Annotated in this window: 41 protein-coding genes, 1 tRNA gene and 1 riboswitch; of the genes, 40 read left to right on the forward strand and 2 right to left on the reverse strand. The window is 47.9% G+C overall.

Annotated features, from left to right (window positions below):
* Positions 1-263 precede the first annotated feature (263 nt).
* Positions 264-1,217, reverse strand: a complete 954-nt coding sequence (locus DW922_RS14065; RefSeq protein ID WP_118720881.1) for an alpha/beta fold hydrolase — start codon at positions 1,215-1,217, stop codon at positions 264-266.
* Between the two features lie 547 nt (positions 1,218-1,764).
* On the opposite strand from DW922_RS14065, the gene DW922_RS14070 reads away from it, so the two are divergent.
* The 29 genes from DW922_RS14070 to DW922_RS14220 all read left to right on the forward strand — a co-directional run bounded on the left by DW922_RS14070 (position 1,765) and on the right by DW922_RS14220 (position 36,109).
* Positions 1,765-2,532 (forward strand): AAA family ATPase, encoded by a 768-nt coding sequence (locus DW922_RS14070; RefSeq protein WP_118726913.1) that lies wholly within the window; start codon positions 1,765-1,767, stop codon positions 2,530-2,532.
* A gap of 2 nt (positions 2,533-2,534) precedes the next feature.
* Positions 2,535-3,632 carry a ParB/RepB/Spo0J family partition protein gene (locus DW922_RS14075; RefSeq protein WP_118726914.1) on the forward strand — a complete coding sequence of 366 codons (1,098 nt, stop codon included), beginning with the start codon at positions 2,535-2,537 and terminating at the stop codon, positions 3,630-3,632.
* 45 nt (positions 3,633-3,677) lie between these two features.
* A complete protein-coding gene (locus DW922_RS14080) occupies positions 3,678-4,202 on the forward strand; it encodes a DUF4446 family protein (protein ID WP_118726915.1) in 525 nt (174 codons plus the stop codon).
* 336 nt (positions 4,203-4,538) lie between these two features.
* Positions 4,539-7,151, forward strand: coding sequence for a bifunctional acetaldehyde-CoA/alcohol dehydrogenase (adhE, locus tag DW922_RS14085; RefSeq protein ID WP_118720904.1), 2,613 nt, complete (start codon positions 4,539-4,541; stop codon positions 7,149-7,151).
* 226 nt (positions 7,152-7,377) lie between these two features.
* Positions 7,378-7,695, forward strand: a complete 318-nt coding sequence (locus DW922_RS14090) for an MATE family efflux transporter (protein WP_243032249.1) — start codon at positions 7,378-7,380, stop codon at positions 7,693-7,695.
* 550 nt (positions 7,696-8,245) lie between these two features.
* Positions 8,246-9,472 carry an ABC transporter substrate-binding protein gene (locus DW922_RS14095; RefSeq protein ID WP_243032250.1) on the forward strand — a complete coding sequence of 409 codons (1,227 nt, stop codon included), beginning with the start codon at positions 8,246-8,248 and terminating at the stop codon, positions 9,470-9,472.
* 84 nt (positions 9,473-9,556) lie between these two features.
* Complete coding sequence (locus DW922_RS14100) at positions 9,557-10,435, forward strand: branched-chain amino acid ABC transporter permease (protein ID WP_118720887.1); 879 nt, start codon at positions 9,557-9,559, stop codon at positions 10,433-10,435.
* A 29-nt stretch (positions 10,436-10,464) separates the two neighbouring features.
* Complete coding sequence (locus DW922_RS14105) at positions 10,465-11,490, forward strand: branched-chain amino acid ABC transporter permease (RefSeq protein WP_118532047.1); 1,026 nt, start codon at positions 10,465-10,467, stop codon at positions 11,488-11,490.
* Positions 11,491-11,520: 30 nt separating this feature from the next.
* Positions 11,521-12,309 (forward strand): ABC transporter ATP-binding protein, encoded by a 789-nt coding sequence (locus tag DW922_RS14110; protein WP_118532045.1) that lies wholly within the window; start codon positions 11,521-11,523, stop codon positions 12,307-12,309.
* Positions 12,296-13,003, forward strand: a complete 708-nt coding sequence (locus DW922_RS14115; protein WP_178716411.1) for an ABC transporter ATP-binding protein — start codon at positions 12,296-12,298, stop codon at positions 13,001-13,003. Before DW922_RS14110 ends, DW922_RS14115 begins: the two co-directional genes overlap by 14 nt.
* A gap of 21 nt (positions 13,004-13,024) precedes the next feature.
* Positions 13,025-14,014 carry a dihydroxyacetone kinase subunit DhaK gene (gene dhaK / locus DW922_RS14120; RefSeq protein ID WP_118532041.1) on the forward strand — a complete coding sequence of 330 codons (990 nt, stop codon included), beginning with the start codon at positions 13,025-13,027 and terminating at the stop codon, positions 14,012-14,014.
* Positions 14,015-14,029: 15 nt separating this feature from the next.
* Complete coding sequence (gene dhaL / locus DW922_RS14125; RefSeq protein WP_118532039.1) at positions 14,030-14,680, forward strand: dihydroxyacetone kinase subunit DhaL; 651 nt, start codon at positions 14,030-14,032, stop codon at positions 14,678-14,680.
* Between the two features lie 69 nt (positions 14,681-14,749).
* A complete protein-coding gene (locus DW922_RS18135; protein ID WP_243032251.1) occupies positions 14,750-16,768 on the forward strand; it encodes a uroporphyrinogen decarboxylase family protein in 2,019 nt (672 codons plus the stop codon).
* A gap of 140 nt (positions 16,769-16,908) precedes the next feature.
* A complete protein-coding gene (locus DW922_RS14140; RefSeq protein WP_118726916.1) occupies positions 16,909-18,534 on the forward strand; it encodes a sigma 54-interacting transcriptional regulator in 1,626 nt (541 codons plus the stop codon).
* Positions 18,535-18,655: 121 nt separating this feature from the next.
* Positions 18,656-18,862: riboswitch (cobalamin riboswitch) on the forward strand.
* A 211-nt stretch (positions 18,863-19,073) separates the two neighbouring features.
* Positions 19,074-20,105: a sirohydrochlorin cobaltochelatase gene (locus tag DW922_RS14145; RefSeq protein WP_118720889.1), complete on the forward strand. Its 1,032-nt coding sequence runs from the start codon at positions 19,074-19,076 to the stop codon at positions 20,103-20,105.
* 194 nt (positions 20,106-20,299) lie between these two features.
* On the forward strand, positions 20,300-21,289 hold the full coding sequence (locus tag DW922_RS14150) for a hypothetical protein (RefSeq protein ID WP_118726917.1): 990 nt from the start codon (positions 20,300-20,302) through the stop codon (positions 21,287-21,289).
* A gap of 19 nt (positions 21,290-21,308) precedes the next feature.
* Positions 21,309-22,622 (forward strand): ABC transporter substrate-binding protein, encoded by a 1,314-nt coding sequence (locus DW922_RS14155; protein ID WP_243032252.1) that lies wholly within the window; start codon positions 21,309-21,311, stop codon positions 22,620-22,622.
* A gap of 41 nt (positions 22,623-22,663) precedes the next feature.
* Positions 22,664-23,680, forward strand: a complete 1,017-nt coding sequence (locus tag DW922_RS14160; protein ID WP_118726931.1) for an iron ABC transporter permease — start codon at positions 22,664-22,666, stop codon at positions 23,678-23,680.
* Complete coding sequence (locus DW922_RS14165; RefSeq protein WP_118726918.1) at positions 23,680-24,777, forward strand: ABC transporter ATP-binding protein; 1,098 nt, start codon at positions 23,680-23,682, stop codon at positions 24,775-24,777. The genes DW922_RS14160 and DW922_RS14165 overlap by 1 nt, the downstream gene beginning before the upstream one ends.
* Before the next feature lie 226 nt (positions 24,778-25,003).
* Positions 25,004-25,882: an amino acid ABC transporter substrate-binding protein gene (locus DW922_RS14170; RefSeq protein ID WP_118720891.1), complete on the forward strand. Its 879-nt coding sequence runs from the start codon at positions 25,004-25,006 to the stop codon at positions 25,880-25,882.
* Between the two features lie 71 nt (positions 25,883-25,953).
* Entirely contained in the window at positions 25,954-26,607 is a 654-nt protein-coding gene (locus tag DW922_RS14175) for an amino acid ABC transporter permease (protein ID WP_118544023.1), read from the forward strand.
* Between the two features lie 14 nt (positions 26,608-26,621).
* Positions 26,622-27,389, forward strand: coding sequence for an amino acid ABC transporter ATP-binding protein (locus DW922_RS14180; RefSeq protein WP_118707965.1), 768 nt, complete (start codon positions 26,622-26,624; stop codon positions 27,387-27,389).
* Between the two features lie 183 nt (positions 27,390-27,572).
* Positions 27,573-28,970, forward strand: coding sequence for a flagellin lysine-N-methylase (gene fliB / locus DW922_RS14185; protein WP_118726919.1), 1,398 nt, complete (start codon positions 27,573-27,575; stop codon positions 28,968-28,970).
* 355 nt (positions 28,971-29,325) lie between these two features.
* Positions 29,326-30,960, forward strand: a complete 1,635-nt coding sequence (locus DW922_RS14195; protein ID WP_118544025.1) for an ATP-binding cassette domain-containing protein — start codon at positions 29,326-29,328, stop codon at positions 30,958-30,960.
* 129 nt (positions 30,961-31,089) lie between these two features.
* Positions 31,090-33,030, forward strand: a complete 1,941-nt coding sequence (locus tag DW922_RS14200; RefSeq protein WP_118726921.1) for an ABC-F family ATP-binding cassette domain-containing protein — start codon at positions 31,090-31,092, stop codon at positions 33,028-33,030.
* 285 nt (positions 33,031-33,315) lie between these two features.
* Positions 33,316-34,650 (forward strand): NADP-specific glutamate dehydrogenase, encoded by a 1,335-nt coding sequence (gene gdhA / locus DW922_RS14205; RefSeq protein WP_118726922.1) that lies wholly within the window; start codon positions 33,316-33,318, stop codon positions 34,648-34,650.
* A 96-nt stretch (positions 34,651-34,746) separates the two neighbouring features.
* The gene (locus tag DW922_RS14210) at positions 34,747-35,067 is read left to right on the forward strand and encodes a hypothetical protein (RefSeq protein WP_118726923.1); all 321 of its coding nucleotides are present in this window, start codon (positions 34,747-34,749) and stop codon (positions 35,065-35,067) included.
* A 32-nt stretch (positions 35,068-35,099) separates the two neighbouring features.
* The gene (locus DW922_RS14215; protein ID WP_118726924.1) at positions 35,100-35,336 is read left to right on the forward strand and encodes a hypothetical protein; all 237 of its coding nucleotides are present in this window, start codon (positions 35,100-35,102) and stop codon (positions 35,334-35,336) included.
* Positions 35,333-36,109, forward strand: coding sequence for a hypothetical protein (locus tag DW922_RS14220; protein WP_118726925.1), 777 nt, complete (start codon positions 35,333-35,335; stop codon positions 36,107-36,109). The genes DW922_RS14215 and DW922_RS14220 overlap by 4 nt, the downstream gene beginning before the upstream one ends.
* Here the strand turns inward: DW922_RS14220 and DW922_RS14225 are convergent.
* Positions 36,091-37,029, reverse strand: coding sequence for a ketopantoate reductase family protein (locus DW922_RS14225; protein WP_118726926.1), 939 nt, complete (start codon positions 37,027-37,029; stop codon positions 36,091-36,093). The genes DW922_RS14220 and DW922_RS14225 overlap by 19 nt on opposite strands.
* 238 nt (positions 37,030-37,267) lie before the next feature.
* Here DW922_RS14225 and DW922_RS14230 point away from each other — a divergent pair, with 238 nt between their 5' ends.
* The 11 genes from DW922_RS14230 to DW922_RS14285 form a co-directional block, all read left to right on the forward strand.
* Positions 37,268-38,161 (forward strand): DUF3881 family protein, encoded by an 894-nt coding sequence (locus DW922_RS14230; RefSeq protein WP_118544037.1) that lies wholly within the window; start codon positions 37,268-37,270, stop codon positions 38,159-38,161.
* 268 nt (positions 38,162-38,429) lie between these two features.
* A tRNA-Arg gene (locus tag DW922_RS14235) sits at positions 38,430-38,506 on the forward strand.
* Positions 38,507-39,075: 569 nt separating this feature from the next.
* Positions 39,076-39,279 carry a hypothetical protein gene (locus DW922_RS14245; RefSeq protein ID WP_223385014.1) on the forward strand — a complete coding sequence of 68 codons (204 nt, stop codon included), beginning with the start codon at positions 39,076-39,078 and terminating at the stop codon, positions 39,277-39,279.
* Positions 39,276-40,205 (forward strand): DUF6017 domain-containing protein, encoded by a 930-nt coding sequence (locus DW922_RS14250; protein ID WP_002304312.1) that lies wholly within the window; start codon positions 39,276-39,278, stop codon positions 40,203-40,205. Before DW922_RS14245 ends, DW922_RS14250 begins: the two co-directional genes overlap by 4 nt.
* A 6-nt stretch (positions 40,206-40,211) precedes the next feature.
* On the forward strand, positions 40,212-41,039 hold the full coding sequence (locus DW922_RS14255) for a ParA family protein (RefSeq protein WP_002304313.1): 828 nt from the start codon (positions 40,212-40,214) through the stop codon (positions 41,037-41,039).
* Positions 40,996-41,922 (forward strand): ParB/RepB/Spo0J family partition protein, encoded by a 927-nt coding sequence (locus DW922_RS14260; RefSeq protein ID WP_002304314.1) that lies wholly within the window; start codon positions 40,996-40,998, stop codon positions 41,920-41,922. Before DW922_RS14255 ends, DW922_RS14260 begins: the two co-directional genes overlap by 44 nt.
* 8 nt (positions 41,923-41,930) lie before the next feature.
* Positions 41,931-42,458, forward strand: coding sequence for a hypothetical protein (locus DW922_RS14265; protein WP_002304315.1), 528 nt, complete (start codon positions 41,931-41,933; stop codon positions 42,456-42,458).
* A 54-nt stretch (positions 42,459-42,512) separates the two neighbouring features.
* Positions 42,513-43,154 carry a DUF3846 domain-containing protein gene (locus DW922_RS14270; RefSeq protein ID WP_002588969.1) on the forward strand — a complete coding sequence of 214 codons (642 nt, stop codon included), beginning with the start codon at positions 42,513-42,515 and terminating at the stop codon, positions 43,152-43,154.
* A gap of 10 nt (positions 43,155-43,164) precedes the next feature.
* Positions 43,165-43,476 carry a DUF5720 family protein gene (locus tag DW922_RS14275; RefSeq protein ID WP_002304317.1) on the forward strand — a complete coding sequence of 104 codons (312 nt, stop codon included), beginning with the start codon at positions 43,165-43,167 and terminating at the stop codon, positions 43,474-43,476.
* A gap of 36 nt (positions 43,477-43,512) precedes the next feature.
* Positions 43,513-43,995, forward strand: coding sequence for a PcfB family protein (locus tag DW922_RS14280; RefSeq protein ID WP_002304320.1), 483 nt, complete (start codon positions 43,513-43,515; stop codon positions 43,993-43,995).
* Positions 43,995-44,551, forward strand: a 557-nt coding sequence (locus DW922_RS14285) for a type IV secretory system conjugative DNA transfer family protein (protein WP_147353384.1), incomplete at its 3' end; no start/stop codon positions are given. The genes DW922_RS14280 and DW922_RS14285, both read left to right, overlap by 1 nt.

A 44,551-nucleotide genomic window follows, 5' to 3' on the forward strand; every position in this document is an offset into this window, starting at 1 on the left:
TTGAAAAAATGTTTCACGTGAAACATAAGCAAATAACAAAGGTAATGTTAAAAGAGTTCTCAAAAATGATATTTGGATTGAAAAAATGTTTCACGTGAAACATGGGTAAATAACAAAGGTGACGCTAAAAGAGTTTCCTAAAATTATCTTTAGTTTGAGATAAATGTTTCACGTGAAACACATAAATATGATTGTCGTAAAAGCGGTCGGGCAATAAAATCTAATTTGGAAATTATTGTCCGTAAAATTCACCACGATAATTCTCACTGGCAAAAATATGTTTTAACGAGTTCTGCAATTTTGTCTGGTTGCTCTAAGTGTGGCAGTCCTTTTGCCTTTGGTACAAGCGCAGTTTCAATGGAAGAATTATAGCCTTTATATTCATCCAGACGGTCTTTCATGTTTTCTATAGAAGCACCGCCAACCAGATAAATACTGTTGTCGATTTTCTTTAGAGCATTCACCAGATTGCATTTTGTATAGTTACAGCGAATGCTTGCGAATGTAGATTTTGGTGATGTGCCAAGGTGAGCTGCTTCATAGCAGGAATCTACATAGCTGGATTTTACAGAGTAGGGATTGAAAAATCCTTTTGTCACAAGTTCTTCCGTAATCATTTTTTTACTGCTTGCAATATGGTATAACAGAGTGCCTATGATGGGTAACTCTACGATGCATTTATACATTTTGGCAGTTTTCCCTGGAATTGTGCTGAAATCCAGAAGACTGAGTGGATTGATAGCCATAATCTGATCGAATAGGTCTGGATTATTAGCACATGCCATAAGCGGAATAGAAGCTGATTCACCGGACGTAATTACATTGGTCCGGTGTCCAATTTCTGATTTAATAAAATCAGAAATCAGTTGAACATATAAAAAATTTGTGTATGTCATATTTGCTTTTTCGGAACGGCCGAATCCTAAAAGATCAATTGTGTAAATGGTGTATTCATCACGCAACAATGGAATCAGTTGTTTCCACTCGTGACCGGAAGCCATTGGATTCAAATCATGGATGAGCAGAAGTGGTTTGCCGCTTCCTTCTTTGGTGTAGTGAATATTGCCAAGGCGCCATTTAAAACAGAGAGATTCTGGCTCAGCAAGCAGATTTTTAGAAACAGCTGAAACCTGAATGGCTTTGTTGATTGCTGCAGTAGTGGCAGCGGCACTGGCAGAAAGTATAAGGAGTGTGAGTAATTTATTTTTTGCTTTCATAAAATCTCCTTTTAATTATGAAAAGATGGGTTGCTATTTGCGCAATGCGTAAACAGTAACAAAGTGCTGAAACAATTAGGAATTCATGTTATAAGTATAGTATTTTTTTATGAAAGATGCAACCGCTTCCAGTAGAATGATTTCATCCTGTGATTCTGCGAGAAAAGTGACGGTAGCAACACTAAATTCAACAGATGCAACAGTAATTCCAATCCACGCTTCCGCGAGGAAAAACGACGCAGACGGAGAATGGCAGAACGAACAGAATGTACATTTCAATCCACGCCTGCCTAAATTGAAATATATTTGTATCGTTCTCATTTCCATTCACAGATGAAGAAGAAATGTTTCACGTGAAACATTTGTATATGTTAATATGCGTCTGTAAATAGGAATATTTTGTATTTTCAAGCTGATTTTATTACAAAGAATAGGAAAAGTGAAAAAAGTGTGCTATACTAACGTTATTGTTTTAAATAAGCCGGATATGCTTACGTGAACGGCAACAAGAAATCTGCTTTTTGGCGAGAAATATAAGGATGGTTATATGGGAAGAATAATAGCAATTGCAAATCAGAAGGGCGGCGTAGGAAAAACTACGACTGCTATTAATTTATCTGCATGTCTGGCAGAAGCAGGTCAGAAGGTTCTTGCGGTGGATTTTGATCCGCAGGGAAACGCGACCAGTGGACTTGGATTTGAAAAGGGGTACATGGACAAGACCGTATATGAATTGCTGGTCGGCGAGTGTACTCTGGAAGAATGCATCATTAAAGAGGTGCAGGAGAATCTGGATGTTCTTCCGTCAGATGTGAATCTGGCGGGCGCAGAGATTGAATTATTGGATGTTCCGAACAAAGAGTCGTTGTTGAAGCTGGAACTGGAAAAGGTAGAAAAGAATTACGATTATATCATTATTGACTGTCCGCCGTCGTTAAGTCTGTTGACGATCAATGCATTGACTGCAGCGGATACGGTGTTGGTACCGATCCAGTGTGAATACTATGCACTGGAGGGATTGAGCCAGATTCTTCAGACGGTTGATTTGGTAAAGAAAAAGCTGAATCCGAAGCTGGAGCTGGAAGGTGTCGTATTTACCATGTATGATGCAAGAACAAATCTTTCACTTCAGGTAGTTGAGAATGTAAAAGCACATTTAAATAAGAACATTTACAAAACGATCATTCCGAGAAATGTCAGATTGGCAGAGGCACCGAGTCATGGAAAACCGATCAACATTTACGACACCAGGTCGACAGGTGCGGAGAGTTACCGGATGCTGGCAGCAGAAGTAATTAGCAGAGGGGAAGAATAAAAATGGCAGGAGCAAAAAGAGGATTAGGCAGAGGCCTTGGAGCGTTGTTTGGAGAGGATACGGTAGAGGAAGTTATTGCAGAGGAAAAGGCTGAGAAGGCTGCGATCGCGACGCAAAGAGCGAGAAAAAATACTCTGAATCATAAGCCAGAAAACGATGGAGCGAAAACCAGAAAAGCCGAAAAGACAGCGAAGACGGGCGAGAAAAAATTACAGGAGGATGATCTGGACGGTCAGATGAGTCTCAACCTGGAAGATACAGCGAATGTTACATCGAATGCCCTGAAAGCAGAGGAGGAAGCCCAGACAGAGCTGGAGCTTCCGGTTTCTGAGATCGAGCCGAACCGTGATCAGCCAAGAAAAGCGTTCGATGAAGAACAGCTGGAGGAGCTGGCGGATTCTATCCGTAAATATGGTGTCTTGCAGCCGCTTCTGGTTCAGAAAAAGGGTGATAGCTACGAGATCATTGCCGGTGAACGCAGATGGAGAGCAGCAAAATTAGCAGGATTAAAGAAGGTTCCTGTGGTAATCCGAGAGTATAGTCCACAGCAGACTATGGAGATTGCATTGATTGAGAATGTGCAGAGAGCAGACTTAAATCCTATCGAGGAAGCGCTCGCATACCAGCGGCTGATGCAGGAGTTTTCTTTAAAGCAGGAAGAAATTGCAGAGCGTGTTTCTAAAAACCGTACAACGATCACGAATAGCATGCGTTTGCTGAATCTGGTTCCTGAAGTGCAGCAGATGCTTGCGGAAGGACGTATTACAAGTGGTCATGCACGTGCACTTCTTGGCGTGAGTGATCCGCAGCAGCAGCTGGCACTGGCTCAGAAGGTTGAGCAGGAGAAATTAAGTGTCCGGGAAATCGAAAAAGCAGTAAAACTGTTGGGACGGGAGAAGAAGGAAAAGAAAAAGTCCCAGGTAGATGAAGCGGTGGAACTGGTATTCCAGGATATGGAGAACCGGATGAAGACGGTGATGGGAACTAAGGTTAACATCAGCCGTAAGGATAAAACAAAAGGAAAAGTCGAAATCGAATATTATTCGGAGGCAGAATTGGAACGCATTGTTGAGCTGATTGAATCAATCCAGCCGATGTAGGTTGCATATGAACCGAACCACAAAACGGAAAGACGGGATTTATCTATGGAAGGAAGTATATTAAATAATCTTGGGTTTGACCCGGTGTATCTGCTGATCGCATCAGCGGTCCTGACCCTGATTTTGCTTGTTGTGACAGTTATGTGCCTGATCAACATGCGGAAGCTTTACCGCAGATATGATATTTTTATGCGCGGAAAAGATGCAGAGACGATGGAGAACCTAATCGTTGAGCAGATGAACGATATCATTGATCTGAAAGCACAGGATCGTTATAATAAGGATTCAATCCGGACAGCTAATAAAAATAGCCGTGCAGCATTCCAGAAGATTGGTATTGTAAAGTACAATGCATTTAAAGGAATGGGTGGAAATCTAAGCTTTGCACTGGCACTTTTGGATTATACCAACACAGGATTTGTGTTGAATTCCGTTCATAGCCGGGAAGGCTGTTATCTTTATTTAAAGGATGTAGAACGGGGAGAGACGGAGGTTTTGCTTGGTGCAGAGGAACAGGAAGCACTGGAGCAGGCACTTGGATACCGGGAGCGGAAGCAGCCGCAGGAGTGATAATATAAGAGGTGGAAAAACAATCTGGGAGAATGTTTTTCCACCTCTTTTTATGTTGTACAGAAAAAAAGACAGAAAGAAAATAAAAAAATATATTGACAATTATTTAACGAGTGGTATAATACAAACAGAATTAATCGTCAAAAAAATATCAAAGAATGATTGATTTCAAACCACTGAGGCGCAACGGAATGTAGCGCCGGAAATGAATGAAAACAAAATCGAATCAGCAGTAAACAGAAAACAAAGCAAAAAGAACTGAACCTGGAAAGAACCAACGCAAATGAAACGGAATGCGTTGGCTTTGATGGAAATGAATCGTTGGAGGATAAGAACATGGCGAAGAAAGAAACAACAGCAGTTCCGGCAATCATCGACAATGTAGAAGCACTGGAAAAGAAAATGGCCGCTATGCGTGAGGCACAGAAGGTATTTGCTACTTATACGCAGGAACAGGTTGATAAAATTTTCCATGCAGCAGCAATCGCAGCAAACCAGATGCGTATTCCGTTAGCGAAGATGGCAGTAGAAGAAACTGGCATGGGCGTTGTAGAGGATAAAGTGATCAAGAACAACTACGCTGCAGAGCATATCCATAACGCATATAAAGATATGAAGACCTGTGGTGTGATCGAGGAAGATAAGGCGTATGGTATCAAGAAAATTGCAGAGCCGATCGGCCTGGTTGCAGCCGTAATCCCGACTACCAACCCGACCTCTACCGCAATCTTCAAAACCCTGATCTGCTTAAAGACCAGAAACGCCATCATCATTTCCCCACATCCGCGTGCAAAGGCCTGCACCATCGCAGCCGCTAAGGTTGTTCTGGATGCAGCAGTGAAAGCCGGCGCTCCGGAGGGCATCATCGGCTGGATCGATGTTCCGTCTCTGGAACTTACGAACACTGTTATGAAGGATGCAGACATCATCCTGGCAACCGGTGGCCCTGGCATGGTAAAGGCAGCATATTCTTCCGGCAAACCGGCACTTGGTGTAGGTGCTGGTAATACTCCGGCTATCATCGATGAAACTGCAGACATTAAGCTGGCTGTAAACTCCATTATCCATTCTAAGACCTTCGATAATGGTATGATCTGTGCATCCGAGCAGTCTGTAACAGTACTGGCTCCGGTTTATGAGGCAGTAAAGAAAGAGTTTAAATACCGCGGCTGTTATTTCTTAAAGCCGGATGAGATCGAGAAGGTAAGAAAGACCATCCTGATCAATGGTTCCCTGAACGCAAAGATTGTTGGCCAGAGCGCATTTAAGATCGCGCAGATGGCAGGTGTTGAGGTTCCGGAGGATACCAAGATCCTGATTGGTGAAGTAGAGTCCGTGGACATCAGCGAGGAGTTCGCACATGAGAAGCTGTCTCCGGTCCTTGCAATGTATAAGGCACAGACCTTTGATGAGGCAATCGCAAAGGCAGAGCGTCTGGTCGCAGATGGCGGTTATGGCCATACCTCTTCCCTCTATATTAATATCAATGAAAAAGAGAAGATGGCGAAGCATGCAGCGGCTATGAAGACCTGCCGTATCCTGATCAATACTCCGTCCTCTCAGGGTGGTATCGGTGACCTGTACAACTTCAAGCTGCTCCCGTCTCTGACACTGGGCTGCGGCTCCTGGGGTGGCAACTCGGTTTCTGAAAACGTAGGTGTAAAGCATTTGCTGAACATTAAGACTGTTGCTGAGAGGAGAGAGAACATGCTGTGGTTCCGTACACCGGAGAAGGTATATTTCAAGAAGGGTTCTATGCCGGTTGCTTTAAGTGAGCTGAAGGATGTTATGGGCAAGAAGAGAGCCTTCATCGTAACGGACTCCTTCCTGTATATGAACGGTTATACCAAACCGATCACCGATAAGCTGGATGAAATGGGTATTGTTTACCAGTGCTTCTCCAACGTACAGCCGGACCCAACCTTGGCAAATGCGATCGAGGGTGCAAAGGCTATGACCGCATTCCAGCCGGATGTCATCATCGCACTGGGCGGTGGTTCCGCAATGGATGCCGGTAAGATCATGTGGGTAATGTACGAGCATCCGGAAGTAGATTTCCAGGGCATGGCAATGCGCTTCATCGATATCCGGAAACGTGTTTACACCTTCCCGAAGATGGGCGAGAAGGCTTACTTCGTAGCAATTCCGACTTCTTCCGGTACTGGTTCCGAGGTAACTCCGTTCGCGGTTATTACTGATCAGGAAACCGGCGTGAAGTATCCGTTAGCAGACTATCAGCTGCTGCCGAATATGGCGATCGTAGATACCGATAACATGATGAGCCAGCCGAAGGGCTTAACCAGCGCATCTGGTGTGGATGTTCTGACCCATGCACTGGAGGCATACGCTTCTGTTATGGCAACCGATTACACCGATGGTCTGGCACTGAAGGCTATGAAGAATGTCTTTGAGTACCTGCCGGCTGCATACAACGATGGCAGCAATGTAGAGGCAAGAAGCAAGATGGCTGATGCTTCCTGCATGGCTGGTATGGCATTTGCAAACGCATTCTTAGGTGTCTGCCACTCCATGGCACATAAGCTTGGCGCATTCCATCATCTGCCGCATGGTATCGCAAACGCCCTGCTTATTTCCCTGGTTGTAGAGTTCAACTCTGCTGAGTGCCCGAGAAAGATGGGAACCTTCTCCCAGTACCAGTATCCGCACACCATGGCCCGCTATGCAGAGTGCGCACGCTTCGTAGGAATTCAGGCGAAGACCGATGAAGAGGCAGTGAAGAAGCTCATCGAGAAGATTGAGGAACTGAAGGCTGCAGTTGGCGTGAAGAAGACCATCGCGGAGTATGGTGTTGACGAGAAGTACTTCTTGGATACCCTGGATGCTATGGTTGAGCAGGCATTCGATGACCAGTGCACCGGTGCAAACCCGAGATACCCGCTGATGAGCGAGATCAAGGAGATGTATTTAAGAGCTTACTACGGAAAATAAAAACAATAAAGGAATATATAATAGATGGAAAGTAAGAGGCCCCGGACATACGTCCGGGGCCTCTTACTTTATAGAGAATTGACAAAGCAGGGCATGCATGGATTTATCTCGCAGGAGGAGCAGGGCTTCTTTTCCCATTACCCGGCGATGGTGGAGGAGAGCTTTCATTTTGCAATCCAGTGTTTTATTGACAGTTTAAAACAAGGGGAAGAGAGGTGCAGCGCAGATGAAATCAGAAAATAATAATTTGTTTTCGAGCATGCCGGTGGCACAGGCAATCCTGATGCTGGCGGTGCCGACGGTTGTAAGCCAGATCATTACGATCATTTATAATATGGCAGATACGTTTTTTATCGGTCAGCTGGGAGATCCGAAGCAGGTGGCCGCAGCTACGCTGGCAATGCCGCTGTTTATGTTTATGACGGCGCTTTCCAATCTGTTTGGAGTCGGCGGTGTGGCATGGGCAACTCCGGTGGCGGAGGTGACATCGATGGTTGTCGCGGCAGTGATGGTAATTCCGTACATCAGGAAGCTGGGACGGTGATGCTTAGGAATAGGGATTTTCCGTTTAGAGAATGCCTGCCTGTAGACAGAAATTCCTATTACCTGTATGGATAGTAGGTTGATAGGCAAAACCTGCAAATTGGTAGGTAAATAGAGCGGTAAATAATTTGTTCTTCGAATTCTTGACAGAAAAAGAGAAATGATGTATAAAATATACAACGATGTGTTTGAATTTGTCAGACATAATTAAAAATCGCAACAAGGAGACAATGCCGTCATGTTTCTGGAAAAGGGAGCATGACGGTTTTTTCCTACATCGGAAAGGGAAAAGGAGGAGCCGTGATTGATGAGGAGGAGCCCGGATCTTAATGGACATGATCCACCATGTCTCAAAATGACACATACATCTGAAACTGCTTTGTGATAATGCTATAAATCATGCAAATAAAACAAATGAAAACAAGGCAGAAACCACGAAGCTGAACAGAATGCACAAATACAATTGACATTTTAATGATAAAATTGTAAAATTAAAACATCGAAAACGAAAATTTGGACAACGTGATCCATAAAATAAGGAGGAACAAAGTATGAAGAAAAGAAATCTTGCAGTCTCACTGACACTCGCGGCAGCTATGGCGCTGACAACAGCCTGCTCCGGCGGTTCACAGAGCAGCAGCACCCCGGAAACCACTGCAGCACAGAAGGATGCAGCAGCCGATACTTCTGCAGCAGCAGAGGGCGGCAGCAGTGATCTGGATACTTCCAACCCGATCACCATTGCAGTCGCAGCACCGATGACTGGAGATAACTCTGAGTATGGTATCGGCTTCGCAAACGCAGCAAAGCTTATGGCCCAGAAGTGGAACGATAACGGCGGATGCCTTGGCAGAGAGGTTCAGATCGTAGAGTACGACGATAAGAACACCTCAGAGGAAGCAACCACCATCGCACAGAAGATCGTATCTGACAAAGATAACATCGCAGGTGTGATCGGACATTTTGCTTCCGGCGTATGTATGACAGCAGCTCCGATCTATCAGGAGAACGGCGTGATCGAAATTTCCCCGTCCTCTTCCCATCCGGATTATTCCTCTATCGGTGATTATATTTTCAGAAACAACACCGTTATTTCTAAAGAGGGTGGTGCGAGTGTTGACATTGCAGTGAATGACCTTGGAAAGAAAAATATTGGTATCATTTCCATTATGACTGACTGGGGAACCAATACCTCCAAGATCATTAACGACATCATTGATGGTATGAGTGATAAGGGTGTTAAGGTTGTAGCTCACGAGGAAGTTATGGAGGGTTCTGATGACTACTCCGCAGCAATCGCAAAGCTGAACGAAGCTGGCGCAGAGGCAGTTATCTGCTGTGGTATGTACAACCTGGTAGCACCGGTTGCAAAGCAGTACAAGCAGGTTAACCCGGATGTTACTATCATTGCATTCTCCAACGCTTACAGCCAGCAGCTTCTTGAGCTGGGCGGAAGCGCAGTAAACGGCGTATGCTTCCCGGTTATCTTCTTCGCAGATTCCGATGATCCTGAGATCCAGGCATATGTAAAACAGTACACCGATGTTTACGGCAGCGCACCGTCTGCACTGACCTCTCAGGCATACGATTCCGTAGGTATGCTGCTTACCGCAATCGAGGATGCAGGCACTACTGAGTCTGCTAAAGTAAAAGACGCACTTTACAATGTTGATTATCCGGGCGTTACCGGTCAGACCAAGTTTGACTCCAACGGTGATGTAGATAAGGAATTCGTAAAAGTAACCATCGAAGATGGCAAATTCGTAAAAATGAAATAAACGAAAGCGACAATTCATGTAAGTACATCTAAGGGAGCCGGAAAGCGTGCTTTCCGGCTCCCGGTATCTTTGAAAGGAGCCACAATGCTTGCTCAACAGGTTTTTAATGGTTTAGCCCTGGGAATGGGATATGCGTTAATAGCAGTCGGCTATTCGCTCATATTCGGAATCCTTCGACTGGTCAATTTCTCACATGGTTCCATTTACGCGTTCGGCGCGGAAATTGCAATGGTATTCATTGTTAGCATGAAATTCGGCATTGTACCAGGGATTCTCTTAAGTATGTTAGTAACTGGTGTGTTGGGAATCATGATTGATAAGATCGCACTGGAACCTCTTCGTAAAAAAGGCTCACCGCCTATCGCATCTCTGATTACCACGATCGGTATTTCCAACATTATCACAAATCTCCTGATTGTTTTTATCGGTTCAGAAAAAAGAAACTTCCCGAACATTTTTGGTTACGGCATGATCAAGCTTGGCAAAGTTTCCATTACTCTGACCCAGGTTATGATGTGTGTGGTTTCTGTTGTTTTGATGCTGATTCTGGTATTTATCGTATTTAAAACCAAGATTGGTCTGGCTATGAGAGCCAGTCAGCAGAATGCAAAAGCAGCAAAGATGATGGGAATCGATGTAAACTTTGTTATCAGCTTTACATTCTTCCTCGCAGGTGTATCTGCAACTCTTGCAGGCGCTCTGGTTGGAGGTTATTATGAGATCGTTTACCCAAATATGGGATTTATGGCCGGCTTAAAGGCATTCGCGGCTGCAGTTCTTGGAGGTATCGGAAGCCTGCCGGGTGCAATCCTTGGCGGTCTGATCATCGGTGTTTCTGAGTGTATGGCAGTTACCTTCTTTGGTTCTACCTACCGCGACTCTGTAGCATTTATCATTTTGATCCTGGTGCTGATCATTCGTCCGAACGGTCTGTTCGGTAAGAAGGGTATCACTAAGGTATAAGACACAGTGACGAAACTTGGAGGATAGAGATGAAAAAAGATAATAAAACAATGCTTTCTTCGTTTGAACAGTTTACTTCGAAGAATGCAAAGATCCTTTGGGGAGTTCTGGCTGTCATTCTTATTGCGCTGCCGTTTGTGGTAAAGAACCAGTATTTTCTGACTGTTGTTGCGAAAATCGGATGCTATGCCATCCTGGGACTTGGATTGAATATCCTGACCGGATATACCGGCCTGGTTTCTCTGGGACATGCAGGCTTTGTTGCAATCGGTGCTTATACGGCCTCTCTTCTGGCTGTAACGTTGGGCTGGTCATTCTTCCCGGCTATGCTGGCAGGTATGCTGCTGGCCGCAGTGATCGGTGTATTAGTCGGACTGCCTACCTTACGTGTAACCGGAACGTACCTTTCTATTATCACCCTGGGATTTGGTGAGATCGTCAAGATGGTTCTGATGAACTGGCAGAGTGTAACGAATGGTACACTTGGTGTTAAAAATATCCCGAAGCCGCAGATTTTCGGTATTAAGCTTACGGTGGCAAACAATGGTATGTATTTCCTGATTCTGATCATGATCGTGCTGATCTCCCTGTTCTGTAAGGCACTGATCCAGTCTAAGACCGGAAGAGCGCTCAGAGCGATCAAGACAGATGAAATGGCCAGCACCATGATGGGAATCAATATCACAAAATACAAGATCCTGGCATTTGTTGTTTCTGCCATGATCTGTGCACTGGGCGGAGCATTGTATTCTTCCCTGATCGGTTACATCGATCCGAATACATTTAACTTTGATGTTTCAACCCTGATTTTAAGTATCGTTATTTTAGGCGGCATGGGAACTCTCAGAGGCATGTACGTAGGAGCAATCGTTCTGGTTGCTTTCCCGGAGGTTTCCAGAAGCCTTATGAAATACCGCTTCGTTCTTTATGGTGTTATCTTAGTCTTGATGATGCGTTTCCGTCCGGAAGGATTGCTGGGCTGGAAATCTTCCTTACCTTATAAATTATCCAAAAAGGTTCAGGCGAAGATAAACGGAGAAGAGGCAAACGCGTAAAAGAACGAGTTGGTAACGGATGGAGGCACAATGGCTAGAGAAGATTTGTTATTAGAGGTCAATGGAATAACGAAACGATTCGGCGGCATTGTTGCGGTGGAAAATGTAAGCTTCAAGGTTCACGAGGGTGAAGTCATCAGTATTATCGGACCGAACGGAGCAGGAAAAACGACCGTATTCAACATGCTGACCGGAGTTTATAAAGTTGATGAGGGCACGATCAAATTCAAGGGTGAGGAAATCCAGAGCATTAACCCGAGAGATATTGTAAAAAAAGGTATTTCCAGAACATTCCAGAACATTCGCCTTTTCTCGGATATGAGAGTAATCGAAAATGTACTGGTAGGTGCACATATCAAAACAAAGTACGACCTGGCTTCTTCCATTTTCAGAACAAAGAAATTCAGAGAAGAGGAAGATGCAATTACCTATGATGCGCTGAAGGTTCTGAAGGAAGTAGGGCTTTACGACAGAAAAGATGATTATGCATCGAACCTGCCTTATGGTGATCAGAGAAAGCTGGAAATCGCCCGTGCGATCGCTACCGGCGCAAAGCTGATCTTGTTAGATGAGCCGGCAGCAGGCATGAACCCGCAGGAGTCCCACGAATTGATGGAATTCATTAGACTTTTGAAAAAGCAGGGTTACACTGTTCTTATGATCGAGCATGATATGAGTGTAGTTATGAATATTTCAGACCGTATTTATGTAATTGACCATGGAAAACCGATCGCGGAAGGACTTCCGGAAGAGATCGCAAAGAATCAGAAGGTTATCGACGTATATCTGGGAGGTTCGAATAATGCTGCTAAAAATTGAGGATCTGCACACCAACTACGGCGCGATCCACGCCTTAAAGGGAATCAGCCTGGAAGTAAATGAGGGAGAGATCGTCTGCCTGATCGGCAGTAACGGCGCCGGAAAAACAACGCTTGTAAATTCTATCGTCGGCATCGTAAAATCGAGCAGCGGTACGATTACATTTGATGGAAAAGATATTACGCATGTACCTGCACATGCAATGACAAAAGAAGGAATCGGTATTTCTCCAGAGGGACGTGAGGTGTTCCCAGAGCTTACCGTAGAAGAAAACCTGCGTATTGGTGCATTTGTTGTAAAAGACGAGAACAAGATTAAAGAATCCTACGAAAGGGTTTATGAATTATTCCCGCGTCTGAAAGAACGTATCACGCAGCAGGCCGGTACCTTATCTGGTGGTGAGCAGCAGATGCTGGCTGTAGGACGGGCGCTGATGTCAAACCCGAAGATGATCCTGTTAGACGAGCCGTCCCTTGGACTTGCTCCGAACTTTGTAGAGATGATCTTCGGCATGATCGAAAAGATCAACAAACAGGGGGTTACGGTTCTTCTGATCGAACAGAACGCAAATATGGCGCTTCAGGTTTCGCAGAGAGCCTATGTATTGGAGAATGGTCTCGTAAGTATGTCTGGCAAAGCCAGTGACATTGCAAACAATCCGATGGTAAAGAAAGCTTATCTCGGTATGGCATAAAACTATGAAAGGATGTATGTTATGAAAAAGATTATCAACAATCCGACTGATGTAGTAAGTGAGGCACTGATGGGAATGCAGGCAGCTTATCCGGATAAGCTGGTTTACACTCCGAAGATGGAGGTCATCAGCAGAAAAGAGAAAAAGACGGATAAGGTGGCAGTGATCTCCGGAGGCGGAGCAGGACATGAGCCGCTGCACGCAGGCTTTGTAGGAAAAGGTATGCTGGATGCAGCAATTTCCGGAAATGTATTCTCTTCTCCGAGCCCGGACCGTATCGGCAGTGCCATTGAGCAGGTTTCCTGCGGAAAAGGCGTACTGATGGTAATCAAAAACTACTCCGGTGATATTATGAACTTTGGCCTTTCTGCAGATCTTGCAGAGATGGACGATATTGAGGTTGCCCAGGTTATCGTAAAGGATGACGTTGCAGTTCCGGACAGAGAAGAGGGAACAGGCAGAAGAGGTATCGCAGGAACCGTCTTTGTACATAAGATCGCAGGTGCAAAGGCAGAGCAGGGGGCAAGCCTCGCAGAGGTAAAGGCAGCAGCAGAAAAGGCAGTCCGCAATATCCGTACCATGGGTGTTGCCATGACACCGTGCATTCTTCCGGCAGTTGGAAAGCCTGGTTTTCAGATCGCAGACGACGAGATCGAGATCGGCATGGGAATCCATGGTGAGCAGGGCGTTGAGACTACCAAGATCAAGAGCGCAAAGGAAATCGCAGAGATTCTGGTAGGACGCATTCTGGATGATTATGATTATTCCGGCAGCGAAGTTGCAGTTCTGGTAAATGGCCTTGGCGGTACCCCGTTAATGGAGCTTTACATCCTGAATCTGGAGGTACAGAAGATCCTGGAGGAAAAGGGCATTAAGGCATACCGCACTTTTGTAGGAAACTACTGCACTTCGATCGACATGACCGGTGCTTCTGTTACCCTGATGAAGCTGGATGATGAATTAAAAGAACTGCTGGATGCTCCGTGTGACACCCCGGCACTGAAAATCTGAAGGAGGGAATAAACGATGAGCTTTACTTTAACCGCAAAGGATTACGCAGAATATATCAAGCTGGCCTATGAGCTGATCCATTCCAAAGGTGACTATATCACAGAGCTGGACAGTGTGACCGGTGATGGTGATCACTGGACCAACATCAATATGGGCTTTGAGAATCTTGTAAAAAATGTTGATCGTCTGGAAACCATGGAGCTTTCTGATGAGTTCAAAGAGATCGGTAAGATTATGATGTCTGTAATCGGCGGATCTTCAGGCGTATTATACGGAAGTGCTTACATTGCTGCAGCAAAGGCGTTAAAGGGAATTGAGGTTCTTCATGATGCAGAGCTGTGCACTGTATTGAAGGCAATGCTGGATGCCATCGTAGCGAGAGGTCAGGCAAAGGAAGGCTACAAGACCATGATCGATTCCCTGGCACCTGCAGTTAAGAAGTATGAAGAGTGCCTGGCAAACGGAACCCCGTCTGCAGAGTTATGTGATCTGGTTAAGAAGGCTGCAGAGGACGGCGCAGAGAATACCAAGAACATGGAAGCAATCAGAGGACGTGCAAGCTATCAGGCAAACCGTGGCCTTGGACATCTGGATCCGGGTGCCGTTACCATGTCTTACCAGATCGCTACCCTGATGGATTACGCAGCAGGTAAAATTACCGAATAACTGTTATTGGGACAACTGTAAGAAGCCAGGCAGTTACATATTAAGTGATATGAAGGAGTCGCAACGAATATGAGTGAGAATAGAAGACAGCTTCTGAAGGATGCCATGGACAACAAAGAGACTTACCGGATCCCGATGGGATTCTGGCATCATTTCGTACTTGGAAAGGACCAGTTTCAGGGACTGGAGCATCCGGAGATTCTGGAAAAGATCGTAGAAGGACATAAACGTTATTTTGAGACCATTGATCCGGATATGATGAAGCTGATGAACGAGGGCTTCATGGGCTATCCGCCGATCATGAACAATAATCTGGAAACTGCAGAAGATCTTCTGGCGATCAAGAGCATCGGTCCGGATCATCCGTGGATCACGGAGCAGGTGAAGCATGTGCGCCGCCTGGTAGATCTGTTTGGCGATAAGGTGATGACCTTCTACAATGTGTTTGCTCCACTGCAGGTCATCCGGATCCGTCTGGACTTTTATGACCTGAAATACGACCAGTTCGTATATCTCGCAGAGCATTTCCCGGAGGAGCTTCACAAAGCGGGAATGGAGATCCAGAAGGATATCGATACACTGGTATCAAAGCTTCTGACGGAGACAAAGCTGGATGGCATTTATTACTGTGTCCAGAATATCCAGAGCAGCATGTATGACCGGGAAACCTATGACCGTCTGGTCCGCCCGACGGAGATCGGCGTACTTGAGACTGCAAATAAGCTGAGTGATTACAATATCCTTCATATCTGTGGATATGCACATCACAAAAACAACTTAAGCTGGTATCAGGATTACAAGGCAAAGGCTTACAACTGGGCAACCTTCACGGAGGGTGTGACCATTGAAGAAGGACGTAAGCTCTTCCCGGGCAAGTGTGTGCTGGGTGGTTTTGATAATAACCCGCAGACCCTGATCGATAGCGGAAGCGAGGAAGAGGTTTGCAAGTTTGTAGACCAGCTGATCAAGGAAAATGGCCACCGCGGTTACATTATGGGTGCAGACTGTTCCATTCCGAATAATATCAACGATGGCAGAATTCACTGGATTTCCAGACAGGTGAAGGAAAAGGAGAATTGTATGAAAGACGATAGAAAAGCGGCAGTTGACGCATTTTTAAACAATGAGAACGAGGAGAGAGTACCGGTTGCCTTCTGGCATCATTTCGTATCCTTCCACAACCATTACAGCGGAGCAGATCCGGAGATCTACAACACCGTAGTGACCGAGCAGAAAAAATACATTGATGAGGTAAAGCCGGACTTCTTAAAGATCATGTCCGATGGCTTCTTCGGTCATCCGTCTGTTTGCCGCAAGACCATTACTTCTGTTGAGGATCTGGATAAGGTTGCTTCTGTAGGACCGGATCATCCGTGGATCACAAAGCAGGTTGAGTATGTAAAAGAGATCTGCGATTATGCTGGTAATGATACCTACAAATACTACAACATCTTCTCACCGCTCCAGTACATCAGACTTCGTTTCGAGGAGTACGATGAGGACTTCAAGAAATTCGTAAGACTGTTCCACGAAAGCCCGGAGGTTATGGAGAAGGCTGCACGCTGCATCGCAGAGGATACCAAGATCCTAGTAAAGAGACTGTTTGAGGAGACTTCCATTGACGGTATCTACTACAGCGTTCAGTGTGTGCAGGATAAGATGCTGACCCATGCAGGCCACAAAAAGCTGGTAGAGCCGCTCGATCTGGATGTGTTAAACTACATCAACGAGTTTAGCGACAATGTCATTCTTCATATCTGCGGATACGGCAAGTACACCAACAACTTAAGCTGGTATAAGGATTACCCGGTAAAGGCTTACAACTGGGCTGTTTATTCCGAGGGAATCACCCTGGGCGAAGGAAAGAAGATCCTGGGAGATAAGCCGGTCATCGGTGGCTTCGATAACGCTGCAGAGAGCATCCTTTACAGAGGAACCGAGGAGGAATTAAGAGCCGAGATCAAGAAGATCCTGGATGAGGCAGGAACCAGGGGCGTAGCGATCGGCGCTGACTGCACCATCTCTTCTGACATTTCTCCGGAGAGATTAGAGCTGATCCGTAAGATTGCAGCAGAATATACAAAATAAAAACGGGAAAAGCATTCAGGAAATGATCCGGTAACTGCTTACGGATAAAAAGTTTTCTGAACGCCAGATCCTGTATAGTTACGAGGACCCGGGAAGAACCTGCACTGGTTTTTCCCGGGCCTGTTATATTGGGGTGTGTTATGAAATTTAAGGGTGAGTTAAAAACAGAATTTGATGATTTCGCACGGGCAATCTCGGATGTACTGGAAACCGATGTCATCATCACAGATGCGGACATGAATGTGATCGGCAGTGCGTTTCAGTATTTCTCCTTATATCAGGATATTAAGATCGGCTCCCTGATCGCGGAGGTCTTTTATGACAACCGGGATGTGCTGCTGGAGCACAAGCGGGAAAAGGAAAGCTGCAGGCAGTGTCCGGAATACCATAACTGTAAGATGGAGTCGTTCGTGGGTGTGCCGATCCGGCGGGATCTTAGAACCGTCGGGGTAATTGCCCTAATCTTGCCGAAGGACCGTGGTAAGGCCCTGTTTAAAAAAATCGGGTCCACAGTCACCTTTATGCACAGCATGGCAGAGCTGATCGCATCGAAGATCATGGACAGCCAGTACTCCAGGATCATAGAAGCCAAGAATGATGAGCTGAAGGGGATTCTGGATGCACATGATGCAGCACTGGCCTATACGGATTTTTATGGGAGTATTCTGTTTGTCAATGAGGCATTCCGGAAGCTGTTCCGTATTACAGAGCCGGTCCTTGGAACGCGGATCCAGGAGCTGTTTCCGTATAAAGCCTTTCAGGAGACCTTTCAGAAGGCAGACCGGAAGCCACGGATGGTGAAGGCAACCATGGAGCAGAGTCAGTTTTTCGGTATCATCAATATTAAACCGATCTACGAGCACCGGCATGGGACCTCGATGCTCTTTACGTTCCGCAGATACAGTGAGATCCAGAAGGAATCCGTGCAGTTTACGAATGGCAGCTACATTACGTTTGATTTTCTGGGGGATATCTGTGATACGGAGCTCATTTACCGGGGGCGTGATTATGCCAGGGAAAATAAAAACATCATACTGGTCAATACGGATGACGGGGAGATCAACGAGCTGCTGGCCAAGGCAATCCATAACGAATCCAGCCGGAAGCTAAAAGATATCCTGATCATGCACAGCTCCAGCATTTACCGGGATTATCTGTGTGAGTACCTGTTTGGGGAGGATGGCCTGTTGAAGAATATCCATGACGGGACGATCATCATTCATTATCCGGAGCGCATGCAGATCTATTATCAGGAGCGTCTTGCAGAGGTGATCGAGGGCAGAAAAAAACAGCGGGAGTCAGAGCCGGTGCGGATCATTTTCTGCACGGACCAGAATCTGGAGGAGCGCTGCCAGGCCGGTTTGTTCAGCTGGGGACTGTATGATGCCATGAAGGACCAGACCTTGCGGACGGGGCGGACGATCCATACCGATTCCGCACTGTTTTGCCGCTATGCGGAAAACATGATCGATTATTACTGCCGTATTTACAAAAAAACGAAAATGGAGCTGAATATCACTGCGGCAGATTATAAGCAACTTATGAAGCTGGAGATCAACGAGCTGAACATTCAGCTGGAAATGGCCGTGCGGAATAACGGATATGTTGCTGCGAAAACGGAGCTGCAGGGAATGAGCTCGCGGGAATACGAGCTGAAAACCATACGGGAGCTTCTGGAGGCAGGAAAGACCCAGCGGGAGATCTGCGCAAGGCTTTCCATTTCCCGCAGTACCTTAAACAGGCGGATCGCAGAGCTGAGAAAATAGTGGGGCTGTTTCGCGGTTGCCGGGTACGCATGTAAGAATAGGAATCTTGCGCATGCGTAAAGCGGAACGAAATTTGGCTTAATGATTGCCTTTTCAGTAACAGGATGGTATGATGGGGGCATATCGAATGAGGACAGCGGGTGCCGGAATCTGCATGAGAGCAGAGAATGGGTAAAAGGGAAGCAGGTGAAAAGCCTGCGCGATCTCGTCACTGTAAGTAAGGAGCATAAGATTGGTATTGTGCCACTGGTTTTTCTGGAAGACCGGGAAGGTGATCGTATGTGTGGAGATACAAGTCAGGAAACCTGCCGGCTGTTGGTACAGGAACAGATGTTGCAGGTGCAGTCTGTCTGGCACCTATATGCCGGACAGCAGCGCAGGAGGCAGCGGATTCCAGACCACGAGGGCTTGGTCGTGCCGTGTTTTTAGGTATTTTCTGCGTTTTGCGGGAATGAGAACGGTCAGGGCCATAGTCTGTGGCACAAGTTCCTGGTACTTCCAAGATCGGTAATGTCAGGAAATCAAGGAGGATACCAAAAATGAAAAAAAGAACACTGACAGCGTTATTTGCAGTTACTGCGCTTTCTGCTGCGATGATGGCAGGCTGTGCAGGAAAGGCAGAGAAGACCGAGGCAACCACAGCGGCAGAGGCTTCCAGCGAGGCTGAGACTGAGGCAGAGACTACAGCAGAGGAAACAACTGCAGAGGCTGAGGCAGAAGACGAAGAAAATTATGACACCGGAGATGCATCTATGGACAACACAAGAAATCAGGACGAGATCGGCGATAAGGAGCTGATGGTTGTCAGCTTTGGAACCAGCTTTAACGACAGCCGCCGTCTGACCATTGGCGCAATTGAGAACGCAATGGAGGAGGCATTCCCGGATTATTCCGTAAGAAGAGGCTTTACCAGCCAGATCATCATTGACCATGTAAAGTCTAGAGATAACGTAACGATCGATAACGTAGGTGAAGCACTCAAGCGTGCGGTTGACAATAACGTAAAGACCCTGGTTGTCCAGCCGACTCATCTGATGAATGGCCTGGAGTACAACGATCTGGTTGATGAGATCGCACAGAATTCTGACGCGTTTGAGCAGGTAGCAGTAGGCGAGCCGCTTCTGACCAGTGATGATGATTTTAAGGCAGTCATCAAGGCAATCACAGACGCAACCGCAGAGTACGATGACGGTGAGACCGCAATCTGCTTTATGGGCCACGGCACTGAGGCAGATTCCAATGGTGTTTACGCAAAGATGCAGCAGATGCTGGCAGATGAAGGCTTTGAGCATTACTATGTAGGTACCGTTGAGGCTGAGCCGAGTCTGGATGATGTCATCGCAAAGGTAAAAGAGGGCGAGTACAAGAAGGTTGTTCTTGAGCCGCTTATGATCGTAGCCGGTGACCATGCAAACAACGATATGGCAGGCGACGAGGATGGTTCCTGGAAGACCGAGTTTGAGAAAGAGGGTTATGAAGTGACCTGCATTCTGCGCGGTTTAGGCGAGTTAGAGCCGATCCAGAAGCTGTTTACCGAGCATGCACAGGCTGCAATCGATACCTTAAAATAAAATCGCTTTGCAGCAGTGTTTGGAAATCGCCAAAAAGCTGCAGGCAAGAGGCATTGAATGTAAAATTCGAGCAGAAGATAGAAAAAACGGGTGGCAGGATGGAGTTCCGGCCACCCGTTTTTGCTGCATTGCATAGCGGGAAGGCGCCAGCGGCGCCTCCGTTGATTGGTTTATAGAGAATAAGGAGCATTGTTATGAAGAAAAAAATCTATGGCGTTATGGCGGCTGTTTGCCTGAGTGGTATGCTGGCAGCAGGCTGCGGCGGAAAAAAACAGGCAGAGACATTGCCGGCACAGGGTGGAGCGCCGGTTGTTACAGGCGAGACCGCGGATGGTGCACAGGAGAAAACTGTAGATCAGAAGGCAGACCAGAGCGAAGGTCAGGACGAATCGTCTGCGGACAGCGCAGTCGCAGCAGCGGAGGAGACGGTCGCGGAGAAACAGGTAGGGACAAAGGGCATGGTTCCGGTCCCGGCTTCGGAATTAAAGGATGGCGTGTATCCGGTAAATGTGGATTCCAGCTCTTCCATGTTTCAGATCGAGGAATGTGAACTTACCGTAAAGAATGGCGAGATGACAGCGGATATGAAGATGGGCGGCACCGGCTATTTAAAGCTTTATATAGGAACTGGCGCTGAGGCAGTCAATGCCTCTGAGGAGGACATGATCCCGTACGAAGAGGCGTCCGATGGAAGCCATCATTTTACGGTGCCGGTAGAGGCGCTGGATCAGGAAATCGACTGCAGTGCGTTCAGCAAAAAGAAAGAAAAATGGTATGACCGGGTACTGGTATTTCGTGCCGATTCCCTGCCGGACGATGCCTATCTGGAAAGTAGGCAGGTGACTGCAGAGAGTCTGGGACTTGCAGACGGCAGTTATACCGTGGAGGTGTCCATGGAAGGCGGCTCCGGAAAGGTAACGGTGGAGTCTCCGGCAAAGCTGGAAATCAAGGATGGAGAGGCAGTTGCAACGGTACGCTGGAGCAGTCCGAACTATGATTACATGAAGATTGGGGAAGAAAAATTCCTGCCGGTAAACCAGGGCGGAAATTCTGCATTTGAGATTCCGGTTGCCGTGTTTGACCGGAAAATTGCTGTGGCAGCGGATACTACCGCGATGAGCACGCCGCATGAGATTGAATATACCCTGTTGTTTGATTCGGCATCCATTACTGAGGCGAAATAAAGGGATGGTCGTAAGGCGTATGATGAAAAACAGGGAAGAATTAAAACGGATGCGGAAGCTTCTGGCGGTTGGAGTGCTGATGGTTTGTCTGGCAGGAATGTCGGGATGCGCCGGGGCAGCAGGCGGCGGTGTATCGGCATCAGGCTCTGAATCGGATTCTGCGTCAGGTGTCGTGACATCTGAGCCGGCGAGTGCAAGTGCGGAAGTTTCAGGCACAGAGTTTTCAGGATTGGAAAATAGTGGGGAGTCAGCGTCTGATGCAGCATCAAAAACGGCGGCACCGGTTTGGAGTGAAATGCAGCCGGAAGGCAGCATGAAGCTTTTGTATGCCACGCAGTTTACCGTGGATGTTTACGAGGGCGGTTATGAATTGATCCAGATCCAGGATGATGGGAAGTATCTGGTCGTACCGGAAACCATGCCGGTGCCGGAAGGAGTACCGGATTCCATTACTGTTTTGCAGAAACCGTTAGACCATGTGTATCTGGCAGCAACTTCCGCGATGGATCTGATCGCGGCGATCGGACGCACGGACCGGATCACGTTGTCCGGCACCAAAGAATCTGGGTGGTATGTGGAAGCGGCAAAAGAGGCAATGAAAGCCGGAACCCTCACCTATGCAGGAAAATACAGTGCCCCGGATTACGAAAAGATTCTGGCAGATGGCTGCGACCTGGCGGTGGAATCGACCATGATCTACCATACGCCGGATGTGAAAGAACAGCTTTCGCAGTTGAAAATCCCGGTACTGGTAGAACGCTCCAGCTATGAGGAGCACCCACTTGGAAGAATGGAATGGATCCGGCTGTACGGTGTGCTGTTTGACGAGGAGGAAAAGGCAGAGCAGCTTTTCAAGAAAAATATGGAAGCCTTAGACGGTGTGCTGTCCGAACAGCCGGCCGGAAAGACTGCGGCATTTTTCTACATCACATCGAATGGTGCAGTGAATGTAAGAAAACCGGGAGATTATGTGGCAAAGATGATCGGGCTTGCGGGCGGAAGCTATGTGCCGCAGACCGCATCGGAAGAGGAAAATGCACTTTCCACGATGAATATGCAGATGGAAACCTTTTATGCGGAAGCAAAGGATGCAGATATCCTGATCTACAACAGTACCATAGACGGGGAACTGGAAACGCTCGATCAGCTTCTGGCGAAGAGTCCGCTTCTGGCAGATTTTAAGGCCGTTAAAGAAGGCAATGTCTGGTGTACCGGAAAAAATATGTTCCAGGAGACGATGGGACTTGGCAATATGATCCTGGATCTGCACACCGTGTTTGCAGAGGAAGAGCCTGCGGATGGAGAACTGCATTATCTGCACCGGCTGCAGTAATGCAGATTTTGCAGTTTGGAAAGAATGAGAGGAAAAACGTTATGAAGAATCGGATCATGCGCTGTCAACTTGGATTTTTGCTGCTTGGATTTTTGCTGGCGGTTCTTGCGGCGGCAAGCTTTCGTGTGGGAAGTGTTTCCCTGTCTCTCCAGGACATACAGGCAATTTTGTCCGGAACAGACCGGGAGAGTACAGCATACCATATCCTGTGGGACATCCGTTTGCCAAGACTTCTTGCGGCGGCATTGCTTGGCGGGGCACTTTCCGTGTCTGGTTTTCTGCTCCAGACGTTTTTCGCAAATCCCATTGCCGGACCGTTTGTTCTTGGCATTTCTTCCGGGGCCAAGCTTGTGGTGGCGCTGGTCATGATCCTGTTTCTGGGAAAAGGACTTTTTATGGGCTCAGCAACCATGATCGTGGCGGCCTTTGCTGGTTCCATGCTTTCCATGGGCTTTGTGCTGGTAATCGCAAAACGGATCCGGCAGATGTCGGTGTTAGTGGTATGCGGTGTCATGATCAGCTATATCTGCTCGGCGGTTACGGACTTTGTGGTGACCTTTGCAGACGACGCGAATATCGTGAACCTGCACAACTGGTCTATGGGCAGCTTTTCCGGAACGACCTGGGATCAGGTGAGGGTCATCACGGTGGTGGTCCTTCCGGTGTTTGTGCTTGCTTTTTGTATGGCGAAGCCCATCAGTGCCTATCAGCTCGGCGAAGAATATGCCAGAAGCCTTGGCGTAAATGTAAAGCGTTTCCGTGCGGAACTGATTTTATTATCCAGTGTGTTGTCCGCCTGCGTGACGGCCTTTGCCGGTCCGGTATCTTTTGTGGGAATCGCAGTGCCGCAGCTCGTGAAACGGCTGTTTGGGACGGCGAAGCCGATCGTTGTGATCCCCGGCTGCTTCCTAGGCGGTGCGGTGTTCTGCCTGTTCAGTGACCTGATCGCGCGGACGCTGTTTGCGCCGACGGAACTTTCCATCAGCTCGGTAACGGCAGTATTTGGGGCGCCGGTGGTGATCTGGATTATGATTCGCAGAAAGGGAGTGCAGAAGTGATGGAACAGGAAGAAGCATATCTGAGGACGGATGATCTTGCGGCGGGGTATGATGGAAAAGTCTGGATCCGCGAGATCAATATTCATGTCGCACGTGGGGAAATCGTGACGCTGATCGGTCCAAACGGTGCAGGAAAATCCACGATCTTAAAAAGTATCGCAGGGCAGCTAAAGCCGGTAGATGGTGCGGTTTTCCTGGAAAAGACAGCCATGAAAGACTGGTCGGAGCAGGAAATCGCAAAGCGGATGGCCGTCATGATGACAGAGCGGACGCGGCCAGAGCTTATGACCTGTTTTGATGTGGCGTCCATGGGGCGTTATCCGCATACGGGGCGTTTTGGAACGTTGTCAGATGAAGATAAACAGGTAGTATGGGAAGCGCTCGACATGGTACACGCAAAGGATCTTGCAGACCGGGATTTTTCCCGGATCAGCGATGGACAAAGGCAGCGAATCCTGCTGGCTCGCGCCATTTGCCAGCAGCCGCAGGTGATTCTTTTGGATGAACCCACTGCATTTCTGGATATCCGTCACAAGATGGAGCTGCTCACCATTTTAAAAACACTGGTGCGGGAGCGAAAGGTGGCAGTGCTGATGTCCATGCATGAGCTGGATCTGGCGCAGAAGGTATCGGACTATGTTGTCTGTGTCGGCGAAAACCAGATCTGGAAATGCGGAACGCCGGAAGAAATCTTTACAGAAACCTGCATGGAAAAATTGTTTGGGGTCCCGCAGGAAAGCTACTGCGCTGAGTATGGTTCGGTGGAGCTGCCTCCGGTGAAGGGCAAGCCGGAAGTATTTGTGATCGGTGGAAACGGGAGCGGAATTCCGGTCTACCGGAGGCTGCAAAGACAGGGGATTCCATTTGCAGCAGGAATTCTGCATGAAAATGACCTGGATTATCCGGTGGCGAAGGCTCTGGCGGTTCAGGTGATTTCGGAGCGGCCATACGAAGCAATTCAGCAGGAAACTTATGAGGCGGCGTTTGGGGTACTGAAGGACTGCAGGAGCGTGATCTGCTGTGCAAAGGCGTTCGGAACGATCAACCGGAAAAACGAAGAGTTGGCCCGGTTTGCGCAGGAGACGGGAAAAATGTAAGCCCGTTCAAAACGATTCGAAAAATTCCTGCCTTTGTGCAGCAACAGAGAATCTTCTTTTTGTGAAAAAAGGGTAGACAGAAACACTTTAGTATGCTACCATGATAACGTGTTCGCGGTACGTGTACAATATCCGCTTCGGAAAGTGGAGTGAACCGCAGCGGAAAATCCCTGTTACTGTCTGGCAGCAGGCAGCAGCAAAACCCGCAAAATGAGGAGGAAATATTATGAGAAAGAGAATGTTAAGCGCAGCAATGGCAGGTATGATGGCAGTATCCATGACCGCATGCGGAGGCAGCAAACCGGCAGAGACCACTGCAGCAGCAACCGAGGCAGCAACTTCCGCTGAGGAGACCAAGGCAGAAGAGACTACTGCAGAGGCAGCAGACGAGGCTGGTACAGAGGGCGGCACCTTTACCGTTGGCTTCGATCAGGATTTCCCGCCGATGGGTTTTGTAGGAGATGACGGCCAATATACTGGATTTGATCTGGAACTGGCACAGGAAGTGGCAGACAGACTGGGCCTTGAGTTTGTTCCGCAGCCGATCGCATGGGACGCAAAGGATATGGAGTTAAGCTCCGGCACCATCGACTGCATCTGGAACGGCTTCACCATGAATGGACGTGAAGATGATTACACCTGGAGTACCCCATATATGGACAATAGTCAGGTATTCGTTGTAGCAGCAGATTCCGGCATCAGCACTCTGGCTGATCTGGCAGGCAAGGTTGTTGAGGTTCAGACCGATTCTTCCGCTGAGGCTGCATTAAAGGACAACGCAGAGTTAAGTGCTACCTTTGGTACTCTTCAGACAACCCCGGATTACAACACTGCATTCATGGATCTGGAGATGGGCGCTGTTGATGCCATCGCTATGGACGTGATCGTAGCTGGTTACCAGATCGAGCAGAGAGGTGAGTCTGACAAGTACACCATCCTGGATGAGACCCTTTCTTCCGAGGAGTATGGCATTGGCTTTAAGAAGGGTAACGAAGAGTTAAGAGATAAAGTTCAGGGCGCACTGGACGAGATGGCAGCAGACGGCACCATGGCAGAGATTTCTGAGAAATGGTTTGGCCGTGACGTAACCACCATCGGAAAATAAAAAAGAATGATATGTGACGGCAGAAGAACGAAGCCGTCCCGAATGAATCAGAAGACGAAGGAGTAGAAGTTATGCAGGTTAACACAATGGTATCACAGTTAGCAGGAGGAATGCTGGTCAGCACGGAAATTTTCGTCGTGACGCTGCTTTTTTCCCTGCCCCTTGGTCTTCTGATCGCATTCGGAAGAATGTCGAAGAATAAGATCCTTCAGGGAATCGTAAAGACCTACATCTCTATCATGCGCGGCACCCCGCTGATGCTGCAGCTGATGGTCGTTTATTTTGGACCTTATTATCTGTTCGGCATTAAGATCAAGAGTAACAATTACCGTTTAATTGCAGCGATGATCGGATTTGTCATCAACTATGCAGCATATTTCGCGGAGATCTACCGCAGCGGCATCCAGTCTATGCCGGCAGGCCAGTACGAGGCTGCAAAGCTTTTAGGCTACAGCCGCAGCCAGACTTTTTTCCGTATCATCCTGCCGCAGGTGATCAAACGGATCTTACCGTCCGTGACCAACGAGGTCATTACCCTGGTCAAGGATACATCTCTGGCATTTACCATCAGCGTTCTGGAGATGTTTGCTATTGCGAAAGCACTGGCATCTTCCCAGACCAGCATGATCCCGTTTGTGGCAGCCGGTGTATTCTATTATGTCTTTAACCTGATCGTGGCAGTAGCCATGGAATGGATTGAGAAGAAACTTTCCTACTATCAATAAATTTGGAGGATATCATGAACTTACTGGAAATGAATCATGTAAAAAAATCATTTGGAGACCTTGGGGTCATTCAGGATATTTCTCTGCATGTAGGAGAGGGCGAGATCGTATCCATCATCGGGCCGTCTGGTTCGGGTAAATCCACGCTGCTGCGCTGTGCGACCATGTTAGAGACCATGGACAGTGGTGAGCTGATCTACTTAGGGGAAAAGGCAGCCTGGAACGATGCAGCGGGAAATGCAGTTTATGCATCGAAACAGGAATTGAAGAAGATCCAGCAGAATTACGGACTGGTATTCCAGAATTTTAACCTGTTTCCGCATTATTCGGTACTCCGCAATGTGATGGATGCGCCAATAGCCGTTCAGAAGCGGGAGAAAGAAGAGGTACGCAAAGGAGCTATGGAGCTTCTGGAGAAAATGGGACTGGCCGACAAGGCGGACGCGTATCCGTGCCAGTTATCCGGCGGACAGTGCCAGCGTGTGGCGATCGCCCGTGCCCTGGCATTGAATCCGAAGATCCTGTTCTTCGACGAGCCGACCTCCGCACTGGATCCGGAGCTGACTGGAGAGGTGTTAAAGGTTATTAAGTCGCTGGCAGACCTGCACATTGCCATGGTGATCGTAACCCATGAGATGGCCTTCGCGAGAGATATCTCCGACCGCGTGATCTTCGTGGCAGACGGAGTTATCGTCGAGGAGGGAACTCCGGCGCAGGTATTCGCATCCGAGAATGAGCGCACCAAGAACTTTTTGGGGCGCTATGGGGCGATGCTTAAGTAACAATATCGCACAGTAAATCCCTGCAGCCATTACTGAAATGGCAGATAGTTAGCCTATCTCTGCCATTTCAGTAGTGGTTGCAGGTTTTTCGTATGTAGCGGGGGCTTTCGGACCTATTGATATTTACGGTGTGATGTTGGTATAATAATTAGTAGTGATAAAATTTGTCAGGAGATAATGAGTATGCTGTATACATATCCACATTACTATAAAAAGTTTCGATGCATCGCGTCGGCATGTGAGGATACCTGCTGTGCAGGCTGGGCGATTACGATCGATCCGAAATCGTTGAAGAAGTACCGTCAGGCTGAGGGCGGGATGAAGACACGCCTGCAGGAGTCGGTGGACTGGAAGCAGAAGTGCTTTAAGCAGCGGGATCACCGGTGTGCGTTCCTGAATGAGGAGAATCTTTGCGACCTTTATATGGGAATGGGACCGGACAGTTTGTGCTGGACCTGTAAGACTTACCCCCGTCATATCGAGGTGTTTGACGGTGTGCGAGAGGTGTCACTGTGCTTGTCGTGCATTGAGGCGGCGCGGATCATTCTGGGAACGAAGGAGCCGGTGCGCTTCCTTTCCAGCGAGAATGACAAAGAGGAAAGCTGTGAGGATGAGGATTTTGACTTTTTCCTGTATACCAAGCTCGGTGAAGTGCGTGATGTGATCTTTGAGATTCTGGAAAACCGGAATTTATCTAGTGAGCTGCGCATGGCGATGTGCCTGGCACTGGCTCATGATTTGCAGCGCAGAGTGCGGGATGAGAAGCTTTATGAGGTGGACGGACTGCTGGAGCGGTACCGCGTGGGAAGCATGTGCCGTGCAGTGCAGGCGGAAGAACATGCGCAGGAAGTGAAGAACACGGAGAAAGCTGGGAACGCTGAAAAAGATGCAGCAGACATTGGAGAGACGGCACCAAGTGGTGCAGGGGCTGTGGTGGATCGTTTCTGCCGCCGCCTGGCATCAGCCGGACTTGGGCAGTACAGCCGCTTTGAAACTGCAAGTGAACTTTTTGCGGTGTTTGAGAAGATGGAGCCGCTGGATGCTGCATGGCCGGAGCGCAGAGATGGTATGGATGAGATTCTTTACGGAGCCGGATGGGAAACGTATGAGGCGAACCGTCGGGCGTTTCTGGATGCAAATGGTACACGCATGGAGCTTCTTAGGGAGCAGATCATGGTATACTTTGTGTTCGGCTACTTCTGCGGGGCAGTTTATAACGATAATCCATATGGAAAAATGAAACTGGCTGTGGCAGCAACGGTTCTGGTGGAGGAAATGCTCATGGCAGAGTGGCTGCAGGAGAAAACACAGGGAACGCTGCAGGGAGCCTCGGGGAGCCAGGAAGATGCTTTGGCAGCTGGAGATACTGAGAGAGATACTGTGGCAGTGGTTCAGAACAAAATCCGGGGCAAGGTGCCGGGGTATGCATTGCCGGAGGCGCAGATCGTGGATTTGGTGCATTGCTTCTCGAGAGAGGTAGAGCATTCCGATGAAAACCGCGGGTTGCTGGAGGATGAGCTGGTGAAGCGGGAAGAGTTTTGTCTGCGGGCGTTGCTGGCGGCTTCTGTGGAGTGGAAATAGAGAAGCGGGATATCCTCAAAACACACCCTGGAACAGATGATTTTGTGGAAAAGCAGTTCCGCAGCTGGGAAAACCGCGGAAAAATGTTACTGTATACGGGTAGGAATTTTCTGAACTGAAAATTCCGTACAATACAGTTGTGGCAGCAGATTTTGCCGATTTGGAATGCGAAGCATCGGCAAAATTCCGTTGCTGGGCACGCATGCGTGAACAGTAATGGGAAAAACCTGAAAAATCCCGCAAAATCCAGTGAAATAGCGCTTGCAAAATACGGAAATTCCTGTAAAATAGAGATGATGCAAAAGACGAGGGACATGATTATGCCCCTCTTTTTTATGAAAGGTGTTAGAAAAGAATGATTAGTGCAAATGGTGTTACCCTGCGCGTGGGCAAGAAAGCATTATTTGAAGATGTAAATATCAAATTTACCGAAGGAAACTGCTACGGACTGATCGGTGCGAACGGTGCCGGAAAGTCTACCTTCTTAAAAATCTTATCCGGACAGTTAGAGCCGACCAATGGTGATGTTGTCATCACCCAGGGTCAGCGTCTTTCTTTCCTGCAGCAGGACCACTTTAAATACGACGAGTACACCGTACTGGATACCGTTATCATGGGAAACAAGCGCCTGTACGATGTTATGAAAGAGAAAGATGCCATCTACATGAAGCCGGATTTCTCCGATGAGGACGGAATCAAGGCAGCAGAGTTAGAGGGTGAGTTCGCAGAGATGAACGGCTGGGAGGCTGAGTCTGACGCAGCGAACCTGTTAAATGGTCTGGGCGTTGATACCGAGTATCATTACAGCCTGATGAAAGACTTAACCGGTGCATTAAAGGTCAAGGTCCTGCTGGCACAGGCACTGTTCGGAAACCCGGACATCCTGCTTCTCGACGAGCCGACCAACCATCTGGATCTGGATGCGATCGCATGGCTGGAGGAGTTCTTAATTAACTTCGAGAACACCGTCATCGTGGTATCCCATGACCGTTACTTCTTAAATAAGGTCTGCACCAACATCGCAGATATCGACTACGGTAAGATCCAGCTTTACGCTGGTAACTATGACTTCTGGTACGAGTCCAGCCAGTTGATGGTAAAACAGATGAAGGAAGCAAACCGTAAGAAAGAGGAGAAGATCAAAGAGCTGCAGGAGTTCATCCAGCGATTCTCCGCAAACGCTTCCAAGTCCAAGCAGGCAACTTCCAGAAAGCGTGCCTTAGAGAAGATCGAGTTAGACGACATCCGTCCGTCCAGCCGTAAGTATCCGTACATCGACTTCCGCCCGTTCCGCGAGATCGGAAATGAGGTCCTGACTGTTGAGAACTTATCCAAGACCATCGACGGCGAGAAGATCTTAGATGGCATCAGCTTCACCCTGACCCGCGACAACAAGGTTGCACTGGTTGGACCGAATGAGCGTGCAAAGACCGTTCTGTTCCAGATCCTGGCAGGCGAGATGGAGCCGGACGAGGGTTCCTACAAGTGGGGGCTTACCACAACCCAGTCTTATTTCCCGAAGGACAATACTGCAGAGTTCGACAGCGACGATACTATCGTAGACTGGCTGACCCAGTACTCTCCGGAGAAGGATGTAACCTATGTACGTGGTTTCCTTGGCCGTATGCTGTTTGCCGGCGAGGATGGCGTGAAGAAAGTTCGCGTTTTATCCGGTGGTGAGAAAGTCCGCTGCATGCTTTCCAAGCTGATGATCTCTGGAGCAAACGTGCTGATGTTAGACGAGCCGACTGACCATCTGGATATGGAGTCCATCACTGCACTGAACAACGGACTGATCAAGTTCCCGGGCGTGCTGATCTTCTCCTCCCGTGACCACCAGATCGTGCAGACCACCGCAAACCGTATTATGGAGATCGTAAACGGTAAGCTGATCGATAAGATCACCACCTACGACGAGTACCTTGAGAGCGACGAGATGGCAAGAAAGCGTTTCGTATTTGCTGTGGATGAGAAGGAAGACGAGGATTAACTTCCTGGCAATTTGCCGCGGCTTTTTGCGTGAACGGCAAAGACAAACCTGAAAATAGAGAGGGCAGTCCCATGACCGAACCCCGCGGGGATCGACGGGGCTGTCCTTTTTGCACATGTGGAGTGAATTATGAGCTTAATTACAATTGAACATTTGACAAAATCTTATACCGAGCGCCTGCTGTTTGATGATACCGCATTCAGCATCAACGAAGGCGAGAAGGTTGGCCTGATCGGCATCAACGGAACCGGAAAATCCACGCTGTTAAAGATCGTGGCAGGTCTGGAGGAGCCGGATGACGGCTCTGTGGTGCGTCGGCGCAACTTATATATCCGCTACCTTCCGCAGATCCCGGTCTTCACCGCAGGGGATACGGTTCTGGATGCGATCGTGCGGGACAATGCGTCAGAGCCACATTTTTCCTCGCGCGAGGAGATCGAGGCCAGCGCGAAGAATATTCTGACGCGGCTTGGCATCTATGACTTTGACGAGAAGGTGGAGCATTTGTCCGGTGGTCAGAGAAAGCGTGTGGCGCTGACCAGTGTGCTGCTCTCCACAGCCGATCTTCTGATCCTGGACGAGCCGACGAACCATCTGGATAGTGAGATGGCAGACTGGCTTGAGGACTACTTAAAGAAATTCCGCGGTGCGCTTCTTATGATCACGCATGACCGGTATTTTCTGGACAGCGTAACGAACCGGATCGTGGAGCTGGATAAAGGAAAGCTTTACAGCTATCAGACCAACTATGAGGGATTTGTAAAGCTGAAAGCAGAGCGCATCGACATTGCAGTGGCATCGGAGCGCAAGCGTCAGTCCATTTTAAAAACCGAGCTTGCCTGGATGCAGCGCGGTGCCCGTGCACGTTCCACCAAGCAGAAGGCCCACATCCAGCGCTATGAAGCCCTTCGTGACATGGATGCGCCGGAGTTTGACAAAGAGGTGGAGATGGAATCTATTTCCAGCCGTCTGGGACGTACAACGGTCGAGGTGAAGGATCTGTGCAAGTCTTACGGCAATAAGGTGCTGCTAAAAGATTTCACCTACATTTTCTTAAAGAATGACCGTGTGGGGATCATCGGACCGAACGGAAGCGGAAAGTCCACGCTCATGAAGATGATCGCCGGATGGGTGCAGCCGGATTCCGGAAGCATTGAGATCGGCCAGACCGTAAAGATCGGTTATTTTTCCCAGGAAAACGAGGCAATGGATGAAAGCTTAAAGGTCATCGATTACATCCGCAATGTGGCAGAGTACGTGCAGACGAAGGACGGAAGCATCAGCGCATCCCAGATGCTGGAGCGCTTTCTGTTTCCGGGAAGCGTGCAGTATACCACGATCAGCCGCCTTTCCGGCGGTGAAAAGCGCAGACTGTATCTCTTACGGATCCTGATGGATGCGCCAAATGTCCTGCTCCTGGATGAGCCGACCAACGACCTCGACATCCGCACGCTGACCATTCTGGAGGATTATCTGGACAGCTTCCAGGGCATCGTGATCACGGTATCGCATGACCGGTATTTCCTGGACCGTATGGTGCGCCGGATCTTCGCGTTTGAGGGAGACGGAAAGGTTGTGCAGTATGAGGGCGGCTTCACCGATTATCAGGCGGCATATCTGCTAAAACACCCGGATCTTCTGGGTGGAAGTGCTGGACGCGGGAAGAATGGTGCAGCAGGAGATAGTTATGGCCGTGGCGCTGCGGGAAGTGTTGGAGCAGCTGGTGGAAATGGCGCAGCAGGAAGTCTGGACCAGAATGCAGTGGATGCGGATGGCCTCAATGCAGCTGGTGCAGGCAAAAAATCCTCCCAGGATGGCCGCGCACACCAGAAAAAGCTGAAGTTCTCCTATAAAGAGCAGCGCGAGTGGGATACCATCGAAGATGAGATCGCCGGTCTGGAAGCAGAGATCGAGGCATTGGACGGCCAGATCGCGGAATCCGCGACTAATTATGGCAAGCTGAACCAGCTGATGGCTGAGAAGGCTGAAAAGGAAGCACTGCTGGAAGAAAAGATGGACCGCTGGATGTATTTACAGGAGCTGGCAGAAAAAATCGCCGCGCAGTCATAACATTTCAGGATTTTTATGGTATTCATGCGTAAGCTTAATTTTTTCAAGCCCTGAAACATGCAGATTCAGGAGATTTTTGTTATGGCTTCTTTACGAAAATATAAATATAAGGCATATCAGCTATGATTTTTTGCAATGTAAGTTTCGAAATCAAAGGATTGACTTTAGCAAATTAACTTGCTATAATTTCTACGATACGTTGAGAGCAATGGGGCTCCGCCGATATTGGCGGTGCCTCATTGTCTTTTTTAAGAAAAAGATAATAGCTCAAGGAGGAGAATAGTTATGTCTTATGTAGATGAGGTCTATGAGAGAGTAGTAGCACAGAACCCGGGCGAGCCGGAGTTCCATCAGGCAGTCAAAGAGGTTCTGGATTCCTTAAAACTGGTTATTGACGCAAACGAGGAGAAATACCGCAAAGCAGGTATCCTGGAGCGTTTTGTAGAGCCGGAGAGAATCGTCTCCTTCAAGGTTCCGTGGGTAGATGATAAGGGCAACGTACAGGTAAACAAGGGCTACCGCGTACAGTTCAACAGCGCGATCGGACCGTACAAGGGAGGTCTTCGTCTCCATCCGTCCGTAAACCAGAGCATCTTAAAATTCTTAGGTTTCGAGCAGACCCTGAAAAACTCCTTAACCGGACTGCCTATGGGTGGTGGTAAAGGTGGTTCCAACTTCGATCCGAAGGGCAAATCTGACCGTGAGGTTATGGCATTCTGCCAGAGCTTTATGACCGAGCTGTACCGTCACATCGGTAAAGATACCGACGTTCCGGCTGGTGATATCGGCGTAGGCGCAAGAGAGGTAGGCTATCTGTTCGGACAGTATAAGAGAATCACTGGTCTGTACGAGGGCGTTCTGACCGGTAAGGGTCTGACCTTCGGTGGTTCCCTGGCAAGAACACAGGCAACCGGCTATGGCCTGATCTACATCTTAAACGAGATGTTAAGCCACAATGGCAAAGAGCTGGCTGGAAAGACCGTTCTGGTATCCGGTTCCGGAAACGTAGCAATCTACGCTACCGAGAAAGCGCAGCAGTACGGCGCTAAGGTTGTTGCAATGAGCGACTCCAACGGCTATGTATACGATCCGGACGGCATCAAGCTGGACGTTGTAAAGGAAATCAAGGAAGTTCGCCGCGGCAGAATCAAAGAGTACGTTGATGCTGTTCCGACTGCAAAATACACCGAGGGCAAGGGCATCTGGACCATTCCGTGTGACATTGCTCTTCCGTGCGCAACCCAGAACGAGCTGAACTTAGACGATGCAAAAGCACTGATCGCAAACGGCTGCTTCGCAGTAGCTGAGGGTGCTAACATGCCGTCCACCAGAGAAGCTACCGACCTCTTCGTAGAGAAGAAGATCCTCTTCATGCCTGGTAAGGCTGCAAACGCAGGTGGCGTTGCAACCTCCGGTCTGGAGCAGAGCCAGAACAGCTTAAGACTTTCTTGGACCTTCGAGGAAGTAGATGCAAAGCTGCATGACATCATGGTAAACATCTTCGCAAAGGCAGACGATGCTGCAAAACGCTACGGTGTAGAGGGCAACTATGTTGCAGGCGCAAACATCGCAGGCTTCGAGAAGGTTGTAGATGCTATGCTGGCACAGGGTATTGTATAAGATACGACTTGGGCTGAAATAGAAAACGGATACAAAACCAAAACTCCCGCAGAACTGTGGACCTAAATTCCACAGCTCCTGCGGGAGTTTTTGGGTTTGTGGAAAATTGTGTCATTACTGTTTGTGCAATACGTGAACAATAAGGTTCCGAGACTGTATGAGGCAATCAGCATTTTGAACTGCTTTACGGAAACCGGAGCTTTTGCAGTAACTAAGGACGGAACCACCCTGATCTACCGCAATTCTATTGCGATGCCGTTAGATATTGACGATTCGGTGGCAGCGGAGCTGATCGCGGCAAACGCGATGTTTGCGATATCCGAGCAGTTTACCGATGCGCTCCTCAAAGTGACAGACGGACGCATGAGCATGGAAGAATTCCGCGGAATTTTTATGAAGTACAGAATCGCCGCTTAAACGGAGCAATACCGCTGGAAAACCTAAATGCAGTGAAGGATAACATTGCGGATGGCCGGGTTTTTATGGAAGATGGGAATCCCGGACAGGTTAAGCAAAAAGAGGCCCTTGACAATATTTTACTGCATATCACAGAGCTGCAGAACCTGAGTGATGAATATACGGCGCATAAAGGCAACCGCAAGCTATCCAGACGCAAGCTTAAGCTGGAACGGGAGATGCGGAATGCGGTGAAAAATCTGGGAGCAGAGCTGCAGCTGACAAGATGACGGTTGCCGGAAAAACACTGGGAATTGTTGATAATGGCCTGAGAGATGCCAAGACCTATGTCGGTGTGGTTATCGATAAGGTTTTGGGAGAAAGCGCTACGACAGGCTTAGCAATCGCCGGAATTGCGGTAGGAGGAGTTACCGCAGGTGTTGAAACCTATAATTTTGTGCATGCCGGGATTCAAAAGCGGAGAGGCATGAAGGCACAACGGCGCTTTCAGGAGCTGGATAAAAATGCTGAGCAGCTTCATTTACAGAAGGAACAGGAAGCGCAGGAAAAGCAGAAAGAGAAAAAAGGTCCGGATGGAGAGGCGGAACTGACAGAAGAAGAGAAAAAAGAAGCACAAAGACTAAAAGATAAAAAAGCCAGGGAAAACCTGATCAAGATCCAGTCGCGGATCGCGGACTGTAAGGCAGTCACATCCGGATGCCGGATCGTAAGTGGTCTCTGTGCAGTAGCCGCCGGTGGAAGCACACTTTTGTGTGTAGGAGTAGCAGCAACCGTATTTGGTGGAATCGGAACGGCCGTAAAGGTTGGAGGAATCGTGGCCGCAAAGTGCATGGAACGCATATCATACACGGATGCGATCGATGAATTCTTTGGAATCGAACAGCTTATGAAAGCGCAGATTGCAGAGGTTTCGGCGAGAAAGAAGCTTACTAATTGGAATAAAAAGAGAATGAAAAGCAGGCTGAGACAGGGGAGAATAGAGCAGCAAATGGGACACGTCAATGACGTGTCCCATAACAGTAATCAGTTTTCCTCCGGATAATCGAATTTCCCTTCATTTTTTTCTTCCAGTGCCTTGATGAGGTTGTAGGTCATTTCATTGTACGGGCATTCGATCCCAAGCTCTTTTCCCATGCGGACCAGGGCGCCGGAGAACATATCAATCTCGGTAGGACGGTGTGCATCCAGATCCTGCAGGGTGGAATAACGCTGGGAAGGTTTGCATTTTCCGGCTTTAAATTCTTCTTTAAGTGGGATTCCCTTCGCGTTTGCGACCAGGACAACCTCATGGCGCATCTGTCGCATAATGGCATTGACATAGGTGCTGTCTTCATAAGCCTGCATGCCGACCCCCAGGATCGCCTGCGGAAGATTGCGGGCAATGTTTAAGCCGAACTTGTCCCAGATATCGAGCAGGATGTCATCGCTTAAGTGCAGGATGACAGGGGTATCTGCGAAGATATCTGCAATGGCAGAAAGACGAGGATCCAGGCTGGCAGGCTGGCCCGGCAGACCAACATAGATTCCGTTGTAGCCCTTCGGGACCGGGAAATGAACAGAGTTACCGATCCGCTGGGAAGCAATACGGATCAGCGAATAGATCATGTGCTCCATACCAATACGCTGTCCGATGATTTCTTCACTGTCGATGCCATTTAACAGGCTGATGACCGTGGTGTGTTCATCTACGATGGCTTCGATATCCGGAAGGGAAGAACGAAGCTGGGTATATTTCAGACAGACAAAGAGAAAATCAACACCGTGTGCCTCGTCCGGTGTCTTTACATTGAGAAGATAGTGCTGGTCATTGATGTGAAGTCCGTTTTCTTCCAGACGTTTTTTGCGTTCACCGCTGGCAATGACCCAGAGGTTTTCCTTATATTTTTCAGAAAGTCCCATAACCAGATAGGAACCAACGGCACCGGCTCCGAGAATGCCGATAGTGGGGGTAGTCTGTTTCATAAATTTTGCTCCTCTCGCTCGTATGATAAGTTTATGGTGTAAGCTTCTTTCATGATATTACCGGAAGTGCCGCCTGTCAACTTTCCGATTGAAATGCTGTTACGTATCATGTATAATGAGGCGTAAATAATTTTTCATTGCTGTTTGCACATTGTGTGGGCAGTAACATGATTTTAGTCCGAAACTGTGACGGCTAGGAATAGCTTCGGATTTTTGAGGATTTGGAGGGCATGAAACTATGCATAAATTTTTGCGAAGTATCGGCTTTAGCACATATAGAAGAAAGCGGGATATCGAACGGCTGCTGGCATCGTTAGTGCCGTCCGCCAAATGGCGCCGCATCCAGCTTGATGAGGAGACGAATCTGTGTGAACTGCGGGCAGAGGTGGCACCCGGCATGGGCATCGTCATGATGGGGGAAATGAACGAAGAAGGGGCATTTCAGTGTGAGTACTATTATCCTTATCTGAATTCAGCAGATGTATCATCTGAAACAGACTGCTCCATTCAGCGCCACACTGAAAAAGAGACGTATGCCGGACTTCTGGATGAATACCGGGTGGGCATTTCCCTGATCTTTTATCTGGAAAACGGTTATGAATATCGGGAACGAAAGATCAAGCGGATGTCGCGGACGGTAGAATCGGTGAATCTGACTGGTCTGGCAGCAGAAGGCAAGGTGCTTCTTCCGCTCCATAAAACCAGAAAGCAGATCGAGATGGCAAAGGTAGCGGCCAGAGACCGCAATAACCTGTTAGAGGCAGCGAAGAAAGGCGATGAAGATGCCATGGAAACGCTGACAATCGAGGATATTGATCTGTATTCCCAGGTTTCCAGACGTGCCATGAAGGAAGATCTGTATTCTATCGTGGATTCTACTTTCATGCCAAGCGGCATCGAGTGTGACCAGTATTCCATCATCGGGGAGATTACAAAGATCGATACGAAGGAAAACCGCGTCACCGGCGAGATGGTTTACGATCTGACCATCAGCTGCAGCGATATGCTGTTCCATGTAGGTATCGCCCAGAAGGATCTGATGGGGGAGCCGAAAGTTGGTCGCCGGTTTAAAGGGCAGATCTGGATGCAGGGGACTGCAAAGTTTGCCGAAGGATCGAAAGCGGAATTATAAAGTTGCAGAGACGGGCAGGAAATTGGCATTGCTGGGAGCGCATGCGTGAACAGCAGCCAATATAAATTGGCAGAGGAATGATTGCCGGGGCTTGCTATTTTGCGGGATTTTTGTTATTCTATAGAAGTGCGTTTTACGTACGATGTTCTCATAGTTAAATGGATATAACGAGCGCCTCCTAAGGTTGCGTTACAACGGCCACCTCAAAAAAAACTAAATAAGGGATTGCAGTTCGACTTTGATCGGGCTATAATCATATATCAGACACGTCCATATAGCTCAGCTGGATAGAGCACACGCCTCCTAAGCGTGGGGTCGGAGGTTCAAATCCTCTTATGGACGCCAGTGAACAACGCCGAAAGCCTTTGTTTTCAAGGGTTTTCGGCTTTTCTTATATAAAAAGCTACGAAAAAGCTCTTTCACTGTATGAGATAAAATTCTACTCCAAAATTTGATTTTTGACAACCCCTCCAGAATCGAACGGTTGTTATAAGACAAAATCGCCAGCTAATTTTTAGCAGAAAACGGGCTGTTCTTGCTAATGAAAATGCCCTTCCTGCTAATCAGCCCCAAAATCGTGCCAAAAATCCAGCTAATCAAAAAAGGCGGATGTTTTGAATACCATGCAGTTATAGCAGATAAAATTAAATATCGTTATGTACATAGAGCGTCTATTTGCCCCGCATTGGGGATGGATAGGCGCTCTTTTTTTATGCCCAAACCCATGGGCAAATACAAGAGATTGGAGGTGTTTTATTTGAGCAAGCCTGTTTATACCGCAGACAAGCCGAGCGACTGTCATTACTGCTACTTCTGGACGAATGGCAGAAAGGGCTGCCGTCTGGGTAGAAATAATTGCTACTACTTAATCTCTTTGCCGCCGAAACCCAAGTCGGAATGTGATGGCTGTCCCTATGGGCGAGATCACCCGTGCATTGGTTGGTGTACGAAGAAGGTTATGCGTGAAGTGGGGCTTCGTTGATATGGATGTGTATGAACAGGAATACCGCTTCTACTATTTTGCCCGATGTCCTTACGAAAAGACGGATACGACTTTCCGCAGCATTCCGCTGACAACAGAAAGTTTTCCGCAGAAAGAAGGTGGTGAAGCCGTGTGAGTTTTGATTATTTTTACGGTCAGCAATCCGATCTATTCACATTCTATCGAGTTCCGAAGGTGTTGTTCACGAACGAGAGGTTCTGGAATATTTCTGCCGATGCCAAGATGCTGTATGGCATTTTGCTTGACCGCATGAGCCTGTCTGCCAAGAATGGTTGGATAGATAAAAACGGTAGAGTGTATATCATTTTTACAATCGACGAAGCGAAGATGGCTCTGAACTGTGCTGAACAAAAGGCTATCAAGCTGCTCAGTGAACTTGAGAAGAAAGCAGGATTGATTGAACGTAAGCGCCAGGGTTTGGGAAAGCCCAACCTGATCTATGTGAAGAACTTTATCTCTGCTGTGGATTCACAACTCTTGAATTGTGAAAATCACAATTCTGGAACAATGGAAATCACAACTCAAGAACTTCCGAAATCACAATGTAATAATACTGATATTAAAAATACTGAATTTAGTGATACTGATTCTATCTTTCCTTCCGGAAATGGTGGAATGATGGACGAGAATGACCGGTATCAAGAATACTTTGATTATTTCTCGGATCAGCTTAGTATGGATTTGTTGAAGAAGGATTACCCTTACGATTCCGAAATGCTGGATAACATTCTGGAGTTGATCGTTGAAACAGTTTGCACGAAGCGACCGTTGATTCGCATTGGTGCAGAGGAGCGTCCGGCAGAAATTGTCCGCAGTCGGTTTATGAAACTGAATGCCGAACACATTCGATATGTTATGGACTGCTTCAAGGAGAACACCACAAAGATTAGAAATATCCGTCAGTATATGCTGACTACGATATACAATGCGCCGACGACAATAGACACCTACTACGATGCTCTTGTTCGGCACGATATGTCACACGGATATTTGGAAGGAGGATTTAAGAAATTGAAAATGAAGCGAGAGGAAGGAGAGTGACGATAAATGTCGAAAAAAGCAACCATCATTGCGGTGGTCAATCAGAAAGGAGGCACTGGAAAGACCACCACCACCGAGAATCTGGGCGTTGGCTTGGCTCTTGAAGGAAAAAAGGTGCTTCTGGTAGACACCGATCCCCAGGCTTCCCTGACGGTCAGTTTGGGCAATCCCTGCCCGGATGATCTGTCTCCGACACTTTCCGATCTGATGGGAAAGATTATGATGGAAAACCCTATTACTCCCGATGAAGGGATTCTTCATCATCCGGAGGGCGTTGATTTGGTGCCGTCCAACATCGAACTCTCAGGTATGGAGGTAGCACTGGTCAATGCCATGAGCCGGGAAACCATTCTCCGGCAATACCTGGATACAGTCAAACAGAATTATGATTACATTCTTCTTGACTGTATGCCGTCTTTGGGTATGCTGACCGTCAATGCGTTGGCAGCTGCCGACAATGTGCTGATACCGGTTCAGGCAGCATACCTTCCTGCAAAGGGTCTGGAACAGCTGCTTGGAACCATCAACAAGGTCAAGAGGCAAATCAACCCGAAACTGAGGATTGAAGGGATTCTTCTGACGATGGTGGACAGCCGCACCAACTACTCCAAAGACATCAGCAATCTGATTCGGGAGAGCTACGGCGGAAAGCTGAAGGTTTACAAGACCGACATTCCCCGCTCTGTCCGTGCAGAGGAAATCAGCGCAGAGGGAACCAGTATCTTCAAGCATGATCCCAAAGGCAAAGTTGCCGAAGCCTATAAAATTCTGACGAAGGAGGTGTTAAACAATGCAGAAAAAAGGCGCAAACATCAGCTTGAAGGGGTACGATGATATTTTCTCCACCGATCAATCCAGAGCTGAAGCCCAGCAGGAGCGTGTGCAGGAAATTCCGCTTTCTGAGCTACACCCCTTTGAGGGACACCCCTTCCGTGTGGTTGATGATGAAGAAATGATGAAAACGGCAGAGAGCGTCCGAGATTTCGGAGTTCTCACTCCTGCGATTGTCCGTCCTGACCCCGACGGTGGTTATGAAATCGTTTCTGGTCACAGGCGGCACCGGGCATCGGAGCTTGCGGGTAAGGAAACCATGCCTGCGATTGTTCGTGACCTGGACGATGATGCAGCCATTATTTTGATGGTTGATGCGAATTTGCAGAGGGAGAGTATCCTGCCGAGTGAAAGAGCATTTGCTTATAAGATGAAGCTGGATGCGATTAAACATCAAGGTCAACGCACCGATTTAACTTCATCCCAAGTTGGGATGAAGTTGCAGGCAATGGATATAGTCGGTCAGGAGGCAGGAGAAAGCAGAAATCAGGTACACCGTTATATCCGTCTGACCGAACTGATTCCGGAACTGCTGGATATGGTAGATACGGGTCAGATCAAATTCAATCCTGCGGTGGAGCTTTCCTATCTGGCAAGTGAAGAACAGAAGGATTTTCTTTCTGCAATGGATTATGCTCAAGCAGCTCCTTCCCTTTCGCAAGCACAGCGAATTAAAAAGCTCGCACAGGAGGGCGAGTGTACGCTGGATGCGATGTGCGAGATTATGAATGAAATCAAGAAGGGAGAGCTGGACAGAGTAACCTTCAAAACGGATTCGTTGCGAAAATACTTCCCGAAGTCCTATACCAACAAGCAGATGGAGGATAAAATCATTCAGCTTTTGGAGCAATGGCAGAAAAAAAGAGAAAAATCAATGGAAAGGTAAGGTAAAAAATGTTTACACCCAAAAACATTCAGGGCGCTTTGGAAGAACTCTACGACCTTTGCGATCCTGATTATATGGTAGATATGCTCGTAAACTACAGTGAGGAGTTCGATGATATTTCTCCTGCGCTTCTGGCAAAGTCGTTTCAGAAAAATGCCGAGATGATTAGCGAGTATCGAGTATTGTCCTCTGCTGGTGAGGGTATCGACTATCAGGGAAAGGTACTTCTGAACAGCAGAGCCGTGCGGCTTCTGTCCTATGTAGAAGATATGAGCGGCGATGAAAAAGTTCGCACGATTCAGAGCAAGGAGCTGTGGTTAGCAGAAGATATGACATTCTATGTGGTGTCCTGTATGTCTACGATCACGATGGACAAGGAAGAAGCCATTTGTCTTAACGAACACCGCAGCGTGGTTACTACGGTGGAATGCGAGGACGATATTTTCTTCGACATGGGTTCCCTGATTTGCGAACTGGACGATATTTGCTTGTTCGAGCTTTTAGCCGATGTGGATGCGACTATTTATGAACTGTAACAGGTTCATGGATGGTCGCTTTTCTTATTTCCAAAGAAACGGAGGTATCGAAACTTGAAAGAATACGATGTGAAGATCACCGAAACCTTGGAGAAAACGGTTACGGTGCAAGCAGAATCTCACGATGCGGCAGAGGAACAGGTTAGAGCCGCTTATTACAATTCGGAGTACATTCTGGACTCCGAAAACTTTACCGGTGTTGCGTTCGGCACGACCGAGGAACGGGAGGTTCAGAAAGAACAGGCAGATACCATGAATGTGTTGCTGGTAAAGCCGTTCATGTATCCGCAGGCTGTGCAGATCGGCTGTGAGCTGGAGGATTTGCAGAAAGCCGTAGGTGGCGATATTGAGGCAACTTATCCGTTCAATGAGCCGGTTGCACTGGTGATGCACGACGAAGGTAAACTCGTAGGCAAAGAACTGAACCGTGCGCTGCGTGATGATGACGGCGATATTTATGACATTATCGCCGGTGATTTTCTGGTTGTGGGATTGGGCGAGGATGATTTTTGTTCTCTGTCCCCGGAACTGATGAAGCAGTTTGAGGAACACTTTCATCAGCCTGAGACTTTTGTACGCATGGGGCGCAGCATTATGGCGCTTCCCCTGCCGGATGACATGGTGAAGAAAGAAGATGCACCTGTCAAAGCTGATTCGGTTCCCCACAAAAGTAACCCTGACCGAGATGTTCTGTAAGGAGGTTCTTATGCAAAGAAATTCGACGATTGGAGAGCTGATGGAGCGAAAGCGGATTCAGGATGGTGCCAAGGAGTACCAGGGACATACCTATATGGACTTGGCACGATTTGATGACGCCACCAAGCACATGATTATTTTCGATGTGCTGACCGATGAATCGCCTGTCGGTTGGAAAGGCGAAAGAAATCGCCTGTATTTGAGCGATGTGGGTTATCAGAAGGCTCTGGATAACCAGAAAGCTGGCAATATCAAGATTATCAGCCATGCCGCAGTTGCCAAGGGCAATCTGTATTACGACCACAGAGATATGGCACGATAATCTGTTCACTCTACTGCTTGCAGGAGGTGATGAATCATGCAGGAAGAAGTTGAAAACAGAACAGTAAACCTGGCGATCAGCACAACCAAGCTGACGGGGCGCACTATCATTGCCGGTATCCGCAAGTATTTGCAGCACCGGGAAAAAGTGAAGATGAAAAAGGCACGAGACCCTGCCGTTCATGGAAAGCAATCCGTGAAACAGCTTTTGGGACAGAATCAGGGTGCTACGAATGTTGAGATCGACAAAGAGAGTATCCGTGATTTTGAAAAGCTCGCCAAGAAGTATGGCGTGGACTTTGCCGTAAGAAAAGATAAGTCCGTTGATCCTCCCCGGTTTCTTGTTTTTGTCCGTTCTAAAGATGCAGATGCTTTGGATGCAATCTGCAAGGAACATCAGGCAAGGGCATTAACCAAGAATGAAAAGCCGAGCGTTCTGGCGCAGCTGAAGAAGTTCAAGGAAATTGTCGCAGCGATTCCGAAGAAGGTTCGAGAGAAGAAACAGGAGCGTGATCTGTGATGGATAAGAGAAAAATGAAAAAGCTCCTGATTCTGAATTTACCGTATTTTCTGGTAGGGTTGTTCGCTACGAATTTAGGAGAAGCATGGAGATTGGCTGAGGGGGCAGATTCATCTGCGAAAATCCTCAGCTTTTTTCATGCCCTTCCGATAGCCCTGAACAATCCGTTTCCCAGCTTTCACCCGTTGGATTTGCTGATTGGTATTCTCTGCGGCGCAGGACTTCGGCTGGCTGTCTATCTAAAAGGCAAAAACGCAAAGAAGTACCGACACAATGTTGAGTACGGTTCTGCTCGTTGGGGAACGGCAAAAGATATTGAGCCGTTTATTGCACCAAAGTTCGAGGACAATGTGATCCTGACGAAAACGGAGCGGCTGATGATGAGCAATCGCCCGAAGAATCCTGCCAATGCCCGAAATAAGAATGTTCTGATTATCGGCGGTTCGGGTTCCGGTAAAACTCGCTTTTGGTTGAAGCCAAACCTTCTCCAGATGCACAGTTCCTATGTGGTCACTGACCCGAAGGGTTACAATAATATAGGACAGAGAAAAAGTCA

Origin of the sequence: Clostridium sp. AM42-4, assembly GCF_003480105.1 — a bacterium.
Lineage (GTDB): Bacteria > Bacillota > Clostridia > Lachnospirales > Lachnospiraceae > Brotaphodocola.

Coding starts and splice junctions, on each gene's coding strand:
- DW922_RS14065 (WP_118720881.1), bottom strand. CDS start 1,217: ATGAAAGCAAAAAATAAATTACTCACACTCCTTATACTTTCTGCCAGT.
- DW922_RS14070 (WP_118726913.1), top strand. CDS start 1,765: ATGGGAAGAATAATAGCAATTGCAAATCAGAAGGGCGGCGTAGGAAAA.
- DW922_RS14075 (WP_118726914.1), top strand. CDS start 2,535: ATGGCAGGAGCAAAAAGAGGATTAGGCAGAGGCCTTGGAGCGTTGTTT.
- DW922_RS14080 (WP_118726915.1), top strand. CDS start 3,678: ATGGAAGGAAGTATATTAAATAATCTTGGGTTTGACCCGGTGTATCTG.
- adhE (WP_118720904.1), top strand. CDS start 4,539: ATGGCGAAGAAAGAAACAACAGCAGTTCCGGCAATCATCGACAATGTA.
- DW922_RS14090 (WP_243032249.1), top strand. CDS start 7,378: ATGAAATCAGAAAATAATAATTTGTTTTCGAGCATGCCGGTGGCACAG.
- DW922_RS14095 (WP_243032250.1), top strand. CDS start 8,246: ATGAAGAAAAGAAATCTTGCAGTCTCACTGACACTCGCGGCAGCTATG.
- DW922_RS14100 (WP_118720887.1), top strand. CDS start 9,557: ATGCTTGCTCAACAGGTTTTTAATGGTTTAGCCCTGGGAATGGGATAT.
- DW922_RS14105 (WP_118532047.1), top strand. CDS start 10,465: ATGAAAAAAGATAATAAAACAATGCTTTCTTCGTTTGAACAGTTTACT.
- DW922_RS14110 (WP_118532045.1), top strand. CDS start 11,521: ATGGCTAGAGAAGATTTGTTATTAGAGGTCAATGGAATAACGAAACGA.
- dhaK (WP_118532041.1), top strand. CDS start 13,025: ATGAAAAAGATTATCAACAATCCGACTGATGTAGTAAGTGAGGCACTG.
- dhaL (WP_118532039.1), top strand. CDS start 14,030: ATGAGCTTTACTTTAACCGCAAAGGATTACGCAGAATATATCAAGCTG.
- DW922_RS18135 (WP_243032251.1), top strand. CDS start 14,750: ATGAGTGAGAATAGAAGACAGCTTCTGAAGGATGCCATGGACAACAAA.
- DW922_RS14140 (WP_118726916.1), top strand. CDS start 16,909: ATGAAATTTAAGGGTGAGTTAAAAACAGAATTTGATGATTTCGCACGG.
- DW922_RS14145 (WP_118720889.1), top strand. CDS start 19,074: ATGAAAAAAAGAACACTGACAGCGTTATTTGCAGTTACTGCGCTTTCT.
- DW922_RS14150 (WP_118726917.1), top strand. CDS start 20,300: ATGAAGAAAAAAATCTATGGCGTTATGGCGGCTGTTTGCCTGAGTGGT.
- DW922_RS14155 (WP_243032252.1), top strand. CDS start 21,309: ATGATGAAAAACAGGGAAGAATTAAAACGGATGCGGAAGCTTCTGGCG.
- DW922_RS14160 (WP_118726931.1), top strand. CDS start 22,664: ATGAAGAATCGGATCATGCGCTGTCAACTTGGATTTTTGCTGCTTGGA.
- DW922_RS14165 (WP_118726918.1), top strand. CDS start 23,680: ATGGAACAGGAAGAAGCATATCTGAGGACGGATGATCTTGCGGCGGGG.
- DW922_RS14170 (WP_118720891.1), top strand. CDS start 25,004: ATGAGAAAGAGAATGTTAAGCGCAGCAATGGCAGGTATGATGGCAGTA.
- DW922_RS14175 (WP_118544023.1), top strand. CDS start 25,954: ATGCAGGTTAACACAATGGTATCACAGTTAGCAGGAGGAATGCTGGTC.
- DW922_RS14180 (WP_118707965.1), top strand. CDS start 26,622: ATGAACTTACTGGAAATGAATCATGTAAAAAAATCATTTGGAGACCTT.
- fliB (WP_118726919.1), top strand. CDS start 27,573: ATGCTGTATACATATCCACATTACTATAAAAAGTTTCGATGCATCGCG.
- DW922_RS14195 (WP_118544025.1), top strand. CDS start 29,326: ATGATTAGTGCAAATGGTGTTACCCTGCGCGTGGGCAAGAAAGCATTA.
- DW922_RS14200 (WP_118726921.1), top strand. CDS start 31,090: ATGAGCTTAATTACAATTGAACATTTGACAAAATCTTATACCGAGCGC.
- gdhA (WP_118726922.1), top strand. CDS start 33,316: ATGTCTTATGTAGATGAGGTCTATGAGAGAGTAGTAGCACAGAACCCG.
- DW922_RS14220 (WP_118726925.1), top strand. CDS start 35,333: ATGACGGTTGCCGGAAAAACACTGGGAATTGTTGATAATGGCCTGAGA.
- DW922_RS14225 (WP_118726926.1), bottom strand. CDS start 37,029: ATGAAACAGACTACCCCCACTATCGGCATTCTCGGAGCCGGTGCCGTT.
- DW922_RS14230 (WP_118544037.1), top strand. CDS start 37,268: ATGCATAAATTTTTGCGAAGTATCGGCTTTAGCACATATAGAAGAAAG.
- DW922_RS14245 (WP_223385014.1), top strand. CDS start 39,076: ATGGGCGAGATCACCCGTGCATTGGTTGGTGTACGAAGAAGGTTATGC.
- DW922_RS14255 (WP_002304313.1), top strand. CDS start 40,212: ATGTCGAAAAAAGCAACCATCATTGCGGTGGTCAATCAGAAAGGAGGC.
- DW922_RS14260 (WP_002304314.1), top strand. CDS start 40,996: ATGCAGAAAAAAGGCGCAAACATCAGCTTGAAGGGGTACGATGATATT.
- DW922_RS14265 (WP_002304315.1), top strand. CDS start 41,931: ATGTTTACACCCAAAAACATTCAGGGCGCTTTGGAAGAACTCTACGAC.
- DW922_RS14275 (WP_002304317.1), top strand. CDS start 43,165: ATGCAAAGAAATTCGACGATTGGAGAGCTGATGGAGCGAAAGCGGATT.
- DW922_RS14280 (WP_002304320.1), top strand. CDS start 43,513: ATGCAGGAAGAAGTTGAAAACAGAACAGTAAACCTGGCGATCAGCACA.